At 69.6% G+C, this 54,956-nt stretch carries 54 protein-coding genes and 1 pseudogene (2 of these 55 only partly in view); 27 read left to right on the top strand and 28 right to left on the bottom strand.

What is annotated here, in order from left to right; genetic code table 11:
* Window positions 1–512, top strand: the 3' end of a protein-coding gene (locus AC07RM_RS03870) for an MFS transporter (protein ID WP_495333133.1). 1,102 nt of this gene lie to the left of the window's left edge; only the last 512 of its 1,614 coding nucleotides appear in the window; its start codon lies beyond the left edge, outside the window; its stop codon occupies window positions 510–512.
* Here the strand turns inward: AC07RM_RS03870 and AC07RM_RS03865 are convergent.
* Together AC07RM_RS03865 and AC07RM_RS03860 are read right to left on the bottom strand one after the other, a co-directional pair.
* The gene (locus tag AC07RM_RS03865; RefSeq protein ID WP_495333131.1) at window positions 460–1,989 is read right to left on the bottom strand and encodes an esterase-like activity of phytase family protein; all 1,530 of its coding nucleotides are present in this window, start codon (window positions 1,987–1,989) and stop codon (window positions 460–462) included. The two genes, AC07RM_RS03870 and AC07RM_RS03865, sit on opposite strands and share 53 nt — an antisense overlap.
* A 20-nt stretch (window positions 1,990–2,009) precedes the next feature.
* Window positions 2,010–4,247, bottom strand: a complete 2,238-nt coding sequence (locus AC07RM_RS03860; RefSeq protein ID WP_495333129.1) for a metallophosphoesterase — start codon at window positions 4,245–4,247, stop codon at window positions 2,010–2,012.
* Window positions 4,248–4,499: 252 nt separating this feature from the next.
* On the opposite strand from AC07RM_RS03860, the gene AC07RM_RS03855 reads away from it, so the two are divergent.
* Together AC07RM_RS03855 and AC07RM_RS03850 are read left to right on the top strand one after the other, a co-directional pair.
* Window positions 4,500–5,060 carry a hypothetical protein gene (locus tag AC07RM_RS03855; protein WP_057594117.1) on the top strand — a complete coding sequence of 187 codons (561 nt, stop codon included), beginning with the start codon at window positions 4,500–4,502 and terminating at the stop codon, window positions 5,058–5,060.
* Window positions 5,057–6,280: a PrsW family intramembrane metalloprotease gene (locus AC07RM_RS03850; RefSeq protein WP_495333127.1), complete on the top strand. Its 1,224-nt coding sequence runs from the start codon at window positions 5,057–5,059 to the stop codon at window positions 6,278–6,280. Before AC07RM_RS03855 ends, AC07RM_RS03850 begins: the two co-directional genes overlap by 4 nt.
* On the opposite strand, the gene AC07RM_RS03845 is transcribed toward AC07RM_RS03850, so the two are convergent.
* The 6 genes from AC07RM_RS03845 to AC07RM_RS03820 form a co-directional block, all read right to left on the bottom strand.
* Entirely contained in the window at window positions 6,264–6,800 is a 537-nt protein-coding gene (locus AC07RM_RS03845; RefSeq protein WP_296787041.1) for a helix-turn-helix domain-containing protein, read from the bottom strand. The genes AC07RM_RS03850 and AC07RM_RS03845 overlap by 17 nt on opposite strands.
* 168 nt (window positions 6,801–6,968) lie before the next feature.
* On the bottom strand, window positions 6,969–7,724 hold the full coding sequence (locus tag AC07RM_RS03840; RefSeq protein ID WP_296786187.1) for an amino acid ABC transporter ATP-binding protein: 756 nt from the start codon (window positions 7,722–7,724) through the stop codon (window positions 6,969–6,971).
* Between the two features lie 7 nt (window positions 7,725–7,731).
* The gene (locus tag AC07RM_RS03835) at window positions 7,732–8,319 is read right to left on the bottom strand and encodes a hypothetical protein (RefSeq protein ID WP_495333125.1); all 588 of its coding nucleotides are present in this window, start codon (window positions 8,317–8,319) and stop codon (window positions 7,732–7,734) included.
* Between the two features lie 14 nt (window positions 8,320–8,333).
* Window positions 8,334–9,014 carry an ABC transporter permease gene (locus tag AC07RM_RS03830; protein WP_495333123.1) on the bottom strand — a complete coding sequence of 227 codons (681 nt, stop codon included), beginning with the start codon at window positions 9,012–9,014 and terminating at the stop codon, window positions 8,334–8,336.
* A gap of 3 nt (window positions 9,015–9,017) precedes the next feature.
* Window positions 9,018–9,689, bottom strand: coding sequence for an ABC transporter permease (locus AC07RM_RS03825; protein WP_495333122.1), 672 nt, complete (start codon window positions 9,687–9,689; stop codon window positions 9,018–9,020).
* A 13-nt stretch (window positions 9,690–9,702) separates the two neighbouring features.
* Window positions 9,703–10,491: an ABC transporter substrate-binding protein gene (locus AC07RM_RS03820; RefSeq protein WP_495333120.1), complete on the bottom strand. Its 789-nt coding sequence runs from the start codon at window positions 10,489–10,491 to the stop codon at window positions 9,703–9,705.
* A 310-nt stretch (window positions 10,492–10,801) separates the two neighbouring features.
* Here AC07RM_RS03820 and AC07RM_RS03815 point away from each other — a divergent pair, with 310 nt between their 5' ends.
* From AC07RM_RS03815 to AC07RM_RS03795, 5 genes are all read left to right on the top strand, one after another.
* Window positions 10,802–11,212: a RidA family protein gene (locus AC07RM_RS03815; protein WP_296786178.1), complete on the top strand. Its 411-nt coding sequence runs from the start codon at window positions 10,802–10,804 to the stop codon at window positions 11,210–11,212.
* A gap of 19 nt (window positions 11,213–11,231) precedes the next feature.
* Window positions 11,232–11,918, top strand: coding sequence for a Crp/Fnr family transcriptional regulator (locus AC07RM_RS03810; protein ID WP_296786174.1), 687 nt, complete (start codon window positions 11,232–11,234; stop codon window positions 11,916–11,918).
* 212 nt (window positions 11,919–12,130) lie between these two features.
* Window positions 12,131–13,102 carry an ABC transporter substrate-binding protein gene (locus AC07RM_RS03805; RefSeq protein ID WP_495333118.1) on the top strand — a complete coding sequence of 324 codons (972 nt, stop codon included), beginning with the start codon at window positions 12,131–12,133 and terminating at the stop codon, window positions 13,100–13,102.
* An 18-nt stretch (window positions 13,103–13,120) separates the two neighbouring features.
* Window positions 13,121–14,041 carry an ABC transporter permease gene (locus AC07RM_RS03800; protein WP_495333116.1) on the top strand — a complete coding sequence of 307 codons (921 nt, stop codon included), beginning with the start codon at window positions 13,121–13,123 and terminating at the stop codon, window positions 14,039–14,041.
* Window positions 14,035–14,829 carry an ABC transporter ATP-binding protein gene (locus AC07RM_RS03795; protein ID WP_490875457.1) on the top strand — a complete coding sequence of 265 codons (795 nt, stop codon included), beginning with the start codon at window positions 14,035–14,037 and terminating at the stop codon, window positions 14,827–14,829. The genes AC07RM_RS03800 and AC07RM_RS03795 overlap by 7 nt, the downstream gene beginning before the upstream one ends.
* Before the next feature lie 2 nt (window positions 14,830–14,831).
* Here AC07RM_RS03795 and AC07RM_RS03790 read toward each other — a convergent pair whose 3' ends face one another.
* The 3 genes from AC07RM_RS03790 to AC07RM_RS03780 are packed head-to-tail and all read right to left on the bottom strand — an operon-like array spanning window position 14,832 to window position 16,923.
* The gene (locus AC07RM_RS03790) at window positions 14,832–16,037 is read right to left on the bottom strand and encodes an acyl-CoA dehydrogenase family protein (RefSeq protein WP_495333114.1); all 1,206 of its coding nucleotides are present in this window, start codon (window positions 16,035–16,037) and stop codon (window positions 14,832–14,834) included.
* 36 nt (window positions 16,038–16,073) lie between these two features.
* Complete coding sequence (locus AC07RM_RS03785) at window positions 16,074–16,565, bottom strand: flavin reductase family protein (protein ID WP_495333112.1); 492 nt, start codon at window positions 16,563–16,565, stop codon at window positions 16,074–16,076.
* Between the two features lie 43 nt (window positions 16,566–16,608).
* Window positions 16,609–16,923, bottom strand: a complete 315-nt coding sequence (locus tag AC07RM_RS03780; protein ID WP_495333110.1) for a hypothetical protein — start codon at window positions 16,921–16,923, stop codon at window positions 16,609–16,611.
* Between AC07RM_RS03780 and AC07RM_RS03775 the strand changes: the two genes are divergently transcribed.
* Genes AC07RM_RS03775 through AC07RM_RS03755 form a run of 5 tightly spaced genes read left to right on the top strand, consistent with a single transcriptional unit; the run spans window position 16,907 to window position 22,957 of the window.
* Complete coding sequence (locus tag AC07RM_RS03775) at window positions 16,907–18,004, top strand: ABC transporter substrate-binding protein (RefSeq protein ID WP_495333108.1); 1,098 nt, start codon at window positions 16,907–16,909, stop codon at window positions 18,002–18,004. The genes AC07RM_RS03780 and AC07RM_RS03775 overlap by 17 nt on opposite strands.
* A gap of 14 nt (window positions 18,005–18,018) precedes the next feature.
* Complete coding sequence (locus tag AC07RM_RS03770; protein ID WP_495333106.1) at window positions 18,019–19,047, top strand: branched-chain amino acid ABC transporter permease; 1,029 nt, start codon at window positions 18,019–18,021, stop codon at window positions 19,045–19,047.
* Window positions 19,037–20,839: a branched-chain amino acid ABC transporter ATP-binding protein/permease gene (locus AC07RM_RS03765; protein ID WP_495333104.1), complete on the top strand. Its 1,803-nt coding sequence runs from the start codon at window positions 19,037–19,039 to the stop codon at window positions 20,837–20,839. Before AC07RM_RS03770 ends, AC07RM_RS03765 begins: the two co-directional genes overlap by 11 nt.
* Complete coding sequence (locus AC07RM_RS03760) at window positions 20,836–21,594, top strand: ABC transporter ATP-binding protein (RefSeq protein ID WP_495333102.1); 759 nt, start codon at window positions 20,836–20,838, stop codon at window positions 21,592–21,594. Before AC07RM_RS03765 ends, AC07RM_RS03760 begins: the two co-directional genes overlap by 4 nt.
* On the top strand, window positions 21,572–22,957 hold the full coding sequence (locus tag AC07RM_RS03755) for an amidase (RefSeq protein WP_495333100.1): 1,386 nt from the start codon (window positions 21,572–21,574) through the stop codon (window positions 22,955–22,957). Before AC07RM_RS03760 ends, AC07RM_RS03755 begins: the two co-directional genes overlap by 23 nt.
* On the opposite strand, the gene AC07RM_RS03750 is transcribed toward AC07RM_RS03755, so the two are convergent.
* From AC07RM_RS03750 to AC07RM_RS03730, 5 genes are all read right to left on the bottom strand, one after another.
* Window positions 22,954–23,646 (bottom strand): Crp/Fnr family transcriptional regulator, encoded by a 693-nt coding sequence (locus AC07RM_RS03750; protein ID WP_495333098.1) that lies wholly within the window; start codon window positions 23,644–23,646, stop codon window positions 22,954–22,956. The genes AC07RM_RS03755 and AC07RM_RS03750 overlap by 4 nt on opposite strands.
* Window positions 23,647–23,811: 165 nt before the next feature.
* Complete coding sequence (locus tag AC07RM_RS03745) at window positions 23,812–24,486, bottom strand: Crp/Fnr family transcriptional regulator (RefSeq protein WP_495333096.1); 675 nt, start codon at window positions 24,484–24,486, stop codon at window positions 23,812–23,814.
* Window positions 24,487–24,566: 80 nt separating this feature from the next.
* The gene (locus tag AC07RM_RS03740; protein ID WP_495333094.1) at window positions 24,567–24,971 is read right to left on the bottom strand and encodes a RidA family protein; all 405 of its coding nucleotides are present in this window, start codon (window positions 24,969–24,971) and stop codon (window positions 24,567–24,569) included.
* Between the two features lie 18 nt (window positions 24,972–24,989).
* Entirely contained in the window at window positions 24,990–25,976 is a 987-nt protein-coding gene (locus tag AC07RM_RS03735; RefSeq protein WP_495333092.1) for a Bug family tripartite tricarboxylate transporter substrate binding protein, read from the bottom strand.
* A 99-nt stretch (window positions 25,977–26,075) separates the two neighbouring features.
* Window positions 26,076–26,552 carry an Lrp/AsnC family transcriptional regulator gene (locus AC07RM_RS03730; RefSeq protein WP_296786126.1) on the bottom strand — a complete coding sequence of 159 codons (477 nt, stop codon included), beginning with the start codon at window positions 26,550–26,552 and terminating at the stop codon, window positions 26,076–26,078.
* Between the two features lie 226 nt (window positions 26,553–26,778).
* Here AC07RM_RS03730 and AC07RM_RS03725 point away from each other — a divergent pair, with 226 nt between their 5' ends.
* The 4 genes from AC07RM_RS03725 to AC07RM_RS03710 all read left to right on the top strand — a co-directional run bounded on the left by AC07RM_RS03725 (window position 26,779) and on the right by AC07RM_RS03710 (window position 30,650).
* The gene (locus AC07RM_RS03725) at window positions 26,779–27,825 is read left to right on the top strand and encodes a 4-hydroxyphenylpyruvate dioxygenase family protein (RefSeq protein ID WP_495333090.1); all 1,047 of its coding nucleotides are present in this window, start codon (window positions 26,779–26,781) and stop codon (window positions 27,823–27,825) included.
* Between the two features lie 67 nt (window positions 27,826–27,892).
* Window positions 27,893–28,312, top strand: coding sequence for a RidA family protein (locus AC07RM_RS03720; RefSeq protein WP_296726713.1), 420 nt, complete (start codon window positions 27,893–27,895; stop codon window positions 28,310–28,312).
* Between the two features lie 11 nt (window positions 28,313–28,323).
* On the top strand, window positions 28,324–28,740 hold the full coding sequence (locus AC07RM_RS03715) for a YybH family protein (protein WP_495333088.1): 417 nt from the start codon (window positions 28,324–28,326) through the stop codon (window positions 28,738–28,740).
* Between the two features lie 212 nt (window positions 28,741–28,952).
* Complete coding sequence (locus AC07RM_RS03710) at window positions 28,953–30,650, top strand: tannase/feruloyl esterase family alpha/beta hydrolase (protein WP_495333086.1); 1,698 nt, start codon at window positions 28,953–28,955, stop codon at window positions 30,648–30,650.
* A 34-nt stretch (window positions 30,651–30,684) separates the two neighbouring features.
* Here the strand turns inward: AC07RM_RS03710 and AC07RM_RS03705 are convergent, their stop codons facing one another.
* Complete coding sequence (locus AC07RM_RS03705; RefSeq protein WP_495333084.1) at window positions 30,685–31,593, bottom strand: LysR family transcriptional regulator; 909 nt, start codon at window positions 31,591–31,593, stop codon at window positions 30,685–30,687.
* Window positions 31,594–31,708: 115 nt separating this feature from the next.
* Between AC07RM_RS03705 and AC07RM_RS03700 the strand changes: the two genes are divergently transcribed.
* Together AC07RM_RS03700 and AC07RM_RS03695 are read left to right on the top strand one after the other, a co-directional pair.
* Window positions 31,709–32,542 carry a hypothetical protein gene (locus AC07RM_RS03700; protein ID WP_495333082.1) on the top strand — a complete coding sequence of 278 codons (834 nt, stop codon included), beginning with the start codon at window positions 31,709–31,711 and terminating at the stop codon, window positions 32,540–32,542.
* Between the two features lie 2 nt (window positions 32,543–32,544).
* Window positions 32,545–33,530, top strand: a pseudogene (locus tag AC07RM_RS03695) (Bug family tripartite tricarboxylate transporter substrate binding protein).
* On the opposite strand, the gene AC07RM_RS03690 reads toward AC07RM_RS03695, so the two are convergent.
* From AC07RM_RS03690 to AC07RM_RS03670, 5 genes are all read right to left on the bottom strand, one after another.
* Window positions 33,531–33,932, bottom strand: coding sequence for an Imm8 family immunity protein (locus AC07RM_RS03690; RefSeq protein ID WP_398495691.1), 402 nt, complete (start codon window positions 33,930–33,932; stop codon window positions 33,531–33,533).
* 1 nt (window position 33,933) lies between these two features.
* Complete coding sequence (locus AC07RM_RS03685) at window positions 33,934–38,226, bottom strand: RHS repeat-associated core domain-containing protein (RefSeq protein ID WP_495333079.1); 4,293 nt, start codon at window positions 38,224–38,226, stop codon at window positions 33,934–33,936.
* 34 nt (window positions 38,227–38,260) lie between these two features.
* A complete protein-coding gene (locus tag AC07RM_RS03680) occupies window positions 38,261–39,856 on the bottom strand; it encodes a hypothetical protein (RefSeq protein WP_495333077.1) in 1,596 nt (531 codons plus the stop codon).
* Between the two features lie 11 nt (window positions 39,857–39,867).
* Window positions 39,868–42,258: a type VI secretion system Vgr family protein gene (locus tag AC07RM_RS03675; protein ID WP_495333075.1), complete on the bottom strand. Its 2,391-nt coding sequence runs from the start codon at window positions 42,256–42,258 to the stop codon at window positions 39,868–39,870.
* Window positions 42,259–42,580: 322 nt separating this feature from the next.
* Entirely contained in the window at window positions 42,581–43,555 is a 975-nt protein-coding gene (locus AC07RM_RS03670) for a GlxA family transcriptional regulator (RefSeq protein WP_495333073.1), read from the bottom strand.
* Window positions 43,556–43,656: 101 nt separating this feature from the next.
* Between AC07RM_RS03670 and AC07RM_RS03665 the strand changes: the two genes are divergently transcribed.
* Both AC07RM_RS03665 and AC07RM_RS03660 read left to right on the top strand, forming a co-directional pair.
* Window positions 43,657–43,974: a DUF3817 domain-containing protein gene (locus tag AC07RM_RS03665; RefSeq protein WP_495333071.1), complete on the top strand. Its 318-nt coding sequence runs from the start codon at window positions 43,657–43,659 to the stop codon at window positions 43,972–43,974.
* Window positions 43,971–44,396, top strand: a complete 426-nt coding sequence (locus AC07RM_RS03660) for a CopD family protein (protein WP_495333069.1) — start codon at window positions 43,971–43,973, stop codon at window positions 44,394–44,396. Before AC07RM_RS03665 ends, AC07RM_RS03660 begins: the two co-directional genes overlap by 4 nt.
* Here AC07RM_RS03660 and AC07RM_RS03655 read toward each other — a convergent pair.
* Window positions 44,386–45,291: a LysR family transcriptional regulator gene (locus AC07RM_RS03655; protein WP_495333067.1), complete on the bottom strand. Its 906-nt coding sequence runs from the start codon at window positions 45,289–45,291 to the stop codon at window positions 44,386–44,388. The two genes, AC07RM_RS03660 and AC07RM_RS03655, sit on opposite strands and share 11 nt — an antisense overlap.
* Before the next feature lie 118 nt (window positions 45,292–45,409).
* Between AC07RM_RS03655 and AC07RM_RS03650 the strand changes: the two genes are divergently transcribed.
* Window positions 45,410–46,279 carry an NmrA family NAD(P)-binding protein gene (locus AC07RM_RS03650; protein WP_495333065.1) on the top strand — a complete coding sequence of 290 codons (870 nt, stop codon included), beginning with the start codon at window positions 45,410–45,412 and terminating at the stop codon, window positions 46,277–46,279.
* Complete coding sequence (locus AC07RM_RS03645; protein ID WP_495333063.1) at window positions 46,276–46,527, top strand: DUF2798 domain-containing protein; 252 nt, start codon at window positions 46,276–46,278, stop codon at window positions 46,525–46,527. The genes AC07RM_RS03650 and AC07RM_RS03645 overlap by 4 nt, the downstream gene beginning before the upstream one ends.
* Before the next feature lie 23 nt (window positions 46,528–46,550).
* On the opposite strand, the gene AC07RM_RS03640 is transcribed toward AC07RM_RS03645, so the two are convergent.
* Window positions 46,551–47,186 carry a cysteine hydrolase family protein gene (locus AC07RM_RS03640; protein WP_495333061.1) on the bottom strand — a complete coding sequence of 212 codons (636 nt, stop codon included), beginning with the start codon at window positions 47,184–47,186 and terminating at the stop codon, window positions 46,551–46,553.
* A 115-nt stretch (window positions 47,187–47,301) separates the two neighbouring features.
* Between AC07RM_RS03640 and AC07RM_RS03635 the strand changes: the two genes are divergently transcribed.
* From AC07RM_RS03635 to AC07RM_RS03625, 3 genes are all read left to right on the top strand, one after another.
* Complete coding sequence (locus tag AC07RM_RS03635) at window positions 47,302–48,234, top strand: helix-turn-helix domain-containing protein (protein ID WP_495333059.1); 933 nt, start codon at window positions 47,302–47,304, stop codon at window positions 48,232–48,234.
* Window positions 48,231–48,629 (top strand): iron chaperone, encoded by a 399-nt coding sequence (locus AC07RM_RS03630; protein WP_296786072.1) that lies wholly within the window; start codon window positions 48,231–48,233, stop codon window positions 48,627–48,629. The genes AC07RM_RS03635 and AC07RM_RS03630 overlap by 4 nt, the downstream gene beginning before the upstream one ends.
* A gap of 159 nt (window positions 48,630–48,788) precedes the next feature.
* Window positions 48,789–51,617: a hypothetical protein gene (locus tag AC07RM_RS03625; protein ID WP_495333057.1), complete on the top strand. Its 2,829-nt coding sequence runs from the start codon at window positions 48,789–48,791 to the stop codon at window positions 51,615–51,617.
* 48 nt (window positions 51,618–51,665) lie between these two features.
* On the opposite strand, the gene AC07RM_RS03620 is transcribed toward AC07RM_RS03625, so the two are convergent.
* Complete coding sequence (locus AC07RM_RS03620) at window positions 51,666–51,935, bottom strand: hypothetical protein (protein WP_495333055.1); 270 nt, start codon at window positions 51,933–51,935, stop codon at window positions 51,666–51,668.
* A gap of 77 nt (window positions 51,936–52,012) precedes the next feature.
* Window positions 52,013–53,146, bottom strand: coding sequence for an ABC transporter substrate-binding protein (locus AC07RM_RS03615; protein ID WP_366929029.1), 1,134 nt, complete (start codon window positions 53,144–53,146; stop codon window positions 52,013–52,015).
* A gap of 204 nt (window positions 53,147–53,350) precedes the next feature.
* On the opposite strand from AC07RM_RS03615, the gene AC07RM_RS03610 reads away from it, so the two are divergent.
* Window positions 53,351–53,800 (top strand): hypothetical protein, encoded by a 450-nt coding sequence (locus AC07RM_RS03610; protein ID WP_143129232.1) that lies wholly within the window; start codon window positions 53,351–53,353, stop codon window positions 53,798–53,800.
* Between the two features lie 21 nt (window positions 53,801–53,821).
* On the opposite strand, the gene AC07RM_RS03605 is transcribed toward AC07RM_RS03610, so the two are convergent.
* On the bottom strand, window positions 53,822–54,256 hold the full coding sequence (locus tag AC07RM_RS03605) for a hypothetical protein (protein ID WP_495333053.1): 435 nt from the start codon (window positions 54,254–54,256) through the stop codon (window positions 53,822–53,824).
* A gap of 91 nt (window positions 54,257–54,347) precedes the next feature.
* Window positions 54,348–54,956, bottom strand: the 3' portion of a protein-coding gene (locus AC07RM_RS03600; protein ID WP_495333051.1) for an MFS transporter. Its footprint extends 603 nt past the window's final position; only the last 609 of its 1,212 coding nucleotides appear in the window; the start codon falls outside the window, past its right edge; its stop codon occupies window positions 54,348–54,350.

Here is a 54,956-nt window from a genome sequence, read left to right as displayed (position 1 = left end):
TGCCGGCAACGCAGGGATTGGGCTGGGCGGTGGCCGGCTATTCGCTGATCTACCTGGGATTGGGAACGCTGGCCGCGCTGGGCACCGACCTCGTGATCGGCGCGGCGCCGGCCGCCCATGCGGGCTCGGCCTCGGCGCTGTCGGAAACGGTGCAGGAACTCGGCGTCGCGCTCGGCGTGGCGATCTTCGGCAGCCTGACGACCGTGGTCTACCGCGCACGCATCGCCGAGCACCTGCCGCGCGAGCTGCCCGAACAGGCGGCCCGCGCGGTGCAGGAAGGCCTCTGGACCGCGACCTCGCTCGCGCAAAGCCTGCCCGCGGGCCTGCTCGACGAGGCCCGGCACGCCTTCGTGGCCGGGCTCGGCGTGTCGTCCGCCGTGGCGGCCGCGGGGATCGCGGCCCTGGCCGTGGTGTCGGCCGTAGCGCTGCGGCGCATCGCGATCCCCGCGCCGCGCGCGCTCAAGCCTTCGCGGGCGGCAGCGCCAGCGGCTTCGGCAGCCGGATGCGGATGAACTCGTTGCCGTCCACCTTGTTCGGCAGGCGCGAGGGCGAGCCGCCGGGGTAGTTGTTGTCGTTCACCAGCATCAGCGTCTGCGCGTCGACGATCGTGACCACCTCCACGCACTCCATCGGGAAGGCGAAGACGCCGTCGATGGTGGCATCGCCGCCCAGGCCCTTCGGGTCCTTCAGCGCCATCAGGTCGACGATCTCTTCCTTCTTGAGGTAGCCGCTGCTGTCGACCTGCGCGAGGTCGATCCTGTAGACGCGCTTGAAGCGCGCCGCATTGCGCCAGGTGCCCGAGGCCGGGAACTTGCCGCTGCGCACGTCGCCCGCGCCGCTGTCCTTCTCGACCACGAGGAACTCGGTGTCGTTGATCGCGACCATGTCGTTGACGCTGTAGACCTCGGTCTCGAGGTTGCCGTCGCCGTTGATGCGCTGGCCGGTGCTCACCTTGTAGGCGTAGACGCGCGGCTCGAAGTTCTGCGAGGCCAGGTCGAACACGCTGATGATGCGGCGCTGCGCGTTGTCGCCGTTCATCTCCTTCTCGTACATCGCATAGAGCTTGGTGCGGCTGGCGTTGATCGCCATGCTTTCCAGGCCGCCCGAACCGCCGAGGTTGGCCACCGAGGTGTTCGACTGGATGTACGGATTGTTCGGCGTCTGCACCAGCGGATTGCCGCCGATCTTCGCGAGGTTGGGCATCTGCACCTCGCGCGCGACCAGCCGGCCCTGGCGGTCGAACTTCAGCAGGAAGGGACCGAACTCGTCGCCGATCCAGAAGTTGCCCTGCGCATCGATCTGCAGCGACTCGGGGTCGATGTCGTAGCCGGTCAACAGGCGGCCCGAGACGATCGCCGGGTCCACGGCCAGCGTCTGGCCGGCCGGCGACACCGAGGCGCCGGGATAGTTGACCATGTCGGCCACGGCCGGGTAGCCGAGGTTGCGGTAGGGATCGCTCAGGCGGATGTAGCTCTGTTCGCTGAAGGACGCGAGCGTCTCGCCGGTCTGGAAGTTGGCCGGGATCACCTGGCCCTTGGCCCAGTCGAACTTCACCGCGTAGATGTGCAGCAGGGCATCGGGCGAGGCGGCGCGGCCGCCGAAGCCGTTGTCCTGCATCGCGTAGAAGACGCCCGGCATGCCGCTGGGCACCAGCGCCGAAAAGCCCTGCATCGGCTGCTTGCCCTGGAAGGGCAGGGTGTAGCCGTAGGTGTCCTTGGCACGCGTGTAGTCGCCGCCCGAGATGAACTGGCCCGAGGTCGGGCCGGCCACGTAGCTGTCGGCCGGCAGCACGGCGCGGCCGGTCAGCGTCGGGGCCGTCACTTCGGGTTCGGCCACCGGCGCGGGCGCCGGTGCGGGAGCAGGGGCCGGTGCGGGTGCCGGCACGAAGGGGAAGCCGCCGCTGCTTCCGCCGCCGCCGCAACCGGCCAGCAGCGCGCCGCCCGCTCCGAGCAGCAGGCCGCGGCGCTGGATGTTGTTCTTCGATGTCATGTCTGGGTCTTCGCTGCGATTCAGAAGGGCGCCGGTGCCGACGTCATGTCGGTCAGCTTGTTGGTCTGCAGATCGATCACGAAATGCTGCGTCGGCGCGCCGCGGGCGAGCTTGAGCAGGATCTGCATCAGCGGCTTGAAGCGCGCCTGGAACACCGCATGGGCCGGGTTGTCGTTCATCACCTGCTGGCTGCCGTTGAGCGCCAGCGCGGTGTTGGTGCCTTCGAGGGCCTGGGCGATCAGCTTGTACTGGCGCGCGCGGTCGGCCGGAATGTCGGTGAACGCGAGGTCGCCGGCATTGGCCAGGCGCACGAAGTCGCCCGCCAGGTCGATCGCCTTCCACTGGTTGAAGTCCTCCAGCCGCATGCCGTTGGCCCCCGCGAGCGCGCGCGCCTTGGCTTCCGCATCCGCGTAGTCCTTGGCGTAGGCCGCCTGCTGCGCGCTGCCGTCGCCGCCGGCGTCGCCCAGGCACGAGAAGAAGGCGTTGCTCAGCAGGCCGCGGTTGCCGGTGTTGCCCAGTTGCTTGAGCGTGACCTTGGTCTGCAGCTGCGACAGCACCAGCAGGTCGGAGCCGTAGATCGGGCTCTTCACGAGCTCGCGCATCTCGCAGCGCCAGTCGTCGTTGAGCAGCCGCAGGCGCACCAGCTCCGACATGTAGCGCGTGCTGAACTCGCCATAGCTCTTCGCGTCGAGCACGGTCCGGTCCCACAGCACGCCGTTGCTGCCGCCCGGCAGCCGGCCCGGGAAGTCGGTGAAGAAGCGGTGTTCCTCGCGGTAAAGGTCGAACAGCTCGTCGAAGCGCGCCACGTTGTCCAGGCGCACGGTCTGCACGTCGATGTGCGTCGCGTCCTTGAAGGTCAGCAGCTTGTAGGCCGGCACGTAGGCCGCCATCGACGGTGCCTGGATGTTCACCAGGCCATGGCCGTCGTCGTAGTTGCGCACGGCGGTGTCGTTGAAGTGCATGTGGCCGCCCACGTGCACCTGCAGGCCGGTGTCGGCCAGTGCCTTGGTCACGTCCTCGGCGGGACGGCGCACCATCTGCATCTTGCCCGCGCCGAGCAGCGCGATGATGTCGTCGGAGGCGCCGTTGAAGAACTCGCTCATCGGGAAATGGCTGAAGGCCACGACCTGCTTGCCCTGCTTCTTGCCGCGTGCCACCACGTCCTTGAGCCACGCGATCACGTGCGGCTTGTGGGTCAGCATCTTGTTGTAGCCGGCGTCGCCCGAGCCGTTGAAGTCGTTGGGGCCGGTGCCGGTGGGCACGTAGACGTTGGCATCGATGCCAACGAGCCACAGGCCTTCGACCGGTTCGACCAGGTAGCTGGTGTCGGGCACGTCGTGGCAGAAGGTGTAGCCGTCCTTCTTGTAGGTGCCGCCCGCGCCCTGCGCGCAGATCTCGAAAGTGCGCTTGCTCCAGGACGCCTGTTCCTTCGCCTTCGCGAAGTCGTAGTTCTGGTAGCTGTAGCTGCTGTAGGGCGTCTCGAAATAGCGGTAGCCGGCCTTGGGCATCAGGCCGTGCTGGTCGAGCGCCTCGGTGATGCCTGCGTAGCCCTGTTCCTTGACTTCCTCGGTGCAGTAGCTGCTGTTGACCTTGGCCCATTCGCCGCTGTAGTTGGACGCCGCGCAGTCGCCGTTGCCGCCGCGGCTGTAGATCGGCTGGGGCGCGCCGACGCGGTTGGTCGTGGGGTCGATGCCCAGGTAGTCGGCCTTGCCGCCCGCGCGCTCGAGCGGCTTGTTCGGGTCGTGGTTGCCGGGGGCCGCGAAGAACTGGATGCCGTGCTTGTTCGCATAGTCGTCCAGCACCTTCTTCAGGCCGCGCATGTGCACCGGTTGTCCGTCGTCCGAGAAGTCGCCGGGCAGCGCGATCAGCTTCACGCCACGCGCCACCGCGTCGTCGAGCGCGGTGATGAAGGCGAAGTAGTTCTCGTTGAACAGGCGCGTCGAGGTCATCTGCGCATGCATCAGGCGGATCGTCGCGTTGCGGCCCGACTTCTGGTTGAACACGCCGGGGAACGAACCGTCCTTGAAGTTGGCGTAGACGTCGTGGAAGTGGATGTCGGGCATGAACGCGACCTGCACCGGCGGCGCGGACTCGGCCGGCGGGGGCGTGGTCTGGCCGGGGTTGGCGCCCGAGGGCGGCAGCGGGAAGAAGCCGGCGTTCTGGTTGTCGCTGCCGCCGCAGGCGGACAACAGCAGCACCGCTGCGGCGACGGCGATCGTCGAGGTCGCGCGCGCAGTGCGAGGAAGGGAAAAAATCATGAAAAAAGATCCGCGAAAGAAGTGACGAAACGCCCGCCGCCCCAGTGAAGGGGCCGGCGGGCGCGGGGCGGATCATGCGGGGGTCGTATGACCTCCCGGTGGCAGATGCATGACATAGGACGACTGACCGCACACTGACGCCGAAGTGAAAAGTTCGCATCGAACGCGCAGCGCTTCACGGGCCGCCGCCGGACCCCGCCGGCCGCGCGCACGGCGGAATCGCCCCCGCCGCGCCATGGCACCATCGCCCCCATGCACGAGCCCTCCCGCCGCATCCCCTACCGCACCTGGCCGGGCGCCCTCGCGGTCTTCCTCGCCATTGCCGCCTATGTCGGCGGCCTGATCTTCTGGGACCGCCACACGCCCGGCGCGCGCCCGCTGCCGGCCGGCGAGACCGTGTCGGTCGGCCATGCGCGCTTCGAGCCCGCGCGCGGCTGGCAGATGGACGTGGCGCGCTCCAAGGCCGGCCGTTCGCTGATGCTGTTCAAGGGCAACCACAAGTTCCTCGTGACCACGCTGCCCTGGGCCGGCGGGCCCGACGGTCCGCTGGTGCGCCAGCAGCGGCTGATGGAGCGCGGCCAGGGCCTGAGCATCGAGGGCGACGTGTCCGACTTCGTCACCATGTGGGGCCTGCAGGGCAAGACCTTCGCCTACTACGGCAGCAAGATCGCCGGGCGCTTCTGGCAGGTGGTGGACCAGCGCCGCAAGTCGCTGGTGCAGATCGACGTCTACGGCGGCAGCGACGGCCTCGACGAGGCCATGGCCGACGCGCGCAGCATGCTCGAGTCGATGGACCTGGAGGCGCCGCTGTGAGCCACGACACCACCATCACCACCACCGCCTTCGACAGCGACGAGTCGCCCTGGCCGGTCGGCACCGACTCCTTCTTCCAGCCGCGCCGCGCCGCCTTCTGGCTGCTGAGCGCGCTGATCGTCAACGGCCTGTTCTACACCGTGCAGATGTTCTCGATGGGCTTTCGCGTGGTGCCCATCACGGCCTTCCTGGGGCTCGTGGTGTGGGGCCTCTACACGCTGGCCTTCCTGCTGGTGTTCCGCACGCTCGACCTGCTCGAGCAGCATCCGCCCGAGGCTTTCGTGCTGGCCTTCGCCTGGGGCGGCATGGGCGCCGTGTACTTCGCGGCGCCAGCCAACATCGCGATCCAGAGCCTGTGCGCCAAGCTGATCTCGCCCGAGTTCGTGGCGGCCTGGGGGCCCGCGGTCGCGGGACCGATCACCGAGGAATTCCTCAAGCTCGCGGGCGTGGTGCTGCTGGTGCTGGTGGCGCGCAACCAGTTCCAGACCTACCTGTCGGTGCTCATCGTCGGCGCCATGGCCGGGCTCGGTTTTCAGGTGGTGGAGAACCTGACCTACACCGTCAACGCCTCGATGCGCTTCCCGCTCGAGAACCAGGTCTACCCGGTGCTGCTGAACCTGCTCACGCGCGGACTCATGAGCGGGCTGTGGAGCCACGCGGCCTACACCGCCATCGCCTCCTTCGGCGTCGCCTGGTTCCTGCTGCATCCCGAGCGGCGGCTGGCCACGCGCATCGGCGCCGCCGTGCTGTGCTTCGTGCTGGCCTGGGCCATGCACTTCGTCTGGAACTCGCCGCTGCTCGAGGACTACTTCGACGGCGGCTATGGCGAGATGGCGCTGCTGCTGCTGGTCAAGGGCATCCCGGTGCTGATCGCGGCCTGGCTGTTCTGGCGCGAGGCCGCGCGTGAGAACGGTGCCTACCTGCACGCGCTCGCGGCCTATTTCGTGCCCGAGCGCGAGCTGATCCGCGACGACGAATGGGTGCGCCTGGGCGAACCGCTGGCACGCTGGCGCGTGCGCCGCGAAATGGGCCGTGCCTTCGGCGCCCGGGCGCGGCGGCTCAAGACGCGGCTGCAGCGCGAGCAGCTGCGGCTGATCCGGCTCGCGGGCACCTATGGGCGCGGACCGCAGACGCTGGCGAGCGAACTGGCGGTGCGGCGGATTCGGGCGGCGCTCGAGCCCTTGATCCAGGCGCCGCGCGACGCTACTCGCGCAGGGTGAACACGATCGAGAGATAGGAGACGGGCCGCTCGCGCAGTATCTCGGCCCCGTGCAGCGCACGGGCATCGAAAAGCAGCGAGTCGCCGGCCTTGACCTCGAGCGTCCGGCTGCCGTAGCGGTACTTGACGCGTCCCGAGAGCATGTAGATGAACTTCACGCCGGGATGCTGGAATGCCGGGTAGGGCGTGGCCTCGTCGGAGAGTTCGATCAGGTAGGGTTCGACGAACAGGTTCCCCGACAGCAGGTGGCCGAGCAACGCATAGTGGTAGCCCTTGACGGCATCCACGCGCTCGATCTTCAGGCCCTTGCCCGCCGGCACGTGCGACATGTCGAGCCGGCGCACCTGGTCGGCGAAGAAGCGCGACATCGGCACGTCGAGCACGGTCGCGATCTTGTCCAGCACCTCGATGGAGGGCGACACCAGGCCCCTTTCGATGCGCGACATCATCGATCGCGACACGCCCGCCTGGGTGGCGAGCGCGCCCGCGGACAGGTCGGCGGCCAGGCGCTGGGCGCGGATCTGGACGCCGACCTTGATCGAGGTCGTGCTGCGCTTCGGCGGGGCCGAATCCTTCTGGCGCGCGCTTCGCGGCGGGCTCTGCTTCTGCAGCGTCGGAAACGGCGAAGCAATCTGCTTCTTGGGCATCAGCCGCACCTTTCTTTGAGGTTCGCGGAGCCGGCTTCCAGGTCAGAACACCTGCCTCAGGAACTTCCGGACCCGCTCGTCGGCGCCTTCGCCGAAGAAGACATCGGGCCGCGCGGTCGCGGCGATGGTACCCGCCTCCATGAAGACCACCTTGTCCGCCACGGCCTTGGCGAATCCCATCTCGTGCGTGATGCAGATCATCGTCATGCCGTCGCGCGCGAGCAGGATCATCGTCTCGAGCACTTCCTTGACCATCTCCGGATCCAGTGCCGAGGTCGCTTCGTCGAAGAGCATGACGGAGGGGTTCAGGCACAGCGCCCGTGCGATGGCCACGCGCTGCTGCTGCCCGCCCGACAGCTGCGAAGGAAAGGACGAGGCCTTGCCCGCCATGCGCACCTTGTCGAGATGGGCCATGGCGATCTCCCTGGCCTCGCGCTTCGAGCGCCGTCGCACCCAGGTCTGCGCGAGCGTGCAGTTCTCGAGCACGCTCAGGTGCGGGAACAGGTTGAACTGCTGGAACACCATGCCCACGTTGGCGCGCACGCGATCGGCGTGGCTGGCATCGGGCGAGATGGCGATGCCGTTGACCTTGACCTCGCCCTGCTGGTAGGGCTCCAGGCCGTTGATGCAGCGCGCCAGGGTGGACTTTCCCGAGCCCGAGGGACCGCAGATCACGACCCGTTCGGAAGGGCGGACATCGAGATCGATGCCGTCGAGCACGGGGTGTTCGCCGAAGCGCTTGGAGAGCCCGCGTACCGCCACGATGGCCGGTGCCGCGGAGGAGGATGCCGAGCTCATCGCCGCCTCAGGCCATGTCGTGGAAGATCGCCGCGGCGGGGCTGTCGGGCCAGGCGAGCAACTGGCCGCCGCTGATCTTGGTGCGGCCGTAGACGATCCACGCGTCGTCGACCGTGCCGATGAATTCCTCGACGACCAGTTGATCGGCGTGGGCGTTGGCGACCGAGACGAAGCCCAGGCCCGCGTCGTACTTGCCCTCGACCAGACCCCTGCTGACTTCCGCCACGGTGGCGACGTACTCGATCTTGTCCCAGCGCGAGGCATCGGTGTAGTCGAGCGTCGGCGCCATGACCGCCAGCGTGCCCGAGCGTGCCACCGCCTTGCGCCGGATGATGGCCAGGTCCTGGCTGGGCGAGATGAAGGTATCGACCACGTAGAGGCCCTCGAGGTACTTCGCGACCGTGGCCATCGTGGCGGGGTGGACCGCGCACTGCACGAGGAAATCGGCTTCGCCATCGAGCACGGCCCGGGCGCCTTGCTCGAAGTCGACCGCCAACTCGACGCCGGCCTTCCGGTCGATGCCATGGAACGCGAGGTAGTTGCGCGTGACGTATTCGTGGTTGCTGCCCGAAGGGCCGAGGGTGATGAATTTCATGAGGGGCTTTCGTGTCAGTTCGAGTGCTTGAATGCGCGTTCCAGCCGACGCATCAGGAGCATCAGGCTGTAGTTGATGGCGAGATAGACCAGGCTCGCGCCGAGGAACACCTCGTACGGCGCATAGGTTTCCGCGCTGAGCAGGCGCGCGGTCCCCGTGAGGTCCAGCAAGGTGACGGTGCTGGCCAGCGAGGTGGCCTTGCAGGTGAGGATGACCTCGTTGCCGAAGGCCGGCAGCGCGATGCGTGCGGCCAGCGGGAACTCCACGCTCAGGAAGGACTGGTAGCGCGCCAGGCCGAGCGAGAACGCGGCCTCCCTCGCGCCCTTGGGCACGGCGGCCAAGGCGGCGGCCAGCGTCTTGCCCGTGTAGGAGGCGGAGTTCAGCGCCAGTGCGATCACCACGCACCAGAAGGGATCGCGCAGCACGGGCCACAGGAAGGTGGCCTGCAGCGACTGGAACTGTCCGGCGCCGTAGTAGAGCAGGAAGACCTGGACCAGCGAGGGTGTGCCGCGGAAGAACACGATGTAGGCGTGCGCGAACGACCGGGCCGCCACGTGGCGCGCGTTCTTGGCCAGGGCCAGGGGCAACGCGAGCAGGGTGCCGAAGAGGATGACCAGCGCGGTCAGCTCCAGGGTCAGCAAGGCGCCCTTGCCCAAGGCGGGCAGGACCGACCAGACGATGGCAATGTCGAACACGTTTCAGGCTCCGAGGTAGCGCGAGGCGCGCCGTTCCGCGCGCTCGAGCAGCAGGGTGGCGGCGCCCGTCAGCACCAGGTAGATCAGCGCGACCGCGAGGTACATCGTGAAGGGCTGTCGCGTCGCGCCCGATGCCTCGGCCGCCTTGCGCATGAGTTCGTCGCAGCCGACGATCGACACGATCGAGGTCTGCTTGAGCAGCACGATGGACTGGTTGCCGAAGGGCGCGAGCGCCGCGCGCGCCGCCTGGGGCAGGATCACGGTCCACAGCGCCTGCGTCTTCGACAGGCCCAGGGTCCATGCGGCCTCGCGCTGGCCGGTATTCACCGAGAGCAGCGCGCCGCGGGCGATCTCCGCCGCGTAGGCGCCGAAGGACAGCGAGAGCGCGAACACGCCGGCCGCGAAGGCATCGATCTCCACGTACCGGCCCGTGAGCTTCGCGAGCGTCAGCGATCCGCCGAAGTAGACCGCGAACACCACCAGCAGGTCGGGAATGCCGCGGATCAGCGCGGCATAGAGATAGCCCGCGCCGCGCAGCAGGCGGTTCTGGCGCAACTGCAGCCAGCAGCCGATGACGCCGAACAGCGATCCGACGACCAGCGAGGCGAGGGCGAGTTGCACCGTGGCCAGCGCGCCCAGCAGCAGCTGCGATCCGAAGCCGTGAAGAATGCTCACCGCGTGCCGCCTTCTACATCAGCTTGAAGGGAAAGTACTTGGCCGTGATGCGGTCGTAGGTCCCGTCGGCGCGGATGGCGGCCAGCGCGGCATTGACCTTCTCGAGCAGGGCGGTGTCGCCCTTGCGCACGGCGATGCCGTTGCCGTCGCCGAGCAGGCCGCCCTTCAGCTCGGGCCCGACGAAGGCGAAGCTCGCGGCCTCCGGCGTCTTCATGAAGCCGATGAAGTAGGTCACCATGTTGCCGAAGATGTAGTCGACGCGGCCCGCCACGAGGTCCAGCTCGGCCGCCTGCGGCGTGTCGTAGAACTTGAGGTCCGAGGCCTTGTAGTTCTGGCTCAGGTAGGCGGCCTGGATCGAGCCGCGTTGCACGCCGATGCGCTTGCCCTTGAGCGCATCGGGGCCGGTGTCCTCGGGCGCGCCTTTCCTGGCGACGAAGCGCGAGATGGTTTCCTTGTACTTGTCCGAGAAGTCCACCCGCTGGCGGCGCTGCTCGGTGATCGCCATGCTCGCCACGATCAGGTCGAACTTCCTCGCCATGAGGCCGGGGATGATCCCGTCCCAGTCCTGCGCCACGATCTCGCACCGGGCCTTCATCTTCTCGCACAGGGCATGGGCGATGTCCACGTCCCAGCCCTGGAGGCCGCCTTGCGCATCCTTGAAGCTCCAGGGTGGGTAGGTGCCTTCGGTCGCGATGCGGTAGCTCACGGACTGCGCCTGGGCGGACAGCGCGAGTCCCGCGCCGAGCAGGAGGGTGAGGGCGAAGCGGCGATCGAGCCGCGGCTTCGACATCGAGACGGTCATGGGGTACCTCGTCGTGAGTGCTGGAAGGCCCCGATGATTCGCGCGTTTCAGGGGGCGTACAAGTCTTGCGCCACGCGCAAAACCGCCAATGAGGACGAGCCCCGCGGTCCCATCGGTCGTCGATGGCTGCTGTTGCATGACATGCAAATCCTGTCAGGGATGACACGCGCCGACAGCCCGGGAACCGGCGCGAAAGGCGATCCTCGTTGACTTGTATCGCCGTATACAGCGCCCGTGGATCGGTCGAAGACAGAATCCTCGGACACCCCCTCGAGGCCATCGCCTCGTCCATCGCATCAAGGATGTCCCCATGAGTGAAGTGCAACGCCTGCGCCTGCCCGACAACGATCCCACCTTCGGCGGCAACAAGGTCTTCGACCTGTTCCAGTACGCGCCGGCCGTGAAGGCCGGCGGGCTGGTCTTCATCGCCGGCCAGGTCGGTATCCATGCCGACGGCAGCGTGCCGGAGCGCGCCGAGGAACAGATCGAGCTGGCCTTCAAGCGCCTCGGCGCGATCCTCGCGCACGAGGGGCTGGGCTTCGAGGACCTGGTCGAGCTGGTGTCCTATCACGTGCGCATCGACGAGCAGCTCACGGCGTTCCGCGAGATCAAGGAGCGCTACATCGTGCGCGACTTCCCGGCCTGGACCATCCTGGGCGTGGCGTCGCTGGCGCGGCCCAACCTGCTGATCGAGATCAAGGCCGTCGCCGCGGCAAGATGAGCCTTCGGGCATTCGTCCCGTGACCCGGAAGCCGCGCCGCATCGAGACCTGGCATCCCGACGACGAGGTCGTCGAGCCCTTGCTGAGGGCGATGCATCTCGGGCGGCGGCGGGTCTACCGCCAGGGTGACTTCCTCTACAGCCAGGGCGAGGTCGACCCGAGCTTCTATCTCGTCCTGCGCGGGCATGTGCTGGTCTCGTCCATGCGCGAGGACGGCAGCGAGTTCACGCTCGAGACGATGGGGCATCGGGCCGTCTGCGGCGAGGCGGCGGCGTTCGACGGCAAGCCGAGCTTCACCTCGGCCTTCGCGCTCGACGAGGTCGAGGTGATCGCCTTTCGCGCGGACCAGACCGCCGCGGCTTTCGCGACGCATCCCGAGATCGCCGTGGCCCTGCTGCGCATCGCATCGCGCAAGCAGCGCATCATCGCCGTGCGCGCCAACTACCTGGCGTCGCTCAAGCCGCAGGCGCGCATCGCCGAGCTCCTGCATCGGCTGGCGGAGCAGTACGGCCTGGCCGAGCAGGGCGCGACTGCCATCGGCGTCTCCCTCACGCATCAGCAGATCGCGGCATTGACCGGCACCACGCGCGTCACGGTGACGCGCGCGCTCAAGCGCCTGCGCGAGCAGGGCGACATTGCCGTCGAGGACAACCGGGTGCTCGTGCCCGACATGAAGCGGCTGATGCAGGTCGCGGCGAGGCGCTAGCAACGGCGCGGCCGGGTCCGGCATGGGCCGCCTTCGAAACCAAAGCCGGCGCACCGGCCGGGCACGAAGAAAGTTTCCGCACACCCATCCCGCTTTGGAAACGCAAGCCTTTCCATCGCCGGCGATACCGACAATTTTCAGGCGGAAACGGAGCGCGACCGCCGACCTGGCGCGTGCGCCGGATGCCCCGCCGCCAACCCAGGAGACACCCCATGAACAAGACCGTCCTCGTCCGGGCCGCCATGCTCGGCCTCACTCTTTCAGGCGCCATCGCCACGACGGCGCTCGCGGCCGACGTGCGCGTCGCCGTGACCGCCATCGTCGATCACCCCGCGCTCGACGCGGCACGCAAGGGCGTGGCGGACGAACTCCAGGACGCCGGCTATGTCGTCGGCAAGAACCTCCGGCTCGAGTATCAAAGTGCCCAGGGCAATGTCGCCACCGCCGCGCAGATCGCCCGGAAGTTCGCCGGCGACCGGCCCGATGTCGTCGTCGCGGTCTCCACGCCCTCGGCCCAGACCATGCTCGCGGCGACGCGCGAGATTCCGATCGTCTTCAGCGCGGTGACCGACCCGGTGGCCGCGAAGCTGGTGAAGTCCTGGCAGGCCACGGGCGGCAACGTGACGGGGGTGTCGGACCTGCCGTCTATCGACAAGCACCTGGCCGCGCTGCGCCAGGCCATGCCGGCCGCCAGGCGCATCGGCGTGGTCTACAGCCCCGGCGAGGCCAACTCCGTGGCCGCCATCGCCGAACTCAAGAAGCTGGCGCAACCCGCGGGCATGACGGTGGTGGAGGCGGCCGCGCCGCGCACGGTCGACGTCGCGAGCGCCGCGCAGAGCCTGGTCGGCAAGGTGGACGTGTTCTACGAACCGACCGACAACAACGTGACCTCGGCCTTCGAGAGCCTCGCCAAGGTCGCGGACCAGGGCCGGATTCCACTCGTGTCCGCCGACCCGTCCGTCGCGACGCGCGGTGCCGCCATCGGCATCGGCACCAACTACTACGACCTCGGCCGCCAGACCGGCAAGCTGGTGGTGCGCATCCTCAAGGGCGAGGCGCCCGGCTCGATCCCCTCGCAGCTCAGCACGACGCTGGAGACGCACATCGGCAAGGGGGCCGCGCAGCGCCAGGGCTGGACGGTGCCCGAGGCCTTTCTCAAGGCGGCCACCAAGGTCGTGGACTGAACGCCGGGAGAGCTGCTCGTGACGCTGATTGCCTTGCTCGGCTCACTGGAGATGGGCCTGATCTTCGCGCTCGTGGCGCTGGGCGTGTTCATCTCGTTCCGGGTCATCAACTTTCCGGACCTGACGGTGGACGGAAGCTTTCCGCTCGGCGGCGCCGTGGCCGCCACCCTGCTCGTGGCGGGATGGCATCCGCTGGCCGCGACGGCGGCGGCCTTCGCCGCGGGAGCGCTGGCCGGGCTCACGACGGGCTGGCTGCATGTGAAGCTCAAGATCATGCAGCTGCTCGCGGGCATCCTCGTGATGATCGCGCTCTATTCGATCAACCTGCGCGTGATGGGCAAGCCCAACCAGCCGCTGCTCGATTCGCCGACGGTCTTCGGCCTGGTGCATCTCGGTGGGCTGCCCGCACCGTGGATCACGCCGGTGGTGCTGCTGGCCATCACGCTGCTGGTCAAGTTCGGCCTCGATGGCTACTTCGCGTCCGAGGCGGGCTTGGCGATGCGCGCAACGGGCGGCAATCCCCGCATGGCACGCGCGATGGGCATCTCCACCGATCGCCTGTCGCTGGTCGCGCTGGCGCTGTCCAACGGCATCGTCGCGCTCGCGGGCGGCCTCTTCGCCCAGTCCCAAGGCGGCGCGGACGTGTCGATGGGGATCGGCACCATCGTGATCGGCCTGGCCGCGGTGATCATCGGCGAGACCATCCTGCCGGGCCGGAGCATGGCGATCGCGACCTGGGGCTGCGTCGTCGGCGCCGTGCTCTATCGCCTGCTCATCGCGCTGGGACTCAACAGCGACTTCATCGGCCTGCAGGCGCAGGACCTCAACCTGGTCACGGCGCTGCTGGTGACGGTCGCGCTCATGATGCCGGCATCGAGGCGATGGCTGCGGCGGCAACGCAAGGCGTCGGCAGCGCGCAAGGAGGTCGCTTCATGCTGAAGGCCACGAATCTGCGGCTGACCTTCAACGCGGGCACCCCGATGGAGAACCGCGCATTGCGCGGGCTCGACCTGACGATTCCCCGCGGCGAATTCGTGACCGTCATCGGCTCGAACGGCGCCGGCAAGTCCACGATGCTCAATGCGCTGAGCGGAGACCTGCTCGTCGACAGCGGCAGCATCGCCCTGGACGACATCGACGTCACGCGCATGGGCGCATGGCAGCGCAGCGCGCTGGTGTCGCGCGTCTTCCAGGATCCGATGGCCGGCACCTGCGAGGCCTTGACCATCGAGGAGAACCTGGCGCTGGCCTGGCGCCGCGGCGAGCGGCGCGGCATCCGGTGGGCGCTGGATCGGGAACTGCGCGAACGCTTCCGCGACCGGCTCCGCATCCTGGGCCTGGGGCTCGAGAACCGGCTGCAGGACCGCATGGGCCTGCTCTCGGGCGGCCAGCGGCAGGCGGTCAGCCTGCTCATGGCCTCGCTCAGGCCCTCGCGCCTGCTGCTGCTCGACGAGCACACCGCCGCGCTGGACCCGAAGACCGCCGCCTTCGTGCTCGACCTCACGCGCAAGATCGTGGAAGACGGCCCGCTGACCACCCTGATGGTCACGCACAGCATGCGCCATGCGCTGAGCTACGGCACGCGCACCGTCATGCTTCACGAAGGACGCGTGGTGCTGGACGTCAGCGGCACCGAGCGCGCGGGCATGGACGTGCCGGACCTGCTGCGCCTGTTCGAGCACACCCGCGGCGAAGCCATCGCCGACGACGCGCTGCTGCTGGGCTGACCCTAGATGCGGGCATTGGCCGGCATCGGCATCCCGAGCAGCGCGCGGCCATGAAGCTCGGCCGAGGGTGCCGACTGCATCAGGAAATGCGAGGCCATGGCGTGCAGGTCGCGGAAGTAGCGCTCCAGCGGCCCCAGCGGCATCAGGCCGCCGCCCAGGTTGCGGACCAGGGCGTCGGCGCCTTCCATCGCCATGTCGCAGATGAGCGCGCCATCCATGCGGTAGCGCGTGCGCTGGGCCACGGTGAAGGGCTGGCCGGCAACGGCCTGGTCCCACATCTCGTCGACGTTGCGCAGCAGCAGATGGAAGGCCCCCTCGATCTTCGCGCCGGCCTTGCCCAGTTCGGCCAGGGAGAAGCGGTCCTCGACCTGGGGCGCGTTCAGGCCCACCGGCGTACGCTGGCGGACGGTCTCGAGATAGATGTCGAGCAGGCCGGTCGCCACCGCGGTGGCCGCCGCGGCGACCGACATCACGAACAGGCTGGTGTGGGGAATCCGGTAGATCGGCCCCTTGTTGCGCGCCAGGCCGGGCACCTGGTTGCACTGCACGTCGGACCACCGGATCGAGCGGTGCGGCGGCACGCGTTCGCCGCTCAGGTAGACGTCCTTGCTGCCCGTGCCCTTCATGCCGAAGACGTTCCAGCTGTCGTGGTCGATGCGAAAGCTCGCGCGGGGCACGAGCAGAAGCCGCAGTTCCGTGCCGCCTTCGGCGTTGGGCACCTCCACCAGCGTCGCGGCCCAATCGGCCACGTCGATGCCCGAGGCATAGGTCCACTTGCCGTCGAGCACGTAATGCCCGTCCTCCAGCCGCGCCTGCACGCCACGCCCGACGTTGCCCGTGAGCGCGATCACGACGGCGTCCTGGCCGCCGGCGAAGACCTCGTCCTGGGCCTCGGGCGGGAACATGCCGGCCATCCACGGATGAAGCCCCGCGAGCGAGAGGATCCAGGCGGTGGCGCTGTCGCCGCGCGCGATCTCCCGCGACACGCGCCACAGCGTGGAGGGACGCATGCCATAGCCGCCGTTCTCCAGCGGCTGGCAGATGCGGAAGAAGCCGGCGTCGCGCAGGCGCCGGGCCACGTCGTCCGAGATGCGCCGGGCCGCGTCATGGCCCGGTCCGACGGCTCGAAGATGCGGGATCATGGCGTGCGCCCGTTCGACGAGTTCGTCGGTCGAGGGGATGGCGGGTGGCGTGGCGATTGGCAGCATGGGGTTGGCTCCGTTGATTCTTGGGAACGGCGGGATTCAGGAATGGGCGAGCTCCACGCCCATGTACTTGCCGCAGGCGTAGATCAGCGCGGGGGCCGGCGGATCGGCCGAGACCATGTCGACGACCTCGCCGATCACCACGTGGTGATCGCCGAAGGCCTGCAGGTGCCGGCTGCGGCACAGGAAGCTCGCGTTGGCGCCGGCGAGTGCCGGTGCGGACGCGGCGTCGCGCAGCCACGCGCCGCGCGCGCCCCGGTCGGTCTGCCCGCCGTAGTAGCGCGAAATGTCGTCCTGGTGCGCGCCCAGCACATTGACGGAGAAGCCGCCGGTGGCCTGCAGGTGCGGCAGCAGCCGGCTCTCGTTGCGCACGCAGAACAGCAACAGCAGGGGACTGAGGCTGACCGAGGTGACGGAACTGGCCGTCATCGCGACCACCTCGCCGGGCTGCTGCGAGTGCGCGACGCCGATGACGGTCACGCCCGTCACGAAGCGGCTCATCAGCGAGCGGAATCTGCGGCTATCGGCCATGTCGAGCATCGTTCTCTCCTGGGACTGGGGACATGGGAGAACTCTAGGCAGACGCTCCGGCCGCGCGTGTATCCGCCGATACACGAAGCGCCGAAATCTTCATTCGCCAAGAACGGTTGCGGATCGGCTGCGACTTCGCATCGCATTCGACGCTGCGATGTATCGCGCGATACAGCGACGAACGAGGGTGCGCCCACAGAATTTCCGGCGCGGTCATCGAACCATCCTGCCGCGCGTCCCCCACTTCTTTTTCTTGCGGAGTCATCATGAAAATCACGAGGCTGATTGCCGGCGTTCTTGCCCTGGCGGCGGCGATGGGTGTCCATGCCCAGGAGCTTCCCGTGCTCAGGATCGGCATCGTCACGGCGGCGACGGGCGCCGCATCGACGATCGCGGCACCGGCCAACCAGGCGATCGATCTCTATCGCGAGCAGATGGCCGCGCGCAAGCTGCCCTTCAAGCTCGAGTTCATCCAGTACGACGACGCGTCGGACCCCACCAAGTCCGTCAACCTGGTGCGCAAGCTGATCCAGGAAGACGGCGCAGCGATGGTGGTCTGCTGCACCACCACGCCGTCCTCGCTCGCCGTCGCCAAGGTCTCCGAGGAGGGCCAGACGCCCACCATCTCCATGGCCGCCTCGGCCAGCGTGGTGGAGCCGCCGGCCGAGAAGCGCTACACCTTCAAGACGCCGGTCACCGATCGCCTCATGATCGACCACACCCTCGACTACATGCGCCGCCAGGGCGTGAAGAGCGTGGCCTTCCTCGGGCTGGAGGACTCCTACGGCGAAGGCGGATGGATCGAGCTCAAGGCCCTGGCGGAAAAGAAGGGCGTCCGGATCGTCGCGTCCGAGCGCTTCGCGCGCGGCGACACCAACTTCACGCCGCAGGCGCTCAAGATCGCGCAGTCGAAGCCGGACGCCGTCTACATCCATGCGATCCCGCCCTCCGCGGCGCTCGTGCATGAAGCCCTGAAGCGCGTCGGCTTTCGAGGCCCGATCTATCACGGCGCGGGCGCCCCGACGACCGCGTTCGTCACCATCGGCAAGAGCGCGGTCGAAGGCGCCATCGTGGGGGCCACGCCGATCACCGTCTACAAGGAACTGGAGCCGGGGAATCCGCTGAGCCGCTCGATCGGAGAGTTCGTCAAGGCCTACGACGGCAAGTACGGCGCGGGCAAGGCCGAGATCTTCGCGACGCAGGGCTACGACGCCATCGGCCTGGCGGTCGATACCGTTCGCCGCTACGTCGCTTCGGGAAAGAAGGGCGGCCTCGAACAGACCCGCAAGGACCTGCGCGACGAGCTGGAGCAGACCCGGGAGTACGCAGGCAGCGTCGGCATCTTCAACTTCACGCCGACCGACCACGTGGGGCTGGACAAGCGCACGCTGTTCCTCGTGCAGGTGAAGGACGGCCGGTTCCAGCGCATCCAAGAGTGATCGGAGCGAAGCGAATGGACAGTTCGATCACCGTCTTCCTCGGCGTGGACGGCCTCACGAACGGGGCCGTGTATGCCCTGGTGGCCCTGTCGCTCGTGCTGGTCTACACCACCACGCGCGTGGTCAACGTGGCCCAGGGCGACTACCTGACCTTCGGTGCCTTGTCGTTCGCGAGTTTCGCCTCGGGCTCGCTGACGCCGTTGGTCCACCTGATGCTCGGCGTCGGCGCGGTGGCGATGGCCCTCGACATCCGGCGGGCCATCGTCTGCAAGCGCAGCCCCTTGGCACCCTTGCTCAGGTACCTTGCCGCCGGCCTCGCGCTCGCCGCGCTGACCCTGGCGGCGAGCCATTCGCAGTCCATGCCGCTGCAGATGATCGCCGCACTCGTGCTGGTCGCGGCGATGGGGCCGATCATCTACCAGCTGACCGTGGAGCCCGATCCCGGCAATCCGCCGATCGTGCTGCTGACCTGCAGTGTCGGGGTCACGCTGATCCTGCATCCGCTGGGCCTGCTGCTGTGGGGCACCGACTCGCGCACGGTCGAGCCGATCAGCGCGCAGCGCCTGAGCCTGGGCGGCGTCGATCTCGCCATGCAATCGATCTTCATCCTGGCCGCGGCGCTGCTGATGACCCTCGCGCTGTTCGCGTTCTTCCGCTGGTCGCTGTACGGAAAGGCCTTGCGCGCGGCATCGATCCATCGCGAAGGCGCGCTCTATTGCGGCGTGCCCGTGGGCACCGTCGGCCGGCTGAGCTACTTCATCGCCGCGGGCATGTCCGCGCTGGGCGGCATGCTGCTCGCGCCGCTGGTCACGGCCCATTACGAGATGGGATTCGTGGTCGGCCTCAAGGGCTTCGTCGGCGCGGTGATGGGCGGGCTGGTGGCCTACCCGCTCTCGCTGCTGGGCGTGTTCGTCGTCGGGGTCTTCGAGTCGTTCTCCGCCTACTTCAGCAGCGCGTTCCGGGATGCCTGGGTGTTCGCGCTGGTGCTTCCCATTCTTCTCTGGCGCAACGCCAGCCATGGAGCCGATCTCGATGAACACTGACAACGCGGCGGCGCGGCTCGCGCCGCCACGAACGCTCGACCGCGAGCGCTTGATGCTGGGGGCCATCGCCGTCCTGGTCGCATCGCTGCTGCTGACGGCATCGACCTACTACGTGGGCCTGGTGGCCGTGGTGGGGGTGAACGCGATCGTCGTCATGGGGCTGGGCTTCCTCATGGCCACGGGCCAGATCTCGCTCGGGCACGCCGCCTTCCTCGGACTGGGCGCCTACGGCAGCGCGTTGCTGACCGCGCGCTGGGGCGTGCCGGTGCTGCTGGCGATCCCCTGCGCCACGGCGCTGTGCGCGGCGGTCGGCTATGTGCTCGCCAGGCTGACCTTGCAGCTCAAGGGGCACTACCTGCCGCTGGCGACGCTGGCCTACGGCATGGCGATCTCCGTGTGCTTCGTGGCCGCCATCGAGCTGACCGGCGGCGCCTCGGGGCTCACCGGCGTCAAGCCGCTGTCGGTGTTCGGCTGGGTCTTCGACACGCGTTCGACCGCCACGCTCATCTGGGTCGTCGTGGCCTTGCTGCTCGTCGGCTACCGGCGCATCTACCGCGGGCGCGTCGGCCGCGTGGCACGGGCGCTCAAGAGCAACGGCGTCATGGTCAGCGCGTTCGGCGTCGACGTGCCGGCCACCCGGACCCGCATCTTCGTGCTCTCCGCGGCGCTGGGCGGCCTCGCGGGCGCGCTGTATGCGTGCTACATGCAGTTCCTGAGCCCGTCGACCTTCTCGTTGGGCGCTTCCATCAACCTGCTCATCATGGCCGTGCTGGGCGGCGTGGCGGGTCCCATGGGCGCGATCCTCGGCGCCATCTTCTTCACCGTCATCGAACTGTCGGCCCAGAAGCTGATCGCGAATGTCCTGAACCTGCCCGGCCAGGTCGAGACCATGGTGTTCGGTGTCATGCTGATCGTGATGCTGCTCAAGTGGCCGCATGGACTGCTGTCCTGGGCCCGGCTCGGGGAGGGAGGGGCGGGAGCCCGCGACGATGCCAGGTCCGTGGCCGTCCCTGTGCCTGCCTCGCGCATGCAGGCCCCCGTGTCGCTGGTCGCGCACAACGTGACCAAGAAGTTCGGGGGACTGACGGCACTCGCCGATGTGAGCGTCGCCATTCCCGGCGCGGCCATCACCGGACTGATCGGTCCCAACGGGGCGGGCAAGTCCACGCTCTTCAACGTCCTGACGCAGGTGTATGCCGCCACCAGCGGCAGCGTGAGCTTCAACGGCAAGCCCTTGCCGTCGACCAGCCAGGAGGTCGTGCGCCAGGGCATCGCGCGCACCTTCCAGCACGTGCAGCTGGTGCAGGACCTCGACGTGCTGCGCAACGTGCTGATCGGCGGCTACGTCAACGGCCGCGCGGGGCTGCTCTCGTCGGCCTTCGGCCGCGACCGTGCCGAGGAAGCCCGGCTGATGGACGAGGCGCTGGCCGCGCTGCGCCGCGTGGGCCTGCTCGAGCTGGCCGGCGTCAAGGTGTCCGAGCTGCCGCTGGGCAGCCAGCGCATGGTCGAGGTGGCGCGCGCGCTCATGGCGCGGCCCGCGCTGCTGCTGCTCGACGAGCCGGCGGCGGGACTGCGCGCGCCCGAGAAGGAGCGCCTTGCCAGGCTGCTGCAGTCCCTGCGCGACGAGGACGGGATGACGGTGCTGATCGTCGAGCACGACATGGAACTGGTGATGGGCTGCGCCGATTACCTGTTCGTGCTGAACTTCGGCAAGCTGCTCGCGCAGGGAACGCCCGCGCAGGTACAGCGCAATCCCGAGGTGATCGATGCCTACCTGGGGACCGACGCATGAGCATGCTCAAGGTGGAGAAACTCTCGGTCTCCTATGGCCGGGTCCGTGCCGTCAGCGGCGTGTCCTTCGAAGTGAAGGAAGGCGATCTCGTCTCCCTGATCGGTGCCAACGGCGCCGGCAAGAGCACCCTGCTGAAGGCGGTCATGGGTGCCTTGACGGCCGAGGCCGGAGAGATCTCGCTGGCCGGTGTGCCGCTGGGGCGCGCACCGGTGGAAGAGCGCGTGCGCCGCGCCATGTACCTCGTGCCCGAGAAGCGCTCGCTCTTCAACTCCATGACCGTGCAGGACAACCTGGAGCTCGGGACCTATGCGAACCGGCGCGCCCTGCGCTTCCAGGACGAGCTCAGGCGCATCTACCGGCTCTTTCCGATCCTCGAGGAGCGCAAGGCGCAGCTGGCCGGAACGCTCTCGGGCGGACAGCAGCAGATGGTGGCGATCGGCCGCGCGTTGATCGCGCGCCCCAAGGTGCTGCTGCTCGACGAGCCCTCGATCGGGCTGGCGCCGCTGGTGGTGCAGCAGATCATGGACGTGATCGTCGAGCACAAGCGCCAGGAGGGACTCACGGTGGTCCTGGTGGAGCAGAACGCGCGGCTCGCGCTGCGAGCGGCCGACCGGGCCTACCTGATCGAGATCGGGAAGGTCGTGAAGCAGGGATCGGGCAGCGAGCTGGCCAACGATCCGCAACTCGCCGAGATCTACCTCGGCGCGGGCAAGGCAGGAAGGGAGGCGGCGGATGCTGCATCGTCGATCGTTTGAGACGCTGCGCGCGGGCTACCGCAGCGGCGCATGGTCCCCGGTCGAGGTGGCCGAATCGGCGCTGCGGCACGCGCAGCAGGTCCAGGGCGAGCTCAATGCCTTTGCATGGCTCGACCCTCAGCGTGCCTTGTCCGCGGCTGAGGCGTCGGCGCGCCGCTGGAAAAGCGGGGCACCGATCGGAGCGCTCGACGGCATGCCCTTCACGGTCAAGGAGTTCGCGGCGGTCCAGGGCTGGCCCACGCGCCGCGGTTCGCGCGTGACTTCCGCCGAACCCGTGCCGCACAGCGCGGTGTTCGTCGACCGGCTGCTCGATGCCGGCGTGGTGCTTCTCGGCAAGACGCGTGCGCCGGAATTCAACTGGAAAGGCGTGACCGACAGCCCCGGCTACGGCCTGACCCGCAATCCATGGGATGCCAGGCTCACGCCCGGCGGCAGCAGCGGCGGTTGCGCCGCGGCCGTTTCGGCGGGCGTCGTGCGTGTCTCGCTGGGCAGCGATGCGGGCGGTTCGGTGCGCATACCCGCGGCCTTCACGGGAACGGTCGCGCTCAAGCCGAGTTTCGGCCGCATTCCGCAGGTGCCGCTGCCGAGCGCGTTCTTCAACGTCACGCACACGGGACCGATCGCCGCCAGCGTCGGTGAACTGGCCGAGGTGATGCGGGTCGTCGGCGGGCCTCATGCCGGCGACTGGTCGTCGATCGGATTGAGAGCGCTGTCGTTCGACCAGCTCACGCCCGCGCGCAAGCTGCGGATCGGACTGCTCGCGCCGGAGCGATGGGAGCGCGCGTGCGATCCGGTCGTGCGGCAGGGCATGCAGGAAACGCTCGCGCTGCTCAGTGAGGACGGCTTCGAAATCCGGACCGTGGACTTCGACGTCCGGCGTGCCTCGCAGGTGGGGGCGTTCTTCTACACGCTGGGATGCCGCGCGGCCGTGCGCGCCGTTCCCGAAGCGCTGCAAGACCAGCTCGATCCCGAACTCGTGCGTTTCGTCCGGTCGGTGGAGGCGGTCGGTCTGGACGAGCTGGTCGCCATGCAGCAGCAGCGCGATCTGCTCGCCGCCGAGATCCATGCCGCGTTCGACACGGTCGACGTGGTGATGCTGCCCACCCTGCCGATCCTTCCCTTCGAGGCCGGGCGCAATGTGCCGGAGGGATCGCCGTCCAGCGACTGGATGTCCTGGAACCCGTTCACGCCGGCGTTCAACCTGAGCCAGATGCCGGCGCTGTCGTATCCGGTGTGGCCGCGCGGGGCCGCGCTGCCGATGGGGGTGCAGTTCGTCGCGGCCAAGGGCTTCGACGACCACGTGCTGGCGATCGCGGCCTGGCTCGAGCGGCGCGGCCCGATTCGGCTCGCGGGAGAGACCTAGGCGGCGCGGCGCTGCTCGCGCAGCGCGAGCAGCGGATCGAGCACCCAGAAGTGGCGTCCTTCGTTGCGGATCACGCCTTCGGCCTTGAGCTTCATGATCGTGCGGGTGACGGTCACCCGGCTCGTGCCGGTGAGGGCCGCCACCAGCTCGTGCGTCAGCGGGGTGCGGATGCGAACGCCGTCGGCCTCCTCGACGCCGTACAGGTTCGCGAGGCGACCGAGCAGTTCCACCACGCGCAGGTCCGGCTTGGGCGTGGCCAGGCACTGGATGCGCATCCCCAGCACCCATTGCTTGACCGCGATCACCTCCATCAGCGCGGCGGCGAACTCGGGGTGCCGGCCCAGGACCCGCTTCACCTCGGGGTAGTCGAACTCGATCAGTTCGCAGGGCTCGAGGGTGGTGGCGCTGGACATGCGCCGCAGGCCCGCGACCGCCGAGCCTTCGCCCATCAGCGAGCCCGGTCCCATCAGCTCGAGGATGAATTCCGCGCCATGCTGCTGGAAGATCTCCACCTGCACCCGGCCCCTGACGACGAAGTAGAAGCTCGAGCCCTCGTCACCCTGGCGATAGATGGCCGTGCCCTTGGCAAGCAGCCGCCGGCGGCCCAGGTGTTCGGCGGCCATGAAGACGCTGGCGGCCTGCGCGTCCATGTGCCAGGTTTCGGTGGCGGTTTCGTTGCGGGCTTCCATGGGGCACCTTTTCATGCCGGTCCGTCGCACCCTGGGCGGGTTGCCGCACCATGCGGGACCGGCGTTGCGCGAACCTTGTCGCGAATGACTCTGACAGAGCGTGTGTAGTGCAATATCCGTTCCAGAGAAACGCCGGTTTCCCTGAGTGCCTGTGAACACGCGTGCTCAGTCCGTCCACAGCCGGCGGCAGGCCGCGATGTCGAGGAGCAGGATCTGCTGCCTGTCGCGCCGCAGCAGGCCCCGCCGCTCGAAGGCGGCGAGCGCGCGATTCACCCAGGGTCGGCTCGCGCCCACCATGCTGCCCAGCTCGTCCTGCGTGATGCCCCGCACCACATGGGTCGTGCCTGAAGGATCGGCCTCGGCCAGCTTCACCAGCACGCGTCCGAGCTTGGCCTCCACCGATTCGAGCGCCAGTGGTGCCGCGCGCCGGATGCTGTCGCTCGCGAGCAAGGCCAGCAGATGGGCGATGTTGAGCGCGAAGCGGGGAACGGCCTGCATGCAGGCATGCAATTCGGTGCTGCGAAGCACCCGCAACGATGTCTGCTCCAGGCTCTCGGCGGCCAGGAAGCGGGGTTCGCCGAGGAACGCGCTGATGAGGCCGATCAGGTAGCCCTCGGACCAGACGCCGCTGGTGAATTCCTCGCCGCTCTCCATGCGCCGGATCAGGCGCACGCGGCCGCTGCGGACGATGAACAACTCGCCGGCGGGATCGCCCTGGTGAAAGATGGGCGTGCGCGCGGGCACCTCGCGCTCGCCGAGACAACGCTCGATGCGCCGCACTTCGTTGTCGTCCAGGCCGGCGAGCGCGCGGGTCCAGCCGATGTCGCTCGAGCTTTCCATCGCACCCCTTGGGATAGGCAGAGGACCGATGCCTCTGCCCGCCAGCATAGCGGGGCCGGGCGGGCGCGAACCGGCGCGCTTCAGCCCTTCAAGGCATAGGCCTCGACCTCGAGCAGCAGCGCTTCCTTGGCGAGGCCCGCGACGCCGACCATGGTGCTGGCGGGCAGCGCCGTCTCGACCAGGAACTCCTTGCGCACCTGCCGGATCGTCGCGACGGCGGCTTCGCTGATGTCGCGCACGAAGAAGTTGAGCTTGACCACGCTGTCGAAGCCCGCGTTCGCGGCCGCGAGCGCATGGCCCAGGTTGAGGAAGACCTGCCGCGTCTGCGCGGCGAGATCGCCTGCGCCGACGATGGCGCCGGACGGGTCGTAGGCGACCTGCCCGGAGATGAAGACCATGCGGTCCACGGTCGCTTCCGTGAGGTGCGAGAACCCGTTCGGGCGTGCCAGCAAGGGGGGATTCAGGTAGTGGATCGGATCGGACATCGAAGGGGCTCCAGGGGCTCAGTTCAACTGCAGCTTGTGGGTGGAAATGATCTCGCTGTACATGCGCTGCTGGCCTTTCACGAAATCGCCGAAGGCGCGCGGGCTCGATCCGACGAGGTCGACGCCCAGCGGGCCCAGGTCCTTCCGGAGCGCGGGTGCGTTGGCCGCCGCCGCCGCCGCGTCATGCAGCGCCGCGATCACGGCGGGGGGCGTGCCCTTGGGGACCACGAGGCCGAACCATGAGTAGATGTCGATGTCGCGTCCCGATGACTCCTTCGCGGTCGGAATCTCGGGCGCGCTGTCGGCGCGGCGCGCGCTGAGCACGGCGAGCGCGCGCAACTTTCCTTCGCGCAGATGCGGCAGGGTGGCCACCAGCGTGTCGACCACCACGTCGACATGTCCGCCCATCAGGTCGACCAGCGCGGGCGCGCTGCCCTTGTAGGGCACATGGGTCAAGGGCGCGCCCGTGGTCTGCGCGAGCACTTCCATCGCGATGTGGGTCGAGGTCCCGGTGCCCATCGAACCGTAGCTGGCGGGCTGGCCCGCCTTCGACGACGCGACCACGTCCGCCAGGCTGCGCCAGCGCGCATCGGGACGGGTGACGACGACATTCGGGACCGTGGCCAGCAGCGACACGCAGTCGAACGAGTCCTCGGGGGCATAGCCCAGCTTGATGCCCAGGTGCTGGTTGATGGCCAGCGTGGCGTTGCTCGCGACCAGCAGCGTTCGGCCGTCCGCCGGTGCGCGGGCCACGGTACTGGCCGCGATCGCCGTGCCCGCGCCGGGTCGGTTCTCCACCACGACCGGACGCTTCAAGCGCTCGGACATGCCCTGCGCCACCCGGCGGGCCAGGAGGTCGGTGGTGCCGCCCGGGGTGTAGGGAACGACCATCGTGATCGCACCCGGCGCCAGCACCTCGGCACCCGCCGCCAGGGTGGTCGAGGCACAGGAAATCCCCAGCGCGAGGGCCGCCAGCGGCCACAGGCATCGAACACGGAACTGCATCGGTATCGCCCTTGTCTTGATGGCTCTCCGTCGCGGAGAGCGCTTGGCGGGCAGTGTCGGCAGTTCGGCCGCGGCTGACTGTCTACTTGTTAACAGGCCCTAATCGACCCAACCGAGCACATCGGCCAGTCGCTCGGCGGCCGGCAGCGGCGCGGAGAGCACGAGCGAGGTGTTGACGGTGCCGAAGCTTCCGATCTTGTCGATCACCGTTTCGAGTTCCTCGCTGGACCGGGCCAGGATGTGGACCACGTAGCTGTCGGAGCCGGTGACGCGCAGCACTTCGATCACGTTGGGCGTGTCGCGAAAGGCCTTGATCAGGCCCTTGCCGTGTTCCGCGGCCGCGCCGATGCGGATCAGCGCGTCGATGGGAAAGCCGAGGCGGTTCCAGTCGACGTCGGCGCGGTAGCCCTTGATCACGCCTTCCTCGCGCAGACGGCGAACGCGCTCGGCGCACGCGGGCGCGGTGAGGCCGACCTCCGCCGCCAGGGTCTTGAACGACGCCCGGCCATCCTTGAGCAGCAGCTTGACCAGCTTGTGGTCGATCGCGTCGAGAAAGTTTCGCTTGGGTTGGCTCACAAAAAAACTCCTCTTCGGCTGCCGTTGCTTTCCATCTTAAAGAAGGAGAGCGATGGTGAGGCCGGCAACGGGCCCGCATCGCTTTCATATGAAAGCTGGCCGGGCGCCAAAGTCGAAAAGAAAAATCCCGGCGCCTGCGCGCGCCTTGGAAATCAAGGCGGGGCCAGGGGCATCGAAAAACAGAATCGTGGCTTTGCCAACCTCTTCCATTTTTCAAGCCATGGCCATGACGCAAGTAACCACCGCAGGCTTCGCATTCGTCGAGTTCGTGTCGCTGCGGACCGAGGATCTCGTTCCCCTCTTCGAGCGGCTCGGCTTCAAGCCCCTGGGCCGATCCGAACGCACCGGCGCGGTCCTGATGCGGCAGGGCGAGGCGACCGTGATCGTCAACCCGGCGCCGAATCCTTTTCTCGACGTGCACGGTGCCTCGGTGCGCGCGATCGGCATCAACGTCGACAACGCGCGCAACGCCGTGGCGCGCGCCCTGGAAGGCGGCGCACGCGAGGCCAGCCCGGAGGCCTTCGGAACCCATGTCGTCGAGAGTCCCGCCATCGTGGGCATCGGCGACAGCCTGGTGTACTTCGTCGATCGCGATGTGTATGGCGAGTTCTCCAGTCCCTGTGCCGCGACGCCGGGCATTCCGGCGCACGATGCCTCGATCGTCGCCATCGACCACACCTCCAACATCGTGCGGCCCGAGCATCTCGACCTGTGGGCGGACTTCTACAAGAACACCTTCGCGTTCACGCAGAAGCAGTACCTGGACGTCAAGGGCAAGAAGACCGGCATGCGGGCGCGCTCGATGGTCAGCCCTTGCGGCAAGGTCTCCATTCCCATCGCCGCCGCCGCGCACGACCAGCCCGGCACCCTGAACCAGAACGACGAGTTCATCCGCGACTACAACGGCGAGGGCATCCAGCACATCGCGCTGCTGTCCTCGGACATCGAGCAGACCATCGACTTCCTGCAGCAGGGCAGCGTCGAGTTCATGGAGGCACCGCACGAGGTCTACTACCGCGGCGTCGATGCGCGGGTGCCCGGCCATGGGCTGGACCTCGAGGCCATGAAGGCGCGCGGCATCCTGGTCGACGGCAAGGGCGGCGACCGCATCCTGCTGCAGCGCTTCACGCGCCGCCAGATCGGCCCGGTGTTCTTCGAGATCATCGAGCGCCGCGGGGAAGACGGTTTCGGCGAAGGAAACTTCAAGGCGCTGTTCGAGAGCCAGGAAACCGACCAGGTCCAGCGCGGCACCATCGAGGTCGAAGCGCGCTGAACGCAAGAATTCCCGGCGTGGCTCGCCGCGCCATCTTCTTCAATCCACCTTTCATCACCCTCCCACCATGTCCAGCCACATCCAGCGCTTGCGTCTTCCAGACAACGATCCGACCTTCGGCAGCAACAAGGTCTTCGACCTGTTCCAGTACGCGCCGGCCGTGAAAGCCGGCGGGCTGGTCTTCATCGCCGGCCAGGTCGGCATCCATGCCGACGGCAGCGTGCCGGAGCGCGCCGAGGAACAGATCGAACTGGCCTTCAAGCGCCTCGGCGCGATCCTCGCGCATGAAGGGCTGGGCTTCGAGGACCTGGTCGAGCTGGTGTCCTATCACGTGCGCATCGACGAGCAGCTGACGGCGTTCCGCGAGATCAAGGAGCGCTACATCGTGCGCGACTTCCCGGCCTGGACCATCCTGGGCGTGGCGTCGCTGGCGCGGCCCAACCTGCTGATCGAGATCAAGGCGGTCGCGGCCGCCCGGCCACGCTAGAGGACGCGCTCATGCCGCAGGAGAACACCGCCATCGCCGCCATCCTGGCGCGCTACCAGCACTGGATGCAATCGATCCGCGAGCGCGACCTCGAGGCCATCCTCGACATCTACGCGGACGACGCGACCTACATGCCGCCCGGAAAGCCGGCCTTCTCGGGCAAGCAGGCCCTGAGGGAGGTCTGGGCCGGCTACCTGCAGCGCGAGGACTTCGTCGCGAGCTATGTGCCCACCCTCCATCTCTGCGATGCGGGCGACATGGCCTACGACATCGGCCGCTATCGGATCGCGATGAAGAAGGAGGGCCTTCCTGTCAGCTTCGAGGGAAAGTACGTCGTGGTCTGGAAGCGCATCGACGGGCACTGGAAGGCGGTGGTCGACATGGACAATGACAACGGTCCCGCCGTGCAGGACGCGCCGACGGCGTGAGAAAGCCGCGAAGCCGCGCGGCCAGCGAACTTAGGGGTTAGTCCCGACGCCGTGCCGCTTGCCTGCGCTCGCGCGGCTGCGTTAGTCTCGCGCTGCTTCTGAGCCGACCGTCCGGTCGGTCGGTAGAAAAAACCGATCGTTCGTTCGATGACGACCTCGTCGAACGAGCCCCGTCGGTTGTCCGGCGCACCCCTCAAACACTGGAGAAAACCATGCGCGACGAAAAGTGTCTGCCCCGTGCCCTGCTGTCGACGGGCCTTCTGCTGGCCGCTGGCCTGGCTTTGCAAGGCTGTGGAGGGGGTGGCGGCGGAGGCGGCGGCTTCCTTCCGATTCCGGCGCCCGCACCCGCGCCGGCGCCGCCCGCGCCGCCACCGGCGGGCCCCAGCGTCGAACAGCTCAAGAGCAGCTGCAACGCGCTCAAGGGCCAGGTCATCGAAGGCGTGACGGTCACGGGCACGGTGCGTTTCGAGGCCAAGGCGCCGCTCTACACCGCGGGCTTCTGCCAGGTGCTGGGCACGCGTGCACCCTTCCTGGACATCGAGATCGACGTGCCCGACAACTGGACCGGACGCTACTGGCAGCAGGGCGGCGGTGGCTTCGACGGCCGCATCGCCTCGGTGGTGACGACCGATCCGGGCGGCGCGGTGACCGCGGTCAGCCCCGTGCTCGCTCTCAAGGGCGCGGTGTACGCGGCCTCCAACGGGGGCAACCGGGCGAATGTTCCCGCGCAGGCCGCGCCGGGCGTGTGGATCGGCGGGACCGACGACGCGCGCCAGTCGGCGGCCGACTATGCCTACGCCGCGGGCGGCACCACGCTGCGCTTCGGCAAGGCGGTCGCGAAGGCCTTCTTCGGCAAGACGCCGAGCCACAGCTATTTCAACGGCTGCTCCAACGGGGGCCGCAACGCCTACATCGCCGCGCAGCGCTGGCCCGACGAGTTCGACGGCATCGTCGCGGGCTGCGAGACCATGGACATGGGCGGCGCGGTCACCGGCCTGATGAACACGGCCGCGAAGGCGGCCACGCCGGCCGAGATCAGCCCGGCCCAGTACGCCGCCGCCTACGCGGCCGCCGTGACGGCCTGCGATGCCGGCGACGGCGCGGCCGACGGCTACCTCGCCAACCCCGGCGCATGCGCCCTGCCCGCGGCGTCGCTGCAATGCGGCCAGCCGGGCGCGAATGCCGATCCCGCGCTGTGCCTGTCGGCCGCGCAGGTGCCCACGCTCGCGGGCCTGCTCGGCAACCTGACGCTGGCCGGTGGCGCCACGGCCTACAGCAAGTACAACTGGACCAACTTCGCCCCCGTGTCCGCCATTCCCGGCGTGCCGGCGCTGGGCGTCACGAGCTATGGCGGCCTGGGCGGCGGCTTCGCGTTCCTGGCCACGAACGACCCGCTGTGGTTCGGCGCGCCTCCGCCGGGCACGGCGCCGGCGCCCAACCTCGCGAGCTTCGACCTCAACCGCGACTACTACGTCTTCAGCAGCGGCCTCCAGCGCGCGGGCGCCGACCACGACCGGAACGCCATCGCGGCCTACGTGGCGTCGGGCCGCAAGCTGCTGTCCTGGCACGACGCGGGGGATCCGCTGCTGTCGGCCAACGATCACATGCGCAACTTCGCGACCATGTCCAGCACGGCCAGGGCGCTCGGCCTGGCCGACCCGCGCGGCAACGCGCGCCTGTTCATCGTGCCCGCCTCGAGCCACGGCGCGGGCGGCAACCTGAACGAGGTCGACTGGCTCGCCGCCATCATCGACTGGGTGGAGGGCGGCAAGGCGCCCGAGCAGCTGACCTACAACTTCCGGGTCGGCGCCACGGCCCGGACGATGCCGGTCTGCGAATCCCCGAGGTATCCGCGCTACAACGGCAGCGGCGACGTCAATTCGGCGGCGAGCTTCACCTGCACGCCGTGATGGCCTGCGCCATGGCGACGCGGCGCCGGGCCGTTCAGAGCCCCATCAACGCCTGCAACAGCAGCCGGCTCGCCGGTGGGGGCTCGGCCAGCGCGGGCACCGCCAGGTAGCTGACCCGGTGCGCCCAGGGCTCGTCGAGCGGCACGAAGGCCAGGTTCGGAAACTTCGCCTGCTGCTCGAGGCTGGCCTGGGGCAGCAGCCCGATGCCGAGGCCGCACTGCACCATGCGGCTGGCCGAATCCATGCCCTTGACCTGGATGCGCGTGCGCAGCCGCACGCCGTGTGCGAGCGCCTCCCTGGCCACGCGGCTCGCGAGCGCGGTGCCCGGTGGCAGCTCCACCCACTCCTCCTTCAGCAGTTGCTCGAAGCGCAGGCGCTTGCGCTTCGCGAGCCGGTGGTGCACGGGCAGGATCACGACCAGCCGCTCGGTGCGGTAGGGCTGCAGCTTGAGGCCGGGGATGTCGCCCTCGGCGACGAACACGCCGACGTCGGCCTTGCGTTGCAGCAGCAGCTCGACGATCTCCGCGCTCGTGTGTTCGGCCAGCTCGATCTTGATGCCCGGGTGCTGCTGCAGGAACAGCGCGAGGTCCTGCGGCAGGTGCTGCACGATGGCCGAGATCGAGGCGACCAGCTGGATGCGGCTCGACACGCCGGCCTGCAGGTTCTGCAGCTCGGCATCGAGGGTGTCGACGTCCTCCATCATCGCGCGCGCATAGCGCGCGATCGACAGGCCCGCCGCGGTCAGGCCGGCGCCGCGCGCGGTGCGGTGCAGCAGCTCGACGCCCATGGCGTTCTCGAGTTGCGTGATGCGGCGGCTCGCGGCCGAGGGCACGATGTGCAGGGTGGCGGCCGCGCGCGACAGGCTGCCTTCGTGCTCGATCGCCGCGACGAGCTTCAGGGTGGCGAGGTTCAGGTGATCGAGCAGGGGGCGTCGGGGTTTCATGGTGCGCGGGGCAGCGTTGCCGCAATGGCAACGCTGCCGTGAATTAATGTCGCTGGGCTTGTGGCGGGGACTGCGTCAGCATGCGGGCCATTCCAACAAGGAGACGCATCCTTCCATGCAGCAGATTCTGAACCTGCGCGATCTCACGATGATCGAGCGCACCCATGCCCGCGGCGGCAAGTTCCGCTACCACCCACTGCTGTCCGGCCGCGATGGCAGCGCGGGCAACTTCTTCCTCCAGCTCTCGAACACCTTCAACGACTTCGACTCGCCGCGCCATCGCCACAACTTCGACCAGGTGCGCGTGCAGCTCGAGGGCGACGCCGACTTCGCGCGCGACGGCGTCATGAAGCCGGGCATGATCGGCTACTTTCCCGAGGGCGTGTTCTACGGCCCGCAGAGCATCTCGGGTGAGTCGCTCACCCTTGTGCTGCAGTTCGGCGGCGCGAGCCGCAGCGGCTACCTGTCGGAGGCGGCGTTCCAGCGCGGCATTGTCGAACTCAAGAAGAACGGGCGCTTCGAGGCCGGCGTCTACAAGGTCGACAAGCCCGAGGGCGGCACGCGCAACCAGGATGCCTACGAAGCCGTCTGGGAGCACATGAACGGCCGCGAACTGCGCTACCCCGAGAGCCGCTACGACAAGCCGATCTTCATTCGCCCGTCCGCCGCGCAATGGCTGGACGATGCGCAGCGGCCCGGCGTGGCGCGCAAGCACCTGGGCAGCTTCTCCGAGGCGCGGACCGTGCTGTCGCTGATCGCGCTCGAGGCGGGCCGGGGCATCGAGGTGCCGCCGAACAGCATCGTGTTCGTGCTGGCCGGCAAGGGCCACGCGGGCGACGCCCGGCGCGATTGGGAAGCACGGTCCTCGCTCTACAGCGGGGAGGCGGCCAGCGCGATGACGGCCGATGCCGCGAGCGAGCTGTTGCAGATCGAGCTGCCGAGGCTGTGACCATGCACGACCCTCAGTCCGACGGCCGGCGCCGTCGCATCATGCTGGGACTCGGCGCGGCCCTGGTCGCGTCGCCGCTGCCGCGCGCCTGGGCCGTGGAGGAATTTCCCTCGCGCCCGATCTCGATGGTGGTCCCGTTTCCGCCGGGCGGCGGCTTCGACACCATCGCCCGGCCGTTCGCGGAGCGGCTCGGCCAGCTGCTCGGACGCGCGGTCGTCGTGGACAACCGCCCGGGCAGCGGCGGCAACATGGGCACCGATTTCGTCGCGCGCGCGCCGGCGGATGGCTACACGCTGCTGTTCGCCAACGACTACCTCGCGACCAATCCGAGCGTGAACCGCAACACGCGCTTCGACCCGCTCAAGGACTTCGCGCCGGTGAGCATGGTCGGCAGCACGCAGGTGGTGATGGCCGTGCGGCCCGACTTCCCCGCGAAGAACTTCGAGGAGCTGGTCGCGCTGTCGAAAAAGCGCTCGCTGAGCTACGGCACGCCGGGCGCGGGCACCTCGCCGCATCTGGTGGGCGAGTACCTCTCGACCATCTCGCCGCTGCAATCGCTGCACGTGCCTACAAGGGCACGGCGCCGGCAGTCAACGATGCGATGGGCGGGCAGATCGACATGGTCTATGCCACTTCGCCCTCGGTCGCGAGCCAGATCGCGGCCGGGCGGCTGCGCGGCATCGCGGTGTTCGGCGCGCAGCGCAGCACGCAGCTGCCCGAGGTGCCCACGCTGAAGGAGATCGGCGGGCCCTCGGTCGACTACGAGGTCTGGTACTGCCTGCTGGCGCCGGCCGGCGTGCCGACCTCCGTGCTCGCGACGATCCGCGCCGCCACGCGCAAGGCCCTCGATGCCGACCTGGCCGCGCGGCTGGCGCGCCTGGGCTATGCGGTGAGATCGAGCGAGCCCGAGGCGGTCACGCAGGCGATCCGGCAGGGGCTGGAGCGCTGGAAGGAAGTGGTGGCGCGCGCGAAGATCGCGATCGACTAGCTACCGTCGCTCGACGCCCTCGTACTCCCAGAAGAACCGGGTGCGCAGGCAGTCGAGCGACTCGGCCCAGGTGGACCGTTCGCAGGCCGCCACGCGCTGGCGCAGCGCCTCGCGCAGCGTGTCCCAGTCGTAGGGATCGACGATCAGCAGCGCATCGATGTCGAAGCCCTTGGCGCGCCGGCGCATCGAGGTGTAGGCCTGCAGCGCCCGGCCGTCGTGGTGGGCTCTCACGCCCTCGGGCGTTGCCGCGAGCAGCTGGAACACGTGCGCGCCGGACACGCCCGTCTCGCCGATCTCGAGCTCGAGGGTGAGGTAGACATCCTCGGGGGCCTCCGGACGCCATGCGCTCAGCCTGTCGACATCGAGGGAACGCAGGTCGACGATTTCGAGACGGATTGTCATTTCAGGGCTCCACATCCACGTGAACGTTGGAATCGTAAGGGCCCTTGGGCACGGCACGCTGCTGGAAGTTCATCTGCGTGCCGGTCATGGAGAAGGGTTGGCCGGACACCGGGTGGACGTTGCGCCCCGCGTCCGTCGGCTTCTTGCTGGGCCCGCGCACCGTGCGCAGCCCATCCTCGGACCTCAGCATCCATCCGCCCTTGTCCGTGAGTTCCTGCGTGAAGCCGGGGCCGACGAACTCCTCGGCCAGTTCCCGCGCCTCGGCCTGCGTCAGGCGCGCGGTGATCTGTGTGTTGCCGGGCTTGTTCGACAGGCCCAGGATGCGGCGCAGCCGCGTGCGCTGCCGCTTCGTCTTGCAGCGCAGCCCCAGGGGATCGATCCAGCCCAGCGCATTCGGCGCGAAGCCGTAGGGGTTCTCGCCACCGTCGAGGCCGATCGGGTCCTGGCTCACGAAGGCGCCGATGTGCGGATCGAAGTAGCGGTTCCGGTTGTAGTGCAGGCCCGATTCCTCGTCGAAGTACTGCCCCTGCAGGCGCAGGGGGTTGTCGATCGCGGCGGCGCGCGAGGCGAGCGCGCTGCCCCAGGCGGTGGAGGTCGCGGACCAGAGGATCTCGCCGGCGCCGTCGGTCAGCCGCGAGGGCATTCCGTTCGGCTCGACATGGAAGTGGGCGACACGTTTCGTGCCCGGCGACGACGCATCCGGCGGCGGGTCGACCAGCGCCAGCGGAATGCAGGTCTGCGGGTAGTAAACGTACTCGCGCGCGCGTTCCCAGGCCACCACCGGCTGCTGGCGGCCGCGTATCGCGCGGCGCTGCGCGAGCGCCGCGGGGTTGAGCGACGCGGGCGCGACCTGTTCGTCGTGGGCCTGGCGCACCTCGCCCAGCAGCGCATCGCCGTCCCAGAAGAACCAGGTGGTATGGGCGGCACCGCGCTTGAAGACACGCCGGCCCACGGCGTCGTAGCCGTAGCGCGTGCGCACCGTGCCGCGCCGGCTCTCGATCAAGCGGTGGTGGGCGTCCCAGGTCAATTCGAGTTCGTCGCTCGTGCCGGGCACGCCGTGCGCCGCGGGTCCTCTGCGCACCAGATCGCCCGCGCGGTCGAACACGTAGTGCACGCCGTCGCAGCGGCCTTCGCGCGTCCAGTGCACCGGCGCGTCTTCGTCGCCGCCGGCCACCTTCTGCATCCGCGTCTGCTCGATGGTGGTGCGAAGGCGGTCGCCCGCCGGATCGTGCAGCAGCCGCGTGACCTTGCCTTCGGGATCGATGTGCTGCAGGACGCGTCCCATGAGGTCGTAGCCGTACTGGTCGCTGCCATGGAGGCTGTCGTGCCGATGCACCAGCTGGCCCTTGCGGTCGTAGTCGTAGCGGGTGCTGAACAGCGGCGAGGCGTCCCGCAGCACGGCCTGGGCCGTGAGCTGGTGGTTCGCGTCGTAGCGGGCGTGGCGCACGACGCTCGCGCTCAGCTGTTCCCGCACGATCCGGCCGAGGGCATCGCGCTCGATGCCGATCGGCGCCTCGTCGTCGATGCCCAGGCTCGCGAGCTGGTCGCAGGCATCGAACTCCATCCGCACGCGATGGCCGGCCGAGGTCTCGCGCAGCGTGCGGTTGCCCACCGCGTCGTACTGCGAGGCGACGCGAAACCCGTTCTGCCATTCCTCGAGCACGCGGCCGGCCGCGTCGAAGCGGCGCTTCACGTGGGCCGCGCCGTTGCGCATTTCCACCAGCTGTCCGCGCCGGTCGTAGACCAGCAGCTCGTCCTGCTGGTGTGCGGGCCGCAGCGGATCGGCCGCCGTCTTGCGCGTGATGCGGCCGAGCTTGTCGCAGGCGAAGGCGACGTGCTGGCCCAGCGGGTCCGTCATCTGCTTCAGGTGGCCGGCCTCGTCGTAGGCGTAGTGCCGCGACTGGCCCCAGAAATCGGTCTCCTCCACGATGCGGCCCAGGGCATCGCGCCGCAGCACGAGGCGCTCGCCGCGCTGGTTCGTCACGCCGACGAGCTGCTCCTCGGTGTCGTAGTGGTATTGCAGGACCTGGCCGTCGGGCTGGATGCGCCGGCCGATCTCGCCGAGGCCCACGTAGGCCAGCCGCGTCTCGGCGCGCGCTGCGTCCACGTGCCGCACCAGCCGGTCCTCGGCGTCGTAGCCGCACAGGATCTGCGCGCCATCGGGATGGTCGATGCGCACCAGCCGGCCCTTCCGGTCGCAGTGGTAGCGCGTCGTCTCGCCCAGGGCGTTGGTGCGGCCGAGCAGGCGCCCCAGCGCGTCGTGCGTGAAGCGGTCGACACGCCCGAGCGGATCGACCAGCGCTTCCAGCTGCCCGTGCCGGTCGTAGTGCAACTGCGTGGCCGCGCCGCGCGCGTTGACGTGGCGCACCAGCTGCCCGTGCGCGTCGTGCTCGAAGCGGGCGGCCGCGCCCAGCGGATCGGTCTGCCGCGTCGGCAGGCCGCGCGCGTCGCTTTCGAGCTGCCAGCGGTGGCCCAGCGGATCGACGATCGCGCACAGCCGGTCTTCCGTGTCGTAGTCGCAGCCGACGCTGCTGCCGTCGGGGCGCTGCACGGCCAGCAGGTTGCCGCGCGCGTCGTAGACGAAGCCGGTGCGCAACCCGCCCGGTGCCGTCACGGCCACGGTGCGGCCGGCATCGTCGTAGGCGAAGGTGGTCACGCCGTCGTGCGGATCGATCTCCGCCAGCGGCAGGCCGGACTCGTCGAAGCGCACCACCGTCAGGTGCCCCAGCGAGTTGCTGACCTCGGTCCGGCCCAGCGCTTCGTCATAGGCGAAGCGGTAGTCGTGCAGCCCGCCGTCGCCCCAGGCGTGCACCACGCGCCAGCGGTCGTCGTAGGCGTAGTGGAACGACAGGCCCGTGCGGTCGGTGTGGCGCGCCATGCGATGCCGCAGGTAGGCGAACTCGTACGCGGCGCCCAGCGCATCGATGGCCGCGAGCAGGTCACCGTCGGCATGGCGGTAGCGCACCAGCGGATGGTCCTGCTGCGTGGCGGGATCGCGCAGTGCCATGGCTTCGATGCGTCCCTGCCGGGATTGCACCTCGATGCTGCGTCCGGGCAGCCCGTTCACGCCGCTCTCGACGATGCGCGCCAGCTCGCCGCGCTGCCGCACGAAGTCCCAGTGGTTGCCGCAGGCATCCTCCATGCGCGTCACGAAGGGGGACGGCGCGCGCAGCGCTCCCTCGGGCGAGAGCGCCTCCTCGAAGCGGTAGCGCAGGCCGCTCTTGAGGCGCACCACCAGCGCGTCGCCCTGGCGCGTGAGCCGGGCGCCGTCCACCACGTCGAGCACCTGCTGGGCCTCGGTGCGCGGCAGTTCGGTGAACAGCGCGAACTCCTCCGGTCCCCGCAGGCTCAGGATGCCGTCGTCCTCGGCCACCAGGCGCACGTCCGCCGGCGTTTGCCAGCCCAGGCCGCAGTGGCCGGCGAAGTCGTGGTCGCGCGATGCGTAGATGCGGCTCCACGTGAGCGGCAGGCGCCCGGGAACGTGGAAGTCCTCGTGCGCCACCGAGACGCTGCCGTCGCGGATGTCGACCGGTTCGGCGCGCAGCACCTGGCACTTGAGGAAGCCGGGCGGCATGTCCTTGAGTGCGCGCCGCGCGATGCGCGTGTAGGCGCGGCCCAGCGCCTTGAACAGGCCGCGCTGGATCATCGCGCCCCAGGAGATGGTGGGCGGTCCGCCGACGAACACCTGCGGCGGGATCGCCACGTTGAAGGTGGTCGGCAGCATCAGGCTCAGGCGCACTGGCTTGGCCAGCTTGCGCGGGCGAAACGGCGGCACCAGGCCGACGATGTTGCAGCTGAGCACCGGCATGGTGATGCGCGAGAACGGATCGCCATCGGCCAGCACGGTGCGGCTGCCCATGAACAGCTCGTCGTCGAACTGCGGGCCGCCCGGCCCCTTGATGATCGGCATCGGCGCGCCGACCAGGATGTGGAAGTCCACGCCGCCCGTGCCGGCATTGGCGCGCCGCACGCCGGCCACCTCGACGGTGGCGCCGAGCGGCAGCGGGATGCTCTCTGGCATCGCGCCATCGGCCGGCGGCGCGCCGGGCGGCGCCGGTATCCGCGGCGACGCCGTGCCTTCGCCGATGGCGTTCTTGGCGGCCTCGGTCGCCGTGCCGAGCGCGCCCAGTCCCTTGACGATCGGGTTGTCGGGCGACACCTCGATGGTCGGCAGGTAGTCGAACGGGTCCATCACGATGCCGATGTGCACCGTGGGCCACACGCCGGGCGGTGCCAGGTAGGTGTGGGCATCGATGCCCAGCTGCGGGTCGAAATGCTTGGCCGCGAAGAACACGTGCTTTCCTTGTGGCGTGAGGAGTCGGCGCCCTTCAGGCGGCTTCGACGAAGGGTTGCGGATCGGGCAGGCGCGCGAACGCGGGCGGCTCGCGCCATTCGCCGGGCGCGAGGTCCAGCGGATGCTTCACGTGCGGCAACCCGCTCCAGGCCGGGTCGAGCCACTGGCGCCCCATGGCCACGACGGTGCGGAACACTTCCTCGCCGCCTTGCACCAGCTGCTCGCGCTCGCGCAGCTGGCCCTGGAACAGCTGCTCGTAGCGCTGCACCAATTGCGTCTCGATCGCGGCGATGGCGCTAGTCGGTGGATGGGTGCCGAGCCGATGGCCCGCGAGATCCGCCTCGACCAGGGCCGCGCGCGCCTCGCGCTCGTAGGCCGTGGCGCATTGCGCGATGCGCTCGCAGCGTCGGGGGTCCTGCATCGCGAGCATGTCCTGCAGCAGTTGCGGCACCGTGCTGTTCGGCCGGTCGGCATCGGCCATGGTGCGCGCCTCGCGCACGCCGGCCAGCGCCGAGGCCCAGGCCCGGTCGCGCTCGCCGGCACCGAGCCAGGCCTGGGCCGCGGCACGCTGGCCCTCGACCGCGAACAGGCTGTTGGGCACGCGGCGGGCCGCTTCGGCGGCCTGCTCGAAGGCATGGGCCGACTGCTTCATGTCGCCGGCCGCGGCCCATGCGCCGCCTTCGGCCATCCAGCCCTGCATCAGCAGCATCGGGCCCATCGGGTTGCCGGCCTGCGTGGCCTGCGCCGCCGCGGCACGGGCCTGGCGGTAGCGCGCGACCGCGCGCGCGACGTCGCGCGCCTGCAGCCAGGCGCCGCCCACCATCACGTCGAGCACGGCGCGCTGGTCGGACCAGCCGTTGCGCGTGGCCAGCCGCGCGGCGCGCTCGGCGGTCGCTTCCACGGCGGCCGCGTCGCCGCGACGCAGCAGCACCAGCATGTCGGCATAGATCTGCCGAAACAGCGCGGCCCCGCCACTTCCGCCGCCCGCCTGGGCCGCGATCTCGCGTGCGGCTTCCAGGATGTCGAGCGGCGCATCGACCACGCGCACGACGCCCGCATGCCGCTCCACCAGCGGCTGCCAGGCGCGCGAGTCGCTGTCGTCGACCAGCACCAGCCGCAGCAGCCCGGCATCCCGTGGCGGCACGGGCGCCTGCAGCGCCGCGTCGAGCCAGCGCTCGAAGCAGGCCGCGTCGCTCACGCCACCCGGTTGCAACACGACGGACAGCCGCTGGCGGCGCAGGTGGCGCGCCAGCGACAGGCCGGTGTCGACGAAGCCGGCAGCGCTGTCGCGGCCGCTCGCGTGTTCCTCTTCCCAGGGACCGGTCACGCCCTGCTTCGCGAGCTGCGGCCGGTTGTGCAGGAAGGTCTCGATCAGGGCCTGCCGCAGTTCGCGGCTGTAGCGGTAGCCGGTCTCGTAGGCCGCGTCCAGCCGCAGGAAGAGGTCGGGCGTGGCGTAGTCGCTGTCCACCATCTGCAAGGTGAAGAAGGCATCGAGCATGCGCTGCGAGTCGGGCGGCAGCCGCAGCACGACCGCGCGCAGCGACGCATCGTCGGTGCGCTCCCACCACAGGTCGTGGAGCCGGGCCATGCGTTTTTCGACCGGGTTGCGCACCGGTGCCGCGGAGGACATCGATGCGGCCCTCAGCAGTTCAGGAAGATCTTGGTGCCGTTCACCGTGACGCCCGAGGCATCGAGCATCAGCGTCGCGCTGCCCGCGCGCAGCACGATGCGCCCCGGCGTGACCTCCACGGCCGTGCCGTCGACATCGAGCACCACGCTGGTCGGGCTCGCATGCGTCATGGCGCCCGAGGCGAAGGTGTCGAGCGTGCCGCCCTCGGCACTCACGCCCACGCTGCCCGAGGCCACGGCCGAGAAATCGCCGCCCTGCGCCAGCAGGCCCATGTTGAGGGCGGCCGTTCCGAACAGGTTGGCGGCCGAGCTGGTCAGCGAGACGTCGCCCTGCGCGGTGGCCGAGGCCGGACCGGCCGGCACGTTGAGCGTCATCGCGTCGTTGTAGGTCGCGGCATGCGAGCGGGCCGAAACCTTGTAGGCCTGCCCGATGGTGGTGGTCTGGCCCAGCGTGACGTTCCACAGGTCGTTGTCCTGCGCCGTGACGGTGCGGGCCTGGGTGACCGTCAGCGAATCCGTGCCCGTGACCGAGGTGGTCTGGTTGCCCGTGACGCTGGCGGTGCGGTGGGCCTTGGCGATGTGCGTCTGGTCGCCCGTGACCGTCAGGGTCTCGGTGCCGGTGATGGCATGGCTGCGGTTCGACTTGACGGTGACCGCCTCGTCGCCGTCCACGGTCTCTTCGCGCTGGCCGTGGATCGTGATCGTCTCGTTGCGGTCGACGGTCTTGGTGCGGTCGTTCTTGATGTGGTGGGTCTCGTCGCGCTCGACGGTCTTGTTGCGGTCGCGGCCCACGGTGTGGACCTCGTCGTTCTCGACCTCGAGCAGCTGGTCGCGCTCCGCATGCAGCCACAGCTGCTCCTCGCCGAGCTTGTCCTCGAAGCGCAGCGCATTCGCGTTCGCGGCGTTGCCGCCTTCGGAGCTGCGCGACAGCAGGCCGCTCTGGGTCGCGTTGGCGGGCAGGTCCCACGGCGGCATGTTGTCCGCGTTGTAGACCCGGCCCGTGATCAGCGGGCGGTCGGGGTCGCCGTACTCGAAGTCGACCACCACCTCCTGCCCCACGCGCGGGATCTGCATGCCGCCGAAGTTGCTGCCGGCCCAGGGCGAGGACACGCGCACCCAGCACGAGCTGCTCTCGTCCTTGCTGCAGTAGCGGTTCCAGTGGAAGCTGAGCTTCACGCGCCCGTACTGGTCGGTCCAGATCTCGCGGCCCGCGGGACCGGTGACCACCGCCGTCTGCGGGCCCGTGGTGCGCGGTTTGATCGCGTCGGGCGTGGGGCGGAAGATGTTGTTCGCCGGCAGCACCTCGAACTCGACCCGGCAGCGGAACTCCTCCAGCCCCGTCGCGTCGCCCGCTTCCTGCAGCGACAGGCGCGCGGCGGTCACGAGGTAGTCGGCATTCGCGCTGTCCTGCGGATGGTCGGTCAGCGTGAAGCGGTAGCCGGCCGCCAGGCCGCGCAGGTTGCCCGCGCCGCTGGCGACCTGGCCGGGCGCGCCGGTCTCCTCCATCCGTGCGCGCGCGATCTGCTCGCCGTCGGCCTCGGCCGCATAGTTGCCCGGCCAGGCGAACACCTCGCGCGTCGCATGCCGGGTGCGGCGCGGCATTGCCTTGGTGCGCAGCAGGTCGGCCTTGGGGCGCGTGAAGTCGAAGTCGCCCGTCACCCACTGGCCGCTTTGCAGCGCCTCGGCCAGCTGGAAGTGATGGCAGTGCTCCTCGTTGGACGAGGCCTCGGCGGCGCTGAAGGGAATGCGCTCGTAGCCCCCGGCGGGGAAGGGAGCGTGCGCCTGCATGTCGTCGACGATCACCAGCGTGTGGCTGTTGGCCGCGTGCTCGAAGTAGTAGTAGAGGCCCCACTCGTGCAGCAGGCGGCTCGCGAAGTCGTAGTCGGTCTCGCCGTACTGCACCACGAACTCGCGCGGCGGATAGCTGCCCGTGGCGCGGATCGAGAGCGCGAAGCCGTAGGCCCCGAGCACCTCGTCGACGATGTCGAGCACGTTCCTGTTCTGGAAGATCCGGAAGTCCCGCGAGCGCTGGGCCAGGCTCAGCCACGACTCGATGACCACCTCGTAGAGCGCGCGCCGCTGCTCCAGGCGCAGGAAGCGCGCCCGGGTCACCAGCCCCGAGAGATGGCGCTGCTGCTGCGCGCCGCCGGGCCGGCCGTCGAGCAGGATGTGCACGCCGAACTCCTCGCCGATCAGGGGCTTGAGCTTGATGTTCGCGGCCGAGCGCACATCGATGGCGCTCGACGCCGGCGTGGTCAGCGTGAGGGTGTAGCGATAGGGGCGGCTGAGCGCTTCCTCGCCCTCGATCAGGACGGGTTCGAGGGCGGCCACCCCATCGAGCATGGGCATGGCATCGGAGGTCGCGGTGATCTTGCGGCCCCGGCTGGAGGCGGGCGTGGGCATGGAACTCCCTGAAGCGAAACGTGAAGGGCGACGACAGGAGCGGACCGTCTCCCGCATGCAAAACCGAGCACTGTAGGGAAGCTCGCGCCGCTCAACCGTAAGAAGCTGCAACCAAATTGCAATGGCGACACATCCATTCCACTACGTTCGGCGACGGATATCAGTCGAAGGTTCGAAGGAAGGCCTTCGTTGGCCGCACGGCATCGAACCGGGGGTGCAAACGTTTCCGCTCCGGGCGGCACTCTACTGCCGTTTGGGCCGGCCGAAGACGCGACCACTAGGATTCGTAGTCGCGCGCCGATGCACCGTCGGCGCCGTGGAATCAGGCCCTTGGCCCCGCGCCGAAGCTCTGCCGGTACGCGCTGGGACTCACGCCCGCCACGCGCTGGAACTGCGCCCTGAAGTTCGCCGCCGACCCCAGCCCGACCTTGGCGACGATCTGCTCGATGCCCAGGCGCGTGCGCTCCAGCAGCTCCTGCGCGCGGCGCACGCGCGCGCGGATCAGCCATTGCGCGGGCGAGACGCCGAACTGGTCCTGGAAGCGCCGGTTCAGCGTCCGCTGGCTGCTGCAGGCCTGGCGCGCGAGCTCGTCGAGCGACAGCGGCCGGTGCAGGTTGCGCTCCACCCAGGCGAGCAGCGGCTGCAGGTCGCGCTCGGCGGGAAGGTCGAGCGGCTGGATGAACTGGGCCTGGCCGCCCTCGCGGTGCAGCGGCACCACCGACAGCCGCGCCACGCGCGCCGCGACGGCCGCGCCGAAGTCCTTGCGCACCATGTGCAGGCACAGGTCCAGGCCCGCCGCCGCGCCCGCGGAGGTCAGGATCTGGCCGTGGTCGATGTAGAGCACCTTGGCATCGACCTCCACCCGTGGATGAAGCTCGGCGAGCAACGGCGCCGCGACCCAGTGCGTGGTGGCGCTCAGTCCGTCGAGCAGGCCGGCCTGCGCCAGCACGAAGGCGCCCGAGCAGATGGAGGCGATGCGCGCGCCGCGTGCTGAGGCCGCGCGCAGTGCCTGCAGCACGGCGCGGCTGATCGGCGCCGCGGGATCGGCGATGCCGGGCACGACGATGGTCTGCGCCTCATCGAGCACCGAGAGCCCGTGCCGGACCGTGAGCGTGAAGCTGCCGTTGTCGAAGGACTTCCGTTCGCCGCAGACCGCGATGCGGTAGCAGGGCTGGCCGGGCGCGAGTTCCGCATGGCCGAAGACCTCGCAGGCGCTCGCGAGATCGAAGGCGATGAGGCCGGGCAGGGCGAGCACCGCGAGCCGGTGCGGGGTGGTGTTCGGGGCGCGGGGTGTCATGGCGGCGGATTCTTCCATGGTTGGCGAGAAACAGTCGAAGCTTGTCAATCCGGCCACTTTCGCCTCGGGCAATGCATGGGGAGACTACGGAGGTTCCCGTCATGGAGTTGCTCTTGCCGTCCCGAGCCCTGCGCCTTTCCCGTCTCCGGCTGTTCTGCCTGCTCGAAGCCACTACGTTGCTGATCCTGCTGCTGGTCGCGGTGCCGATGAAACACCTCGCGGGCCTGCCCTGGGCCGTGAGCCTCATGGGGCCGCTGCATGGCCTGGTCTTCCTGGGCTTCTGCTGGAAGGTCGCGAACGCGGCGACGCTCGAGGACGTCTCCGCGCGCATGGGCTTCAAGCTCGTGCTCTTCGCCTGCCTGCCGGGCGGTGGCTTCTACAGCTGGAAGCTGCTCGACCGCGAGCCGGCCTCGCCATGACCTATCTGTGGCTCAAAGCGTTGCACCTGGCCGCGGTGCTCGCCTGGACCGGCGGCCTGCTGCTGCTCGGCGTGGCGGCCGCCGCGCTCGGCCGTTCAGGGGGCGTGCTGCTGCCGCACGAGAAGCGCATGGGACAGGCCTTCCTGCGCTGGGACCGCCGCGTCACCGTGCCGGCGATGGTCGCGGCATGGGGCCTGGGCATCGCGCTCGCGAGCCTGGGCGGCTGGTTCGGCGCGGGCTGGCTTTATGCGAAGCTGGTGCTGGTGTTCGCGCTGTCGGGGCTGCACGGCGTGCTGTCGGCCTTTGTCAGAAGGCAGCTCGAGGGCACGAACACCCGCGAGCGCGCATGGATCCGGATCAGCCCGGGACTGTGCGTCGCGGCGCTCGGCGGCATCGCGCTGCTCGTCGTGCTCAAGCCTTGAACCCGGGCTCGAGCGAAGGCAGGTTCTGCGCCGCGAAGTCCGCGAACAGCTTCGCGCGCGCGAAGCTGCCCCGGGCCGCGGGCCACACCGCATGCACCGGCACCCTCGGCGACTCGAATTCGGTCAGCACCAGCTCGATGCGGCCGCTCTCGAGCAGATGGCGGATCTGCCACAGCGGCGTGAAGCACAGTCCCAGGCCGTTCGCCACCGCGGCATAGAGCGAAGCGGTGTTGTCCGCCCGGAAGCGTCCCGAGACCTTCACCCGCCGCGGCCGGCCATCGATGGTGAACGGCCAGTTGGCGTCGTTGCCATGCGTGGTGCGCACCAGGCATTGGTGGTCGACCAGGTCCTCGGGGCGTTGCGGACGCCCGTGCCGCGCGAAGTAGTCGGTCGCGCCGAACACCACGAGCCGCAGGTCGCCGAGCCGCCGCGCCGCCAGTTCGGAATCGGGCAGTTCGCCGATGCGGATCGCGAGGTCGATGTCGCCTTCGATCAGGTCGACGAAACGGTCGGAGGCGGTGAGGTCCACCTCGATGCCTGCGTAGCGTTGCATGAACGCGCCGATCAGCGGCACGACGAAGGCCGGCGCGAACTGCACGGGCGCGGCCACGCGCAGCAGGCCGCGCGGCGCGCTCGATTGGCTGCTTGCCTCCGCCGCGGCCGCGTCGAACTCCGCCAGCGCGGCCTGCACGCGCCGGTGGTAGGCCCGTCCCACCTCGGTGGGGGACGACTGCCGCGTGGTCCGCCGGATCAACTGCACGCCGATGCTGCGCTCGAGCACGCCCAGCGAGCGACTGACGGACTGCACCGAGCGCCCCAGCTGGCGTGCCGCGGCGCTCTGGCTGCCCAGCTCGACGATGGCGACGAAGGCGCGGATGTCCTGAATCTGGTCCATGGATTCTTCCGTTCTGGATGAAGGTCTTTGGCGGCCGCCGTGGATTCACGCGTGCGGCGGCCGTCCCTATCTTCGGGACTCCGCGGCCTGGTGCCGCTCATCGATCGAGGAATCATCCATGGAACAACATAGACCCACGGTGCTGGTGGTCGGCGCCACCGGTCGCGTGGCCGCGCTCGTGGTGCCCGCGCTGGTACGGCGGGGTGCCACGGTGCGCGCGCTGGTGCGCAGCGAATCCGGCCGGCGCCAGGCGGTCGGCAACGGCGCCGCCGAAGCCGTCGTTGCCGACCTGCGCGATCCGCCGAGCCTGCGGCGCGCGGCCGCGGGTGCGGACGGCGTGTTTCACATCGGCCCGGCCTTTCAGGCGGACGAAACGCAGATGGGTTGCAATCTCGTCGCCGCCGCGCAGCAGGCCGGGGTGCGCAAGTTCGTGTTCTCGTCGGTGATCCAGCCGACGCACGTCACGCTCGCGAACCACGCGAGCAAGGTCCCGGTGGAGGCCGCGCTGTTCGAGTCGAAGCTCGAATACACGCTGCTGCATCCCGCCAACTTCTTCCAGAACCTGCGGGGCGCCTGGCCCGGCATGGCGCGGGACGGCGTCTTCGCGGAACCCTACCCGGTGCACACGCGGATCGCGCGCGTGGACTATCGCGACGTCGCCGAGGTCGCGGCCATTGCGCTCACCGAAGACCGGCTGGCCTACGGCTCGTTCGAGCTGTGCGCGCCCGGCCGCTTCAATCCGCAGGAGATCGCGGCGATGGCCGGCGAGGCGCTCGGCCGGCCGGTGGCGGCGCGGGAGATGGACTTCGAGGGCTGGGTCGAGCTGACGCGCCCGCCCTATGACGCACGCCAGTTGCAGCTGCTGTCGAAGGTCCACGCGCACTATGCGGCGCACGGGCTCGGCGGCAATGCCCTCACGCTCGAGGCCATCCTCGGCCGCGCGCCGCGCACGCTGGCGCAATACATTCGCGAGCTCGCTGCCGCATGAGCCGCGGCCTCCGGAAACTGCCGGCGCGCTGCGCGGGCATCCTCATGCCGCTGCTGCTGTCGGTCTTCATGTCGTGCATCGTGGCCGGCATCGCGACACTCAAGAGCGTGGGGCTCAGCGAGGAATGGCCTCAAATGTGGATGGGCGCCTGGGGCGTCTCGTGGCTGGCCGCGTTTCCCTCGTTGCTCGTCCTGCTGCCGGTGGTGCGCCGCATCGTCGCGGCGACCGTGCAGAGCCCGCCGCGCTGACCGGCGCGCAAGGCCGCGAAGGCTCAGCGATCGATCCGCGCAACGAACTCCTCGCTCGTCATCACGTGCGCGGTCGAGAAGGCCAGGATGGTCAGCGTGGCCTGGTGCACCGCCTCGGCCGGCATCGCGCCCTGGCCCACGTCGGGGTAGTCGAAGGTGCCGGTCGCATCCGACAGGAAGGCCACCTTGTAGTTGCGGAACATCGCGTCGCGCGCCGTCGCATGGCAGCAGTTCTCGGTCGTGGTGCCGGTGATCGCCACGGTGTCGATGCCCCACTCGCGCAGGATCAGGTCGAGGTCGGTCGCGAAGAAGCCGCTGTAGCGGTGCTTCTTGACCACGTGCTCGCCCGCGGCGGGCGCGAGCGCCGCGAAGATCTCGCTGCCGGGCGTGTCGTCGACCAGCGCGCTGCGGTCGGCGATCGGGCCGTAGAGGTCGTCGTACAGGCCCATGTCGCAGCCGTCGCGCCGGTGCACGTGCGCGGTGTAGATCACGCGGATGCCGCGCTCGCGGCAGGTGGCCAGCGTGCGCGCCAAGGTCGGCACCATGGCCGCGGCCTGGGCCGAGCGCAGCTGGGCGCCCTCGGCGACGAAGTCGTTCTGCATGTCGACGACGATGACGGCGGTGGTCGCCGGATTGATGCGATCGATCTGATAAGGCATATTGGCCCCTCGGTGGGTGAGTCGGATGGTGGTGGGTGCGGCGATCTTGGGTCGCGCCGGCCGTCCGCGCTGGCCCCGGCTTGCCAAGCTTTGTTCTCCACCTGCCATCCATTCCATGAAAACCCTGGTCGAACCCGGCGACAGCTTCGAGAAGTGGCACCAGGTCACGTGCCGCAGCTACTCGGTCACGCAGTGCGCGAATGCGCCGGGCGGCGCGGCGTTCCGCGCCAGGGTGTCGCAGCGCGGGCTCGGCGCGCTCGCGCTCAACGAGATCGAATCGAAGCTGCCCGGTGCGGCGACCATCCGCGTCACGCGCGGCGCCACCGACATCCGGCGCGATCCGCGCGACGACTTCTTCCTCTGGTTCGCGCTCGGCGGCAACACGCGCTTCAGCCAGGACGAGCGGCGCGTGAGCATGCGCCCCGGCGACATGGTGCTGCACGACCAGTCGCGTCCCTTCAGCCTCGAGTTCGGCGAGTGGTCGCATGCGGTCATGGTCGCGATCCCGCGCGCGCTGCTGACCAGCCGCATCGGCGCGGCCGACGAATTCGTGGCTCGGCCGGTCGGCCGCAACGCCAAGCTGGCCGCGCTCGCGGGATCGGTGCTGCAGCAGCTGATGGCGCTGCACGACGATGCGCCGCCGGCGCTCGCACAGGCCGCGATGGACATCTGGTCGACGGCGCTCGAGGCGGAGCTCGCGCCCACGCAGATCGAGGCCGGCGCGCGCGACGGGCGCCTGGCGGCCGTGAAGCGCTACCTCCGTGCCCGGCTCGGCGCCCCGACGCTCGACGGCGAAACCATCGCGCGCGACTGCCACCTGTCGCTGCGCACGCTGATGCGGCTGTTCGCCGCCGAGGGCACCACGCCCGGCCGTTGGCTCTGGCAGCAGCGGCTCGAGGCCAGCTACCGGGCGCTCGCCGAAGGGCGCGTGCGGCAGGTGTCGCAGGCCGCGCTCGAGTTCGGCTTCACCGACCTCAGCCATTTCAGCCGCGCCTTCAAGGCGCGGTTCGGCCGCTCGCCGAAGGACGTGCAGGGCAAGGGCGCATGAGCACGAAGGAGATGAACGAGATGGCCACCAAGGCGCCCACCACGATCGACGACTACATCGCCGCCGCCCCGCCCGAGGCCCATGCGCACCTGCGGCGCCTGCGCGCGCTGCTGCGGCGCGTGGCCCCCGAGGCCCGGGAGGCCATCAAGTGGGGCACGCCCTTCTTCATCGAGCCGCGCTTCCTGTTCGCCTTCTCGGCCCACAAGGCCCACCTGGGCTTCGCGCCCTCGGCCGCGGCGCTCGAGGCGTTCCGCAAGGAGCTGGCCGGGCACCAGACCACCAAGGAGCTGCTGAAGGTGCGCTATGACGAGCCGCTGCCCGAGGACCTGATCCGCCGCATCGCCGAGCACCGGCTGCGCGTGGTGAAGGCACGCGAGGACGATTCGTTCTGGTGAACTGCAAGCCTGCCGGCCGGCGGCGAGAATGAAGCGCAGAGCCCCAGCCAGGACACGAGATTGCACGACATCGATCGCCCGGACCCTTCGCCTCGCTTTGCCAACCCTTCAACCGCCGCATCGGCCCTCGCGGAGGCCGAAGCGCTCGTTGCGCGGCTGTTGCCGCTGAGCACGCCCGCCGACAGCGCCTCGCCCGACCTGCAGGAGCATCTGGCCTCGGCCTGGTTCCGGCAGATCGAGGCGCTGGGCGCGCTCGGACGCACGGCCGAGGTGGTGGCGGTGGCCGATGCGCTGTGCGCGCATTTCGAGCCCGGTGCGCGCGATGTGCTGGCGCCGGTGTTCGCGCCGGTCGCGGCCTGGCCGTGGATCGCGCGTGCGCAGTGCGAGAAGGCCCGCGCGCTGGCAGCGACCGGCCACGCCGAGGCCGCGCTGGGCCTGCTGCGGGAGGTGCAACGCCGCTTCGAGCAGGCGCAGTCGCCGGCGCTGCGCGAATGGATCGTCGCCGCGGGGCTCGAGGAGGCGAGGCTGCGCGCCGCCGGTGGCGCGACCTTCGCGCGGGTCGACATGGTGCGGCATTGCGAGGACCTGGCGCGGCGCTTCGGCGGCGACGACTGGCCCGCGACGCGCGTGCTCGTGGCTCGCGTGCGTGCCGCGCAGGCCCGGATGCTGGCGGAGCTCGACTACCACGAGGAGGCGCTGAAGCAATACGCGGCCCTGCATGACGAGCTGCAAGCCGCCGACGAGCCCGCGCTGAAGGCGCAGGCCGCCGAAGCGTTGCATGCCCATGCACGCCTGCTCGAGACGCTGGGCCGCAACGAGGAAGCCCGTGCGCTGCTGCGCACCCTGATCGACGCCCATGCCGAGGCCGCCGAGCCGGACCGGCGCCAGACCCTCGCGCTGGCGCGGACCGACCTCGCGCTCGCCTTGCAGCGCGACCTGCTGCGCGGCGCGCAGGACGAGGACCTCGAGGAGCGCCTGCTCGCGGCCTGCGATGCCGTGCTGGACCCGCATGCGGACAGCGAAGACGCCACCGTGTTGCGCTGCGTGAACCGCATCCTGCGCGTCAAGGCGCAGCTGCTGCGCGACCGCGATGCCGAGCCCGACGACGAGGACCGTGCCGACGAACTGGCCGAATGGCAGTGGTCGCGCTATGCCGGGCATCCCGATGCGCAGGTCCGCAAGGAGCTGCTGCTCGCGATGCTCGACCAGCTGGTGCCGCTCGACGACCCGGCGCGCGAGCTGCTTGGCTACCGCCGCCTGCTCGAACGTTTCGGCGACGACCGCAGCACGTTGCTGCAGCCGCAGCTGGCACGCACGCGCCTGCTCGAGGCCTGGGCGCTGCGCGCGCTCGACCGGGGCGACGAGGCGCTGTCGGCGCTCTCGGAACTCGATGCGCTGCATGCCGAGTCCGCCGATGCCTACACGCGGCTGCAATGCGTGCACGGCCGCATCGAGCGCGCGCGGATCCTGGAGGCCCGTGGCGATGTCGAAGGCGCCCTGCGCGCGCTCGAAGGCTGGACCGAGGCCCGCGGCGCGGAGGACACCGCCCTGCGCCGCGCCATCGCGCGCGCCATGGACCTGCGCTGCGACATCCTGCAGGCACAGGCGCCCGCCGCGCATTCGCGCCCGGACGGCAAGGACGAGGAGGGCCGTGCGATCGAGGTCGCCGTGACCGAGGCTGAACATCGTTTCGCCGCCGCGGTCGATGCGCTCGTCGCGCGCTTCGCGAAGGACCCCGCCGAGGACCTGCGCACGATCGCGGTGAAGGCGCAGTACGCGCTCGCGGCCCATTGGCGCGGGCGCCTGCAGTTCCAGCGCGCGGTCGATGCCTACGCGGCGCTGGTGCAGGCCTTCGCGGCCGACACCTGCGCCGAGGTCGAGGGCGTTGTCGCCAGCGCCTACCTCAACCAGGCCTATGCACTGATGATGCTGCTGGAGCGCGAGGCCGACGCGCTGCCGGTCTACGACGCGCTGCTTGCACGCTTTCCGAATGCCACCAGCGCGGCGATGCGCGACACGCTGGCCAAGGCCGCGGCCAGCCGGCTGACCTGCCTCAACCGGCTGCAGCGCCAGGGCGCGGCGGTGAGCTACGGCGACCAGTACGAGGACCTGACGCTGGCGCAGCGCGATGCGATCGACGCCACCATCGAGCGCGGCCGCGTGCTGGCGGTGGAGGGCAAGCACCGCGAGGCCATCGCCTGCTACGACGAGGTGCTGCAGGCCCATGTCGAATCGCTGCACCCCGAGCTGCGGCGCCATTGCCTCGATGCGATGGTGCGCAAGGGCTACAGCCTCGGCTGCCTGTCGCAGCGCGAGGCCGCGCTGGCGGTCAACGACGAGGTCATCGCGCGCTACGGCAACGAGCTCTCGACCTCGGCCGAGAAGGACGTCGCGCTCGCGATGTCGAACCGCGCGGTGCAGCTCGACAAGCTCGGCCGCCGCGACGAGGAGCTGCAGACCTACGACGCGATCATCGTGCGCTGGGCCCGCTCCGACGTCGCCTACCTGCGCGAGCGCGTGGCCAATGCGCGCTACTGCAAGGCGATCACGATTGCCGACACCGACCTGGATGCCGCGCTGGCGCTCTACGGCCACGTGATCGACACCTGCCTGCAGGCGCCCGAGGTCGCGCTGCGCACCTATGCCGCGAAGTCCAGCGTGAACCGCGGCGTGCGCCTGCGCAAGGCCGGGCGCTACCAGGAGGCGGTGGCCTGCTGCGAGGCCCTGGTGAAGGCCTGCGGCGAAGAGGCCGACAAGGGCATCGCGGCCCAGGTCGTGAAGGCGCGCATCGGGCTCGCGCGCAGCTATGGCCGCGTGGGGCAGGTGGCGCGGCAGGTCGAGACGCTGGAACTGCTGCTGGCCTTGCCCGCCGGGAAGATCGACGAGGGCTTGCGCACCGAGCTGCGCGCGGAGTACCAGCAGCTGCGGCCGTCGCCGCTGGTCAAGGCGGCACGGGCGCTGGGCGCGCTGTTCGCCCCGAAGAAATGAACCACCACCGTTCGGGCCGAGCTCGGCCCGAACGGCGGGTGTATCGCGTCAATCCCCGAACTCGCGCGTCGTGCGCGGCGCATCGGACGCCTGCTCCTCCAGCGACTGCCGGTACTTCACGCAGCCGCGCATGAACTGCGGCCAGGCCGGCACCGCGATCGCGGGCGGCGTCTTCTCGGGCAGCAGCGCCCACAGGTCGGGATGGTGCCAGCACAGGTCGTGGCCGGTGGCATCGCGGTGGCGGCGCACGCCCTCGCGCAGCTTCCGGACCTCGGCGATCAGGTCTTCGCGCGACAGGGTGTCCAGGTCTTCGTCCATGAACGGCTCCTTCCGGATGGGGGAGGCTTCAAGCTAGCAGAAGCCTCCCGCGGAAGGAATCGGACGGGAGGAGGGCGCTACTGCCGGATCTTGCCGGCGTTGCTGAGGATCGTGAGCTCGACGAAGCGCGTGCCGTTGCCGCCGGCGTTGGGGCCGAGGTCGACCACGTAGCCGCCGAAGTCGAAGTTCACCAGCGAGGCCAACGCCGCGGCCATGCCTTCGCGCGTGGGCGTGCGCCCTTGCCGGCGCACGGCCTCGGCGATCACGCGGCCCGTGATGTAGCCCTCGAACATCGAATAGCTGACCGGCACCTCCAATGTCTGTCCGGCCGTGGCCTCGATGAACTCGCGCGTCAGCTTGCTCGAGATGCGGAACGGGCTCGGCGTGACCTGCGCGATCACGATGCCCTGCATGTGCTGCTCCGACAGCCGCTGCGACAGCTGCTCCACGTCGACGCCCGAATGCGCGACCAGTTGCGCCGTGCCCTTGGGCGCCATGCGGTAGCGCTCGATGAAGGCCGCGGCGGCGCCGGTGCTGGTCAGCATCACGATGGCCTGCGGCGGCTCCTTGAGGAAGGCCTCGGCGGCGTCGCCCACCTTGGTCGTGCCCGCCGGGTAGGAAGCCCGCACCACGATGCGCGACGACGAGGCCGCGGCGAGCTCGTCCATCAGCTTGAGCAGCTCGCCGGACGCGGGCACGTCCTCGTAGAAGACGCCGAGCCGGTTGATGCCGATGGTGGCGAGATGGCGCGTGATCTTGGTCAGCTCCTCGCGCAGGTCGGCATGCATGTTGAACAGCAGCGGCGGCGGCGCGCGCAGCTCGGACGAGCGGTAGCCCACCAGCGCGAGCCGTTCCTTCTCGAGCGTGCCCGAGGCCACGAGCGCCGCGATGTTGCGCGTGCCGAAGTAGCCCGCGAGCACCATCGGCCGGTTCTCCGCGACCAGGGCCTTGGTCAGCGCCACGGTCTGCTCGGGCTGGCCCAGGTCGTCCTTGCGCACCAGGCTCAGCGTGTGGCCGTTGACGCCGCCGGCCTTGTTGATCGCGTCGAAGCTCAGCTTGAGCCCGACCCCGAAGGCCCGCCCCTGCCGCGCCTCGAGCCCCGACATCGGGGCCACCTGCCCGACCACCACCTGCACCGCCGCGGCGGGCAGAGCCGCAACCGCCATCGTGGCGGCCGCGAGCAGCGGACGCCAGAACGCCATCGATTTCATCTGTCTCTCTCCGTCTCCGGGCGGTCAACGCCCCTTCTTGCAAGGGCCGGATCTTGGTGTCCGGGCGGGGCGGAGGATAACGGAAAACGGTGAATCTGCGCGCGGGCCGTGGTGCGCCATCCCGGCGATATGATCTCGCGCGCTCGCAAGCGCATCGATGCAACCGTGTTGCTCGATCCATTCGATCACCAGGAGGGAGACAGGATGATGAAGACGCTCGTGTTGGCGGCCACGGCCGCATTGCTCGCCGGTTGCGGTACGACCTCGGGCAGGCTCGGTCCGTTGCCCGAGGTCCCGGATGCCTCGGTCGCCGCCAAGGTGGTGGTGGTCCGCATCAGCAGCATCGTCGGCGCGGCCAATGGCTACACGGTGGCGATGGATGGCAAGGACATCTTCGGCATCGGCTCCGGTGAGCACGCCGAATTCCAGGTGTCGCCCGGCGAGCACTACCTGGGGGTGAAATGCTTCGGCGGCTTCACGCCGACCTGGAAGGAGGATTCGCTGAAGTTCGACGCCGCGAAGGCATCGTCGAACTACTTCGTCGTCAGCCCCAGCATGACTTGCGCGGCGGTCAGAGGGGCCGACGAGGCGGAAGCGAAGAAGCTGCTGTCCGGCAGCAAGGCCGTCAACCTCGCGAATCCCGCCGGCCGATAGAGCGCCCGGGGGCGCGGCGAATCAATCGCTGCCGTCCTCGCGCGCCGCCATCCGCCCCGCTTCGCGATCGAGGGCCTCGTACTGCCCGTCGCAGAACAGCTCGCAGAGCCGATCGAGCTCGCCGCGGTCGCGGGTCTCGAACACCGCCACGTCCTGTTCGAGCTTGCCCTTGCCGAAGAAACCCTTGCGCGGGCGCATCGCCACCGACTGCAGCTGGTATTCGCCGCGCCGGTCGGTGCCGTCGCCCAGCAGCGTGACCCACAGTTCGCGCTGGTCGGCCTCGTGGCGCAGCACCAGCGCGGGCAGCGGACCGTCCTGCTGCTCGTTCCATTCGCGGTGCTGTTCCTGCCACGGATGGGCGTCGATCGCGGCCATGAAGCCGACGAGCGTGGTCTCGCCCTGCGGGTGGGTCTGCTGGAAGTCGTCGCCGACCTTCTGGATTGCGTAGCTCAGCATGCGGTGGAGCGCGTGGTGCGCCCGTGTGGTGTCGATGACCGAGTGTGCCCAGGCGTGGGGCAAGGGCGTGTCGGTCGCCGCCCCGTCTTCCTCAGCCCGCGGCGGGGCGGGACAGCGGCCGCGGCGCGCGCGCGGCGCGATGCTCCTGCAGCAGGGTCAGCATCACGGTCATCGCCATGAAGACCACCGCGGCCCAGAAGACGCCGCTGAAATGGCCGCGGTCGAGCAGCCAGCCGAACAGCATCGGGCCGACCGCGCCGCCGATATTGAAACCGGTGGAGACGATGCCGAAGGCGCGGCCCTCGGCGCCGGGCGGTGCGGCGGCGCGCACGAGCATGTCGCGCGAGGGCGTGATCACGCCGGTCAGGAAGCCGGTGGCGCCCAGGCACAGCACGAGCGCGAGATCGGGCAGCCGGCCCCAGGCGGCCAGTGCCGCGAGCACGGCCGCGCCCGCGAACGCGACGGCCGCCACCAGGCCGTGGCGGCGCGTGCGGTCGGCCAGCGCGCCGCCGGCCAGCACGCCGAAGGCGCTGGCGAAAAGGAAGGCCGTGACCGCCGCATTGGCCCAGGTGAGGTTCACGCCGTAGCCGCCGACCAGCGCCGACACCGAGAAGCTGCCGATCGAGTTCGTGCTGAGGCTCAGCAGCACGTAGAGCAGCGTCAGCGTGAGGATCGCGGGCGTGAAGATGCGCACGCCCGC

The organism is Variovorax sp. GW821-FHT09B05 (assembly GCF_059418265.1).
This window is presented reverse-complemented; position numbering and strand designations above follow the sequence as displayed.

Bases quoted from the DNA above. Each gene is read 5' to 3' on its own strand.
- AC07RM_RS03605 (WP_495333053.1), bottom strand. From the start codon at position 54,256: ATGCTGAGCTACGCAATCCAGAAGGTCGGCGACGACTTCCAGCAGACC.
- AC07RM_RS03805 (WP_495333118.1), top strand. From the start codon at position 12,131: ATGAACAAGACCGTCCTCGTCCGGGCCGCCATGCTCGGCCTCACTCTT.
- AC07RM_RS03755 (WP_495333100.1), top strand. From the start codon at position 21,572: ATGCTGCATCGTCGATCGTTTGAGACGCTGCGCGCGGGCTACCGCAGC.
- AC07RM_RS03665 (WP_495333071.1), top strand. From the start codon at position 43,657: ATGGAGTTGCTCTTGCCGTCCCGAGCCCTGCGCCTTTCCCGTCTCCGG.
- AC07RM_RS03705 (WP_495333084.1), bottom strand. From the start codon at position 31,593: ATGAAACCCCGACGCCCCCTGCTCGATCACCTGAACCTCGCCACCCTG.
- AC07RM_RS03640 (WP_495333061.1), bottom strand. From the start codon at position 47,186: ATGCCTTATCAGATCGATCGCATCAATCCGGCGACCACCGCCGTCATC.
- AC07RM_RS03735 (WP_495333092.1), bottom strand. From the start codon at position 25,976: ATGCAGTTCCGTGTTCGATGCCTGTGGCCGCTGGCGGCCCTCGCGCTG.
- AC07RM_RS03615 (WP_366929029.1), bottom strand. From the start codon at position 53,146: ATGAAATCGATGGCGTTCTGGCGTCCGCTGCTCGCGGCCGCCACGATG.
- AC07RM_RS03725 (WP_495333090.1), top strand. From the start codon at position 26,779: ATGACGCAAGTAACCACCGCAGGCTTCGCATTCGTCGAGTTCGTGTCG.
- AC07RM_RS03660 (WP_495333069.1), top strand. From the start codon at position 43,971: ATGACCTATCTGTGGCTCAAAGCGTTGCACCTGGCCGCGGTGCTCGCC.
- AC07RM_RS03720 (WP_296726713.1), top strand. From the start codon at position 27,893: ATGTCCAGCCACATCCAGCGCTTGCGTCTTCCAGACAACGATCCGACC.
- AC07RM_RS03770 (WP_495333106.1), top strand. From the start codon at position 18,019: ATGGACAGTTCGATCACCGTCTTCCTCGGCGTGGACGGCCTCACGAAC.
- AC07RM_RS03745 (WP_495333096.1), bottom strand. From the start codon at position 24,486: ATGGAAAGCTCGAGCGACATCGGCTGGACCCGCGCGCTCGCCGGCCTG.
- AC07RM_RS03650 (WP_495333065.1), top strand. From the start codon at position 45,410: ATGGAACAACATAGACCCACGGTGCTGGTGGTCGGCGCCACCGGTCGC.
- AC07RM_RS03670 (WP_495333073.1), bottom strand. From the start codon at position 43,555: ATGACACCCCGCGCCCCGAACACCACCCCGCACCGGCTCGCGGTGCTC.
- AC07RM_RS03840 (WP_296786187.1), bottom strand. From the start codon at position 7,724: ATGAGCTCGGCATCCTCCTCCGCGGCACCGGCCATCGTGGCGGTACGC.
- AC07RM_RS03835 (WP_495333125.1), bottom strand. From the start codon at position 8,319: ATGAAATTCATCACCCTCGGCCCTTCGGGCAGCAACCACGAATACGTC.
- AC07RM_RS03795 (WP_490875457.1), top strand. From the start codon at position 14,035: ATGCTGAAGGCCACGAATCTGCGGCTGACCTTCAACGCGGGCACCCCG.
- AC07RM_RS03680 (WP_495333077.1), bottom strand. From the start codon at position 39,856: ATGTCCTCCGCGGCACCGGTGCGCAACCCGGTCGAAAAACGCATGGCC.
- AC07RM_RS03750 (WP_495333098.1), bottom strand. From the start codon at position 23,646: ATGGAAGCCCGCAACGAAACCGCCACCGAAACCTGGCACATGGACGCG.
- AC07RM_RS03620 (WP_495333055.1), bottom strand. From the start codon at position 51,935: ATGGACGAAGACCTGGACACCCTGTCGCGCGAAGACCTGATCGCCGAG.
- AC07RM_RS03655 (WP_495333067.1), bottom strand. From the start codon at position 45,291: ATGGACCAGATTCAGGACATCCGCGCCTTCGTCGCCATCGTCGAGCTG.
- AC07RM_RS03765 (WP_495333104.1), top strand. From the start codon at position 19,037: ATGAACACTGACAACGCGGCGGCGCGGCTCGCGCCGCCACGAACGCTC.
- AC07RM_RS03700 (WP_495333082.1), top strand. From the start codon at position 31,709: ATGCAGCAGATTCTGAACCTGCGCGATCTCACGATGATCGAGCGCACC.
- AC07RM_RS03780 (WP_495333110.1), bottom strand. From the start codon at position 16,923: ATGCCGATCCTGAGCACGGGAAGCTCCTGGGCATGGACACCCATCGCC.
- AC07RM_RS03785 (WP_495333112.1), bottom strand. From the start codon at position 16,565: ATGGCCGATAGCCGCAGATTCCGCTCGCTGATGAGCCGCTTCGTGACG.
- AC07RM_RS03645 (WP_495333063.1), top strand. From the start codon at position 46,276: ATGAGCCGCGGCCTCCGGAAACTGCCGGCGCGCTGCGCGGGCATCCTC.
- AC07RM_RS03815 (WP_296786178.1), top strand. From the start codon at position 10,802: ATGAGTGAAGTGCAACGCCTGCGCCTGCCCGACAACGATCCCACCTTC.
- AC07RM_RS03610 (WP_143129232.1), top strand. From the start codon at position 53,351: ATGATGAAGACGCTCGTGTTGGCGGCCACGGCCGCATTGCTCGCCGGT.
- AC07RM_RS03675 (WP_495333075.1), bottom strand. From the start codon at position 42,258: ATGCCCACGCCCGCCTCCAGCCGGGGCCGCAAGATCACCGCGACCTCC.
- AC07RM_RS03855 (WP_057594117.1), top strand. From the start codon at position 4,500: ATGCACGAGCCCTCCCGCCGCATCCCCTACCGCACCTGGCCGGGCGCC.
- AC07RM_RS03740 (WP_495333094.1), bottom strand. From the start codon at position 24,971: ATGTCCGATCCGATCCACTACCTGAATCCCCCCTTGCTGGCACGCCCG.
- AC07RM_RS03715 (WP_495333088.1), top strand. From the start codon at position 28,324: ATGCCGCAGGAGAACACCGCCATCGCCGCCATCCTGGCGCGCTACCAG.
- AC07RM_RS03690 (WP_398495691.1), bottom strand. From the start codon at position 33,932: ATGACAATCCGTCTCGAAATCGTCGACCTGCGTTCCCTCGATGTCGAC.
- AC07RM_RS03760 (WP_495333102.1), top strand. From the start codon at position 20,836: ATGAGCATGCTCAAGGTGGAGAAACTCTCGGTCTCCTATGGCCGGGTC.
- AC07RM_RS03635 (WP_495333059.1), top strand. From the start codon at position 47,302: ATGAAAACCCTGGTCGAACCCGGCGACAGCTTCGAGAAGTGGCACCAG.
- AC07RM_RS03860 (WP_495333129.1), bottom strand. From the start codon at position 4,247: ATGATTTTTTCCCTTCCTCGCACTGCGCGCGCGACCTCGACGATCGCC.
- AC07RM_RS03790 (WP_495333114.1), bottom strand. From the start codon at position 16,037: ATGCTGCCAATCGCCACGCCACCCGCCATCCCCTCGACCGACGAACTC.
- AC07RM_RS03710 (WP_495333086.1), top strand. From the start codon at position 28,953: ATGCGCGACGAAAAGTGTCTGCCCCGTGCCCTGCTGTCGACGGGCCTT.
- AC07RM_RS03630 (WP_296786072.1), top strand. From the start codon at position 48,231: ATGAGCACGAAGGAGATGAACGAGATGGCCACCAAGGCGCCCACCACG.
- AC07RM_RS03865 (WP_495333131.1), bottom strand. From the start codon at position 1,989: ATGACATCGAAGAACAACATCCAGCGCCGCGGCCTGCTGCTCGGAGCG.
- AC07RM_RS03820 (WP_495333120.1), bottom strand. From the start codon at position 10,491: ATGACCGTCTCGATGTCGAAGCCGCGGCTCGATCGCCGCTTCGCCCTC.